Raw genomic sequence first — 54,919 nt, 5'->3', positions numbered from 1 at the left:
CCGCCTTCACGGTGGGCTTGGGCGTCTCGGCCTTCGCGGCCTTCACCGGCTCGGGCGTGGGCTTGGCCGTCGCCACCGGGACTGGCTTCGGCTTGGCGGGAACCGGCGTCGCCACGGCGACGGGTTTAGGCGGCGCGATCTTGGCCGGCTCTTCCGCCACCTGCACGGCCTCGTCGCGGGCCCGCACCGTCTCCGACGGGCGGGGCGCGAGGGCCGCGATGGTGCGGCTCGGCGTGACGATCCGGGCGGCGGGCACACTCGCTTGAACGGCCACCTCGGTCGGCACCGGGATGCGCTCGGTCGGCTTCACCGGGGCCGGGCGCTGGGCGACGGGTTTCGGTTGCGGTGTCGGCAGGGTGGGCGTGCCGCCGTCGAAGGCTTTCGGGTCGGCGGAGAAGGAAGCCATGCGCGGACCCGGCGCGGCCTTCGGCGTCTCGGCCTTGCTCTCGGTGATCTTGACGGGTTCGCCGGCCCGGGCCGGCAGGCCGTCCTTCAGGTCGGGCCAGCTCGACGCGAGGCCCTGGCCGATGGCCGGCGGCTGCGTGAGCCGCGGGATCGGCGTGACGAGGCCCGCCATGACGGAGGACGCTGCCACGGCGAAGCCGGACAGCAGGGCCGCGCCGGCGACGCTGAGGAGCAGCGGCCGCGCGAGCGAGCGCTTGCCCTGCGGCGCGGCGGCGGCGCGGGCGGTGCGCCGCTCCGATGTGTCTAATGATAACTCGGACATCGATTGCGATCTCGGACCTGATGCGCGACGGTCGCCATCGGAACGCCCGGATTCGGCCGGTCCGGCCCGATGCGCCCGCCGGCTATCGGCAAGCTCACCGATTGATGGCTCGCAATACGGCACAATGATGTCGCCGCGCGACAACCCTGTGTCGTGTCTAGTCGAGTCCGGTCGCGTCGAAGTCATCCACAGGATTTACGGCGTTTCGCTTAAGGAATAGTAGTCGAGCCGTCCTTCAGGACCTCACTCTCTGCTCCCCTGGAACGGGCTTCGTCACACCGTGGATACGCGCCCGAACCTTCTGCCACCGCATCGGCCCGCCCGGGCGAGGTCCATGCCCTGGTCCGGCTGGTCGACACGGACCCGGCTGATCGCGGTGGTGCTGCTCATCGACCTGCTCGCCGCCGTCACCTCCTGCGCGGTGGTGGTGCTGAACGCCCGCACGGCGGTGCGGGTCGAGACCCGCGCCTCCCTCGCGACGGTCGAATCCCTGGTGGCGGACACGATCCGTCTCTCGGATACCTCTCCGCCGGAAGCGCTGCTCCAGGCCCTCGACCTGCGGTTCCGGGTGCTGCGGCATGTTCGCGTCGCGGTGCTCGACGCGCAGGGGCAGCGTGTCGGCCATGCGGGGCCCGCCAAGCGGATCGAGCGCGAGGCGCCTGCGTGGTTCGCGCAGATGATCATGCCGCCCATCGAGCGGCACAGCCTGCCCATCGCGGTCGGCGGAAGGGTGCTCGGCACGGCGCAGATTACGACGCAGCCCATGGACGAGATCGAGGAGATCTGGGGCTATGTCCGCGCCCTGTCGCTGACCACTTTCGCGGTCAACCTCGCGATGCTGGTGGCGCTCTATCTCGCTCTGGCGCGCATCCTCGCGCCGCTGCGTCGCCTCGGCGAGGCGCTGACGCAGCTCGAACATCACGATTACACCGCCCGCCTCGCACCGCCGGGCACGCCCGAACTGGCCGTCATCGCGGAGCGGTTCAACAAGGTCGCCGGAGCGCTGGCGCAGACGCGCTCGGCCAATGCCAGCCTGAACCAGAAGCTTCTGACCGCCCAGGACGACGAGCGCCGCCGCACGGCCCTGGAACTCCACGACGATTTCGGCCCCTGCCTCTTCGCCCTGGAGGCCAACGCCGCCTCCATCGCCCGCATCGCGGCGGGGGCGAAGGAGGTGGACCGCTCCAAGCTCGCGGCCCGCGCGGCCGAGATCGGCACCATCGTGGGGCAGGTGCAGGGGGTGAACCGCGCGCTCCTCAACCGGCTGCGCCCGCATGGGCTCGGGCAGGCGCCGCTGCCGACCTGCCTCGATCTGCTGCTGCGCGGCTTCGGCGAACGGCACCCCGGCATCGCCTTCGTCGGGCAGTTCGACGGGCTCGCCCGTGGCTATGGCGATCTCCTCGACCTCACCATCTTCCGGTGCGTGCAGGAGAGCGCCACCAACGCCGTGCGCCACGGCGGCGCGTCCCGCGTCGAGGCCACCGCCGCCGAGCGGGACGGCACGGTCTACGTGGAGATCCGCGACAACGGCACCGGCATCCCCTCCGAACACCGGATCGGGCTCGGGTTGTCGGGGATGCGCGAACGTGTCGAGGCCCTCCAGGGGACTTTCGCCCTTGACAATATCGGCCCGGGGGCGATCGTCCGTATCGCCATTCCGATCCCGCCTGAGCGGAGCCCGGAGCCCGGCCACGAACTCATCTCCGCCCAAAGCGTATGAACGCCATCGCCTCTCAGATCGAGCCTGCCACCACGCGCCTTCCGGTGCTCGTGATCGACGACCACCCCATCGTCCTCCAGGGATGCCGCCGCGTCCTAGAGGATGCGGGTGTCGAGACCATCGCCGAGGCGACGACCGTGGTGGGCGGCTACCGCATCTTCCACCGCTTGCGGCCGCCGGTCGTCATTTGCGACCTGACCTTCCAGGGCAGCGGGCTGGCCGGGCTGGGGCTGATCCGGCGCATCCGTGCGGTGGCGCCGAACACGCGCATCCTCGTCTTCAGCATGCACAACGATCCGGTGATCGTGGCCCGCGCCCTCGAAGCCGGGGCGCTCGGCTACGTGCTCAAGGATCACGCCTCGGCCGAACTCTACGATGCCTTCGAGAAGGTGCGGATCGGGGAAGTCTATCTCGACCGCCGCCTCGCCACCGAGGTGGCGATGCTGCGCGCGGATGCCCGCCGCACCCCGGAACTGCAATTGACGCCGCGCGAGCAACAGATTCTGGCCCGTCTGGCACAGGGCCGTTCCTACGGCGCCATCGCCTCGGACCTTTCGGTGAGCTACAAGACCGTCACCAATTCCTGCTCGCAGATGCGACAGAAGCTCGGCGTGCGCACTTTGGCCGAACTGATCCACGTGGCCGTCACCCACGCGCAGCGCCAGGGCTGAGCCCGCGCAGGCGATGCAAACGGGCCACGGCCCGTCGCAACCTGTCCCCGCCTGCTTGATTTCCGCCAACCGCGACCGAATGTTGCGATGCACGTTTGGCCCGGAGCGGACATGTCCCTGATCGCACGCCTGCGTGCCTACGCGGTGGAGGCCCTGGGGATCGGCGCCTCGGAGGCGCGCGATTCCGCCGACGACACGCATTTGGCCGCGACCGCCCTGCTCGTCCACGTCGCCCGAGTCGACGGCATCCTCGCCCCCGCCGAGAGCGAGCGCCTCGCCCGCCTCGTGGAAGGCCGCTACGCCGACGGCCCCGCCGCCGCCCACGCCCTCATCGCCCGCGCGACCGCCGTGGACACCGAGGTGCGGGACGTGGCGAGCCTCGTGGAGATGATCCCGCACGAGGCCAACGGCGCCGAGCGCGAGGCGCTGCTCGCTATGGCGTGGTCGGTCGCGGGGGCGGACGGCAAGGTGGACGAGTTCGAGGAAGCCCTGGTGGAGCGGCTGGGCCGTCTCCTCGGCTTCGATGAGGCCGGCATCGCCGCCGCCCGCCGCAGCGGCCTCTCCGGCGTACCCGCCGAATGATCGCCAGCCTCGCGCTGATCCTGCTGGCGCAACTCTGCGGCGAGGCCTTCGCCCGGGGTTTCGGCCTGCCCGTGCCCGGCCCTGTAATCGGCATGGGGCTGATGTTCGGCTTCCTGCTCCTGCGCGATTCCGCCCGCAGCCCCCTCCCGCGCCTGCTGCCCCCGCCGCTGGTGGACGGCACGCTGGAGACCATCGCCAAGGGGCTGCTCACCAACCTCTCGCTGCTGTTCGTGCCGGCGGGCGTCGGCGTCGTCGGCCGGCTCGATCTCCTGAAGACGCAGGGCGCGAAGCTCGCTGTGATCCTGCTGGTCTCGACGGCCGTCTCGCTGCTCACCACCGTCCTCGTCTTCCGGGGCGTGTCGGCCCTGGTCGACCGGCGCGGCCGCAAGGACGAGGGCTGAGCCATGGCGGGGAATGACTTCTCCCTGTGGGTGTATCTCGCCCGCACGCCACTCCTGTGGCTGACGGTGACGCTCACCGCCTACGTCGCCGCCGACAGGATCGCCGCCGCGACCGGGCGCCATCCGCTCGCGAACCCGGTGCTCGTCGCGGTGGTGTTCGTGGCCGTCGTCCTGGCGCTCACCGACACGCCCTACCCGACCTATTTCGAGGGCGCGCAGTTCGTGCACTTCCTGCTCGGGCCGGCGACGGTGGTGCTGGCCTTCCCGCTCTACGAGCGCCGGGCGACGGTGAAACGCGCCCTGGTGCCGATGCTCGCCGCGCTGGCGGCGGGGTCGGTCGCGACGCTGGTCTGCGTGATCGTGCTGGCGCGGCTGTTCTCGATCCCGCAGCCGATCCTCGTGTCGCTGGCGCCAAAATCCGTGACCTCGGGCGTCGCGATGGGCATCGCCGCGACGCTCGGCGGCGACCCGACGCTGACCGCGATCCTCGTCATTCTCACCGGCATCATCGGGGCGATCCTCGTCACGCCGATGATGGAGGCGCTGAAGATCTCGGACATGCGGGCGCGGGGCTTCGCCGCCGGGCTCGCCGCGCACGGCATCGGCACGGCCCGCGCCTTCCAGGTCAGCGAGGTCGCAGGGACCTTCGCCGGAATCGCAATGGGGCTGAATGCCTTCGTGACCGCAATCCTCGCGCCGCTGGCCCTGCACCTTTTCAGCTAGGCGTCGAGCCGGTCGGCCACGTCCTCGGCGAGGGACAGGCTCGATGTCAGGCCGGGGCTCTCGATGCCGAACAGGTGCACGAGGTTCGGAAGTCCGTGCTCGGCCGGGCCCTCGATGCGGAAATCGGCCGCCGCCTCGCCCGGCCCCGTGAGCTTCGGGCGCAGGCCCGCGTAATCCGGGAACAGGGCGCCATCCGGCAGGGCGGGCCAGTACCGGCGGATCGCCTCGTAGAACGAGGCCGCGCGGGCGGGATCGACGCGGTAATCCGGCTCGTCCACCCATTCGACGTCCGGCCCGAACCGCACGCGGCCGTTCAGGTCGAGGGTCAGGTGGATGCCGAGTCCGCCGTCGATGCGGGGCGCCGGATAGATCAGCCGGGTGAAAGCCGGCTTGCCGGTGCAGCCGAAGTAGTTGCCCCGCGCGAGGTGGAGGCGAGGGACCGAAGCCGCCGGGTAGCCCTCGGTTCGGGCTGCGATGGCGGGGGCGCCGAAGCCGGCCGCGTTCACGACCGCGTCGAAGGGCATCGTGTCCGGTTCGTCGCCGCCGAAGCTCGCCTGCCATTGCCCGTTCTCGCGGGCGAGGCGCTGAACCGGGGTGCGGAGGGCGAGCGCGCCGCCGTGATCCTCGATCTCCCCCTGCAGCGCGAGCATGAAGGCGTGGCTGTCGATGATGCCGGTGTTCGGCGAGTACAGGGCCAGCGTGCAGGTCAGGTTCGGTTCAAGTCGTTTGGCCTGATCCGCATCGAGCAATTCGAGCCCGGCGACGCCGTTCGCCTCGCCCCTGGCGTGGATGTTCGCGATGGCGTCCGCCTCGCCTGCGTCGCAGGCGACGATCAGCTTGCCGCAACGGCGGTGAGGCACCCCCGTTCTCTCGCAGAAGTGGTAAATTTTCTGTGCCCCTTTGACGCAGTTTAGGGCGCGTAGGGAATCCGTGGGGTAATACATCCCGGCATGGATCACCTCCGAACTGCGAGAGGAAACACCGGTGCCGATCGCTTTCTCGACCTCCGCCACGATCACGGTATGACCCCGTAGCGCCAGCGCGCGTCCGACCGCGAGTCCGACCACCCCCGCCCCCACGACGAGCACGTCCATCAAACGTTCCTCTCGAAATCAAACATATGCGGTTCTTTATCGGGGAGGGTGACAGGCTCAAACTGTCGTAACCGGCTCCATTTCGTTGATGCATGCATGAAAAAGGTGCCTCCGCGCCTCAAAAAGAGCTTCAAAACAAGTCGTGGAGCCGTTGACGAATGAATGCAATCATAAGTAGTATAGTATCCTAGTGTACACCGGCTTTGGCGGGTCGGCTGTTTTTTGCAGCCGACGGACCACCTGGGGGGAGCCGGAGCACGCCCGCATGCTCATGGCACCGGCGTGAACAAGGCCATGACAAGGCCTGCCGCGCGATGGTGAAAACCAGGGACCGCACGATGACCGATAAGCCGACCGTGGAACTCGCGACCCGGATCTTGACTGCCTACGTCAGTCGCAATCGTGTCCCTGCAACCAACTTGCCCGAGCTCCTGACCGAGATCCATCAGGCAATCGATCATCTCGCCAAACCGAAACAGCCGACCCTCCAGCGCCCGTCGCCGGCCCAGGTCGCCGCCTCGATCCGCCCGGATGCGATCACCAGCTTCGAGGACGGCAAGCCCTACAAGGCCCTGCGCCGGCACCTGACCCTGCGGGGCCTGACGCCGGAGACCTACCGCGCGAAGTGGGGTCTGCCGGTCGATTACCCGATGGTCTGCGCCACCTACAGCGCCCGCCGCTCGGAAATCTCGCGCGAGATCAGCGTCGGCCAGCAGCAGCGGGCCAAGCTCTCCCTGGTCGAGACGGCCAAGGGTGCGACCGCTACGATTCAGTGACCTGCTGAATCAGCAGCGCGACGAGGCCCGACCAACCGGTCTGATGCGAGGCGCCGACACCGCGCCCCGTATCCCCGTGGTAGTACTCGTAGAACAGGATGTGATCCCGGAAGTGGGGATCCTCCTGTTCGAGGCGGCTGTCGCCATAGACCGCCCGTCTCCCATCCGGCCCCCGTGCCGAGAGGGCGATGAGCCGGCATGACAACTCGTCCGCGATCTCGCGCAGATTGAGTTTGCGGCCCGAGCCGGTCGGCGCCTCGACCGTGAAGACGGGGCCGAAATAGTCATGGAAGCGGTGCAGGCTCGCGATGAGCAGGAAGTTCACCGGCATCCAGACGGGACCGCGCCAATTCGAGTTGCCCCCGAACAGGCGGGACCGTGACTCCGCGGGCTCGTAGGCGAGGCCGAGATCGCGCCCGTCCCAGGGGAAGCAGAACGGCGCCTCCGCGTAGGCCCGCGAGACCGCGCGTACCCCGTGATCCGACAGGAACTCGGCCGGATCGAGCATCCGCCGCAGCAGTGCCTTCAGCCGGTGGCCGCGCAGCAGGGAGAGCAGGGCCGAGCGCCCGACGCCCGGCTCGTTCCAGTGGGAGACGAGCCGCCAGAGATCGGGCCGGTTCTGCTGGAAGAAGACCAGCCGCTCTCTCAGGCGCGGCAGGCGCTCCACATCCGCCTCCCGCAGCACCGCCACGGCCAGGATCGGAATGAGCCCGACCATGGTCCGCACGCGAATCGGCAGACGCGCCTCGGGCGTCTCGATCACGTCGTAGAAGAAGCCGTCCGCTTCGTCCCACACGCCGTCGCCCGTCGCCGCCGCGATCAGCAGGAAGTGCTCGAAGAACTTCCCCGCCATGTCCTCGTAGGTCTCGTCTACCAGCGCCAGCTCAATGGCGATCCGCATCAGATTGAGGGCGTACATCGCCATCCAGGCGGTGGCGTCGGATTGGGTGAGCGTCGCGCCGCCGCCGAGGGGCTTCGAGCGGTCGAAGATGCCGATGTTGTCGAGGCCGAGGAACCCGCCCTGGAACAGGTTGCGGTCGTTGGCATCCTTGCGGTTCACCCACCACGTGAAATTCAGCGTCAGGCGGTGGAAGACGCGCTTCAGAAAGTCGTGGTCCGGCCGGCCGGTCAGGTCCCGGTCCATCTCGAACACTCGCCACGCCGCCAGGGCGTGGAGCGGCGGGTTGGCATCCTCAAAACCCCATTCGTAGGCGGGCAGCGCCGCGTTGGGGTGACTGTAGGCGTCGCCGACGAGGAGCAGGATCTGGTTCTTGGCGAAGTCCGGGTCGATCATCGCGAAGACGAGGGACTGGAGCGCGAGGTCCCAGGAGGCGAACCAGGGATACTCCCAGGCATCCGGCATCGAGACGATGTCGTTGGCGCGCAGGTGCATCCAATCGTGGTTGCGCCCCTGCCGCCGCTCGGCCGGCGGCGCAGGCTGGCCGGGATCGCCGACCAGCCACTCGCGCACATCGTAATGGTAGAGCTGCTTCGACCACAGCATCCCCGCCAGCGCCTGCCGCTGGACGCGGCGCCGGTCGGGATCGGTGATCGAGGATTGCAGCGCCGCGTAGAAGGCGTCCGCCTCCGTCTCGCGCGTCGCGAAGAGGGCGTCGAAATCCGCGAACGGGTCTCCCTCGGCTTCGGCCGGGCGCAGGCGCAGGCGGATGTCCCGCGTCTCGCCCGGTGCGAGGCGCAAGGAGAAGCGGGCGGCGCATTTCGTGCCGGCCCGGTCATCGACGGCGCCGGGCTCGCCCTGGACGACGTGCCGGTCGATCCCATCCTTGAACAGGCCCTCGGACGGGCCGACGCCGAACACGCGGTGGAGGTTGGTTTCGTTCTCCGTGAACAGCCACCCATCCGGGCTGTCCGCGGACAGGCGCAGCGGCGCCAGTTCCGGGTGGGTCGCGAAGATCCCGCCGGCGTCGTCGCGCCGCAGGGCCGGCTTCTCCATGCCGGGCTGCCATGACCATAGGTTGCGCGCCCAGAACTGCGGCAGAAGGGTAAGGTCCGCCGCGTCCGGCCCGCGATTGGTGGCGCGAACGCGCATCAGGATGTCGTCGGGCGCGGCCTTGGCGTAGGCGATCTCGACATCGAAGTAGCGGCCCTCATCGAACAGGCCGGTATCGAGCAGCTCGAATTCCGGCTCATCCAGACCTCGGGCGCGGTTTTCCGCGAGCAGGCGCGAATAGGGAAATTCCGCTTGCGGATACTTGTAGATCATCCGCATGAAGGAATGCGTCGGGGTGCCGTCGAGATAGTAGTATAGTTCCTTGACGTCCTCGCCGTGATTGCCTTCCTCGTTGGTCAAACCGAACAGCCGCTCCTTCAGGATCGGATCGCGACCATTCCAGAGTGCGAGGGACAGACACCACCTCAGATGTCGCTCGCCGAAACCGCCGATACCGTCTTCGCCCCAGCGATAGGCACGGGAGCGGGCGTGATCGTGAGGGAAATACGTCCACGCATCGCCGCCGGCACTATAGTCTTCTCGGACGGTGCCCCATTGGCGGTCGCTGAGATACGGACCCCACGCCCGCCAAGCGCGGTCGGAGCGCGCGGCAACGAGGCGAAGTCCTTCCACCGTCTCGAAAATTTGCGTCACGCGGTCCACCCTTTTCAGCCCCGACGCTTCCACCGGCGAGCGCCTCCCGTCAAGCCGAGGACACACCTCGTCCGGGAAATGGCAGGTTCCAAGCAACCTAAGCTTGGCCATTCGAACTACTTATGAGATAGTTGGTCGTCGCCCATGGGACGGCGTATCCAGGAGACGACGCCTGTGCCGGGTCTCGACCCCGCCACCCTGTTGATCGCAAGCTGCGCGACGACATTCCTCGTCTGCGTGCAGTTCTTCGTATCATGGCGGCAGCACCCGGACTCGCCGTGCTTGGGGTATTGGGGCGTCGCCCATTTCATCGGCTCCCTGGCCTCGGTCGGGCTGGCGATGCGCGGTCACATCCCGAACTGGATCTCCATCGGCGTCTCCAACGTGGTCATGATCAGCGCCTACGGGCTGATCTGGCGGGGCGTCGGCTCGTTCGAGGGGCGGCGGCGCCATCCCGCTTGGGCGGTGGCCGGGGGTATTGCCTGGGGCTTGCTCTGCCTCATCCCGGAATTCTACGGGTCGATCGCGCAACGGGTGGCCGTCGCCTCCACGTTCGCGGCGCTCTACTGCTTCGGCGGCGCGTGGGATTTCTGGCGCGGGCGAGGGGAGCCCCTGGCCTCGCGCACCGTCGCCGTGGGCCTGCTCGTCGTCTACGGCGTGTGCTACGCCGTGCGGGTGCCGGCGGCCTTCCTGGCCCCCCTGCCGAGGCCGGAGGCGGCCATCGCTTCCTATTGGGTGGCTGTGCTGTGCCTCGCCGCCATGCTGTTCTCCATCGCCTCGGCCTTCACCTTCATCGGCCTCGTGAAGGAGCGCGCAGAGCGGATGCAGAGCGTCGCCGCGCGCACCGATTCGCTGACCGGCATCGCCAACCGCCGGGCCTTCGTGGAGACCGCCGACCGGCTGCTCGCCACCGACTCCGGCACGGCCTTGCTGCTGTTCGACCTCGACCGCTTCAAGGCGATCAACGACCGGTTCGGGCATGAGGTCGGCGATGCCGTGATCGTGGGCTTCTGCGCGGTCGCGACGGAGACGTTGCCGACACGCACGATGTTCGGCCGGCTCGGCGGCGAGGAATTCGCCTGCCTGCTGATCGGCGCCACGCCAGCTTCGGCCATGCTCGCGGCAGAGCGGGTCCGCCGGACCTTCGCCGCCGTCGCCCTGCCGGACATGCCCGACCTCACCCTCAGCGTCAGCGTGGGGGTTGCCGTGGCGACGCCCGATTGCGACTTCGACCGGCTGTTGCGTCGGGCCGACGAGGCGCTCTACGTGGCGAAGAAGGGCGGACGGGACAGGGTCGAGATGGCCGAGTACGTCCTGCGCGTGGCGTAAGGCGCCCCGCGCCGCCCCATCGCAGGGATGCCATGGAATCGATCGAACGCCTGGACCGGCTGGAGATGCGCCTCACCGAGCAGGAGGCCACCGTCGAGGATTTGAACCGCATCGTCACCGACCAGTGGCGGCAGATCGACCGGCTCACCCGCCTCGTGTCGGCGCTGCGCGAGCAGGTCGAGGAGGCGACGGCGCGGGCCGCGCAGCGCGGGCCGGAACCGCCGCCTCCCCATTACTGATACCGGGTCAGAAGTTCGCCTGGGTGACGAACTTCGTCACGAGGTAGGCGTCCAGCGCCTCCGGCCCGCCCTCGCTGCCGTAGCCGGAATCCTTCACGCCGCCGAAGGGCACCTCCGGCAGGGCGAGGCCGTGGTGGTTGATGGAGATCATGCCGCTCTCCACCTGATTCATCACCCGCGCCGACCGCTCCACCGAGCGGGTGTACGCGTAGGCGGCGAGGCCGTAGGGCAGGCGGTTCGCCTCGGCGAAGGCCTCGTCGTCGTCCGAGAAGCGGTTGATGATCGCGACGGGCCCGAAGGGCTCCTCGTTCATCAGCCGTGACGACAGCGGCACCTCGGTGAAGACCGTCGGCTCGAAGAAGTTGCCCCGGTTGCCGATGCGCTTGCCGCCCGTCCGCAGGGTGGCCCCGGCCGACTCGGCGTCGGCGGTCAGGGATTCGATGGCATCGAGACGGCGGCTGTGGATCAGCGGCCCCATCTTGGTCTCGGGGTCGAGCCCGTCGCCCACCTTCACGCCCTTGGCGAAGTCGCTGAAGCCCTGCACGAACCGGTCGAACACCGAATCGTGGACGAGGAAGCGCGTCGGCGACACGCAGACTTGGCCCGCGTTGCGGAACTTCGACGGCGCCAGGACCGAGACCGCTTTCTCCACGTCGGCATCGCCGAACACGATGGCCGGGGCGTGCCCGCCGAGTTCCATCGTCGCACGCTTCATGTGCTCGCCGGCCAGGGCCGCGAGCTTCTTGCCCACCACGGTCGAGCCGGTGAACGAGATCTTCCGGATGACGGGGTGCGGGATGAGATAGGCTGAGATCTCCCCCGGATCGCCGTAGACGAGGGACAGGGCGTCGCCGGGGATTCCGGCATCGAGGAAGGCGCGGACCAGTTCGGCGCAGCTCGCCGGGGTGTCCTCCGGCCCCTTCAGGATCACGGTACAGCCGGTGCAGAGCGCCGCCGAGATCTTGCGCACCGCCTGGTTGATCGGGAAGTTCCAGGGCGTGAAGCACGCGACGGGGCCGACGGGCTCCTTCACTACGGCCTGCAGCACGCCGTCGGCGCGGGCAGGGATCACACGGCCATAGGCGCGCTTTCCCTCCTCGGCGAACCAATCGATGATGTCGGCGGCGGCCAGGGTCTCGACCTTCGCCTCGGCCAGGGGCTTGCCCTGCTCCATCGTCATCACGCGGGCGATGGCATCGACGCGCTCGCGCAGGAGATCGGCCGCCCTGCGCATGCGCTTGCAGCGCTCGAACGGGGCGACGGAACGCCATTGCGGGAAGGCGCGGCCGGCGGCTTCCAGGGCCTCGTCGAGGTCGGCCGTCGTGGCGACCGCACACTGGCCGATGGTCTCACCCGTCGCCGGGTTGAGCACGGGCAGGGTCCGGCTCTCCGCGCCGGAGCGCCAGCGCCCGGCAATGTGCAGGTCGGTGTTCGGATACATATCTCGCTCCCCGGACGGCCGCCGATGGACGGCCGATCACCCTGCCGGATTTCGGCACGGGGGAGGGCGGTCGGCAATCCCGAAAACGAGATCGCAGCCCCGCCTCGGACGTGACCCTTAGGCGGCGCGCTTGGCGGCGGCGACCGGCTTGGCCGGTGGCGTGACCACGACAGGGCTGCCCCGGTGTGCCTGGAGCGTCGCGCCCTTCGGCACGATCTGCCAGCCCTCGCGGCACCCGTCGATGGGCTCGGAGACGACCACGAGCCCGCAAGGACCTTCGCGGAAGTAGAGGCTCGGCGGCCGGTTGTCCGACGCCCAGCGATAGGCGGTCAGCGCCTCGCCGTCCGTCACCACAGCGGTGAAGCGCAGCGCCTCCGTCACGTTGGCCGCCTGCATCAGGCCTCGGATCGTCTCAATGGTGCGAGCCATGGCCCCGACCGGATCCTCGGCGAGGCCGTTCGCCAGGGCGAGGAGGAAGATCGCCTCGGAATCGGTGCTGCCCCGGCGGCTGTCGTACAACTCGTCCGGGATCAGCGCTTCGAGGCGGCGCTTGATGCGGCAATACCCGCCGATCTGGCCGTTGTGCATGAACAGGTGCCGGCCATGGGCGAAGGGGTGGCAGTTCGCCCGCGCGGTGGCCGTGCCGGTGGCGGCGCGGACATGGGCGAAGAAGGTGCGCGCCCGAACCTGCCCGCAGAGGTTGACGAGGTTCTCGTCGGACCACGCGGGCGAGATGTCGCGATAGACGCCCGGTTCCGCCCGTTCCCCGTACCAGCCGATGCCGAAGCCGTCCCCGTTGGTCTCGGTCTTCCCTTCGTCGGCGTGCAGGGACTGATGCACGAGCGAGTGCGTCGGCGCGCAGACGAGGTCGGAGAGAAAGACCGGCTCACCGCTGTAGGCGAGGAAGCGGCACATGATCGGACCCAGTTCCTCAGACGCGAAATGGCGGGGGATCCGCTCGGACGCGGCCCCGGCCTGAACGCCGGGATGCGTCATAATAAGTGTAATCGTCGCGCCGGTTCGGTGAACAGTTTCTTAACCGCCCCCGCCCTGCGCATATTTGAGGCGTCACGCCTGCGTGGGCGGCGAGCTGACCGCTGGGCAGGCATGAGCCACGCTTCTGCGACTCTTGTAGGCGGCTTCATGGCGGGCCAGCATGGCCGAATCGGGGAATCACTCGCGGGTTTCGGCGTGTTGCCCCCGCGAGAGGCATTGCCCCCTTCACAGACAGGAGCCTTCAATGGACTGCGCACGCACCGAGAGTCACGCCCCCGTCGCCCTCGTGGTGGAGGACGACGCGGCGATCCGAGACCTCGCGACGGCGGTCCTTGAGGAAACCGATCTCGGCGTCATCGCCTGCGAGAGCGCGGAAGACGCCCTCTCCGTGTTGGAGCGGGACGACGTGACCGTCGCGCTGCTGTTCGCCGACATCCGCCTGCCCGGCAAGATGGACGGCGTCACCCTCGCCAAGGCGGTCGAGCGGCGCTGGCCCGATGTGCGGGTGATCGTCACCTCCGGCGCCAAGCAGGACGTGGCCCTGCCGCGCGGCGCCGTGTTCATGCAGAAGCCGTGGCGCGCCCTCGACGTGCTCGTCCAGGCCGAGCGCGCCACGATGGAAACGAAGAAGGCGGCCTGACGCCGCCTCCTCGACGCCAAACGGAAAAGGCCCGGACCGTCGAACGGTCCGGGCCTTTTCCAAGTCCGGTCGGTCATCCCGCCGTGACGGCGGGAGAGCCGGATCAGGCCGCCGTGGCGGGAGCGGCGTTGGCAGCCGAGAACTGGTTGTTCTGCTGCGGCGTGGCGGCGGGCAGGCCGGGACGACGACCGGCGCCGGCAACCCGGGGCTTCGGCTTCGGAGCGGCGATCAGCCCCTCGCGGATCGCGGTCTTGCGGGCCTGCTTGCGGGCGCGGCGGACGGCCTCGGCCTTCTCGCGGGCGCGGCGCACGGACGGCTTCTCGTAAGCCTTGCGCTGCTTCATCTCGCGGAAGATGCCCTCGCGTTGCATCTTCTTCTTGAGGACGCGGAGCGCCTGGTCGACGTTGTTATCGCGGACGAGTACCTGCAACGGAAAAGATCCTTTGGCCTAAGTCTGTGGAACGCGCGACCAGTCGCCGATGCGTAAACCGACAAAGTCCCTCGGCCGGATCGAACCGGGGAGGGATGCACGGATCGGTCTACGAATCGGCACGTGGAACGCGCCTTGGCGGGGCTTCTACACCAAGCGCCGCCGAGTTCCAAGACACGCGCGTAGCGTTCGCGCCTGACATGCGAGGGCGATTTGGCCTTCGTGCGGCGGGAGATGCTATGCTCCGGCCATGACGCACGACCAATCGCAGCAATTCGCCAGCGACAACTACTCCGGCATCTGCCCGGAGGCCTGGGCCGCGATGGAGGCCGCGAATTCTGGCCACGCCCCGGCCTATGGCGAGGATGCCTGGACCGTCCGTGCGGCGGACGCCTTCCGCACCCTGTTCGAGACGCCCTGCGAGGTATTCTTCGCCTTCAACGGCACCGCCGCGAACGCGCTCGCTTTGGCCGCCCTGTGCCAATCCTACCACAGCGTCATCTGCGTCGACTCGGCCCATGTCGAGACCGACGAGTGCGGCGCGCCGGAATTCTTCTCCAACGGCTCGAAGCTGCTCACCGTCCGCACCGAAGGCGGCAAGCTGACGCCGCAGGCGATCCGCGCGCTCGCCACCAACCGCAACGACATCCACTTCCCCCGGCCGCGCGTGGTGACGATCACCCAGCCGACCGAGACGGGTCAGGTCTATTCGCTGCGCGAGATCGGCGCCCTGTCGGAGGAGTGCCGCCGCCTCGGCCTCGCGCTCCACATGGACGGGTCGCGCTTCGCCAACGCCTGCGCCAGCCTCGGCTGCAGCCCCGCCGACATGACGTGGCGGGCGGGCGTCGACGTGCTGTGCTTCGGCGGTACCAAGAACGGCATGCATGCCGGCGAGGCGGTGGTGTTCTTCGACGCCAAGCTCGCGGAGGATTTCGGCTATCGCTGCAAGCAGGCGGGCCAGCTCGCCTCGAAGATGCGCTTCCTCGCGGCTCCCTGGGTCGGAATGCTGGAGAGCGGCGCGTGGCTGCGCAACGGCGCCCACGGCAACGCCTGCGCGACGCGCTTCGCGGAGGCCGTCGCGGGTCTGCCGGGCGTGCGGGCCCTGTTCCCGGTTGAAGCGAACGCGGTGTTCCTCAGCCTGCCGCCGGCCATGGCCGAGGGGCTGCGGGCGCGGGGCTGGCGCTTCTACACCTTCATCGGCGGGGGCGCCCGGTTCATGTTCGGCTGGGACGCGCAGGACCCCCGCGTCGATGCGCTGATCGCCGACCTGCGGTCGCTCGCTGCGGTTGCGGCCTAAGCCAGACCCGTCATTGCGAGCGTAGCGAAGCAATCCAGGGAAGCGCCGTGCTTTGAAGCGTCGCGAATCCCTGGGTTGCTTCGCTCACGCTCGCAAAGACGAAGAGGTGTTAGATCAGCGCGAGATTGGCCGGATCGTTGCCGGGGAAGATCCGTTTGAGGGCGTTCTGGTCGAGGCCATAGAGGCGCCCGAGCAGGCCCGAGAGCAGCGCGCGGTAGTCGGTCAGCACCGGCCAGTCGCGGTTCTGGAACAGGTGGGCCTCGTCCGCGCGGACCTGCGGGCCGGCGATCCGCCCGCCGCGCACCCCGCCACCGAGCACCCAATAGACCGAGCCGTGGCCGTGATCGGTGCCGCGCGAGCCGTTCTCGCGGAAGGTGCGGCCGAATTCCGAGACGACCACCACCACCGTGTCGGACCAGCCCGGCCCGATCTCCTCCACGAAGCCGGCGATGCCCCGGCCGAGTTCGCCCATGCGCTCGGCGAGGTAGCCCTTGGCGCCCCCCTGGTTCACGTGGGTGTCCCAGCCGCCGACATCCACGAAGCCGAGATTGAACGTGTCGCGCATCAGGCGGCCAATCCGGCGGGCGGAGAGCTCGAAGCCGCGCGGCGAGGTCGCCCCGCGATCCGCTTGGTCGGCGTGGTTCGAGATCGACTGGTAGACCTCGTCTCGGACGCGGAAGCCTTCGGAGACGGCGCCGGCCAGGGGCGTGTTGCGGTACATCCCGGCGATGAGCTTCGCCTGCCTCTCGTCGATGCCAGGCTTGCCGACCCCCGTGATGGCCATGTTCGGCACCGGCTCCCCGCCGCCCCGGAAGATGAGCGGCAATTGCTCGGTGAAGGCGATGGGCCGCACGCGGGTCAGTTCGGCCGCGAGCCTCGCCATGAAACCGGAATTGTAGTCGCGCGAGGCACCGACCGTCTGGCCAAGTTCGATCGTGTCCTGCGTCTCAAAATGGCTTCGGGTCAGGTCGTCGGTGCCGGCGAAGGGCACGAAGGCCGCCTGTCCCTTGGCGTAGAGCGGCAGGATCGTGTCGCGCAGCGCCGGGTGCAGGCCCCAATCGCCATCGAGGGCGAGCGCGTCCTGCCGCGAGACGGCGAGGTTCGGCCGCACGCGATAGTAGAAGTCGCTGCCGGTCGGGATCACGACGTTGGCTGCGTCGTAGGCGCCGCGCAGGAACACCACGAGGAGCCGTGCATCCGCCTTGGGCGCCGCCCAGACGCGGCCGGCGACGGTGGAAAGGCCAAGGCCGGCGCCGAGGCCGAGGAGATCGCGACGGTTCATCGGGCGAATTCCGGTGAGGCGAGGTAGAGCGTGTTCCAGTCCTGCGGCGAGATCGCCTGCGCCAGGGCCGCGCGGGTCGCCGTGCCGAGGCCGGCTTCGAGGGTGGTGAAGAACAGGCCATTGGCGAGAAGGGGAAAGGCCGGCGCGTCGGGCTCGTCGCCGGAGGCGGGCTTGAACAGGCCCGCCGGGCCGGAGCCGATCTGCCGGGCCACCTCGAACCGGGCGGACATTTGCCCCGGCCCCATCCAGGCTGCCGGATCGATCGGGTAGCCGTCCGGGGTGGTACGGGCGAACAGACCCTCGCCGAGGCGATTCAGCCAGCCGATGACCGGGCCGGTGTTAAGGATCACGCGGCCGTCATAGGCCATGCGCAGGGCCGAGAGGACGTAGCGCATCGGGTCCTTGAACCCGCCGTCCCGCATGGCGGCGAAGGATGGGCTATGGACCAGGGCGTCCATCACGGCAGCGATGTCGCCGTCCGTGCGGGTGAAGACCGCCGCGAGCGTCGCCGCCAGCGCGTCGTCGGGGGCGCGGCCGAGATAGTAGGTGGCCAGCGCGCGGGTGACGTTCCGCGCCGTCGCGGGGGAGCGGGCGATGAGGTCGAGGGCTTCCTCGACCTCGCCGAAGCCCCGCCCCTTGATCGTATGGCCGAGGAAGAGCTTGTCGCCGTAATCGTGCCGGTTCGGGTTGAAGACGAACAGCCCCTCGCGCAGCAGGTCGGCCCGGTGCTCCGGCCTCACTTTGATTTCGTCGCGGTTGGGGGCGATGCCGACGCCGGTGAGGATCCGCGCCAGGGCCTCGACATCGGCCTGGGTGTAGCCGGAGCCGACACCCATCGTGTGCAGTTCCATGATCTCGCGGGCGTAGTTCTCGTTGATGTGGCCTGCCGCGTTGTCGGTGTTGTCGAGGTAGCGCAGCATCGCCGGGTGCCGCAGCGTCGCCTCCGACAGGTCGCGGAAGCGGCCCAGCGCGTGCGGGCGGATGGCGGTGTCGACGTAATCGCCGACCCAGATGCGCACCGGCCCCTTGGCCTGATGCACGTTGAACCGGTTGAACCAGAACCATGTCAGCCGCTCGCGCAACTGGTCCGGCGCGTAGAGGGCGCGCAGGATCGCGGCAGAGGTGGAATGCCGGGCGTCGGCATTCAGGAGTGCTTGGTGATACTGGCGCGCGCTCTTGCGGGCGTCGGGATCGGGCTCGGCGTCGGCGGCCCGTCTCAGGGCGAACAGATAGAGGGTGTGCTCGTACAGCCCGTCCCTCGGCCCCTCGTTCACCACGCCCTGCACGGTGGCGGGGAGTGGCGAGACGGCCGGCGGATGAAGCTGCTCCCTCAGCCACGCCTCGCGGCCCTTGGCGCGCAGCGCGGCGAAAGAGGTCGGCGAGACGCCCCAGGTGAGGGCATCGAGGAAGGCGGCGTCCTCGGTTGCAGAGGGCGCGGCCGCCAGCGGCGAGGCGGCGAGCCACAGCGCGGCGCCGGCCAAAATCGATGCCCAGGCGGGTCGCATCATCGGTTCGGGTCCTTTCCACGCCCGCCGCTGCCGGGGACCGTGACGGTGGAGCCGGAGAATGTCCGCGATGTGTCGCGAAGTTTGCGTTGCATTGCAGCCGCGACGGGCGCCCTTGGCCGGTTGCGGCGCTCGGGGTACACCCGGCGCAAACCGCACCCGCGCGACGAAGACCTTCCCATGTTGATGCAGACACGAACCGAGGCGCCTCCGGCCGATCCGGTGGCCCGGCGGCGGACCTTCGCCATCATTTCCCACCCGGATGCGGGCAAGACTACGCTCACCGAAAAGCTGCTGCTGTTCGGGGGCGCGATCCAGCTCGCGGGCGAGGTAAAGGCCAAGCGCAACCGCGTCTCCACCCGCTCGGACTGGATGGGCATCGAGAAGGAGCGCGGCATCTCCGTCGTCACCTCGGTGATGACGTTCGAGTACGGCGATTGCGTCTTCAACCTCCTCGATACGCCGGGCCACGAGGACTTCTCGGAAGACACTTACCGGACCCTCACCGCCGTCGATTCGGCCGTGATGGTGATCGACGCCGCCAAGGGCATCGAGGCGCGGACGCGAAAGCTGTTCGAGGTCTGCCGCCTGCGCGACATCCCGATCGTCACCTTCGTGAACAAGCTCGACCGCGAATCGCGCGACCCGTTCGACCTGCTGGACGAGATCGAGAAGACGCTCGCCCTCGACGCCGCCCCGGTGACGTGGCCCATCGGCTCCGGCCGCAACTTCTCCGGCACGTACGAGCTCGGCATGAACCGGGTCCGCCGGCTGGACGCCGCCGACGACGCCGGGACCGTGCCGGTCTCGGGGCCGGACGATGCGCTGTTCGACGAACTCCTGACCGAGAACGGCGCCGCCGATGCGTGGCGCGAGGAAGTCGAACTCGCCCAGGGCGGCCTCAAGGCCTTCGACCTTGACGCCTTCCGTGAGGGCCACCTGACGCCGGTCTTCTTCGGCTCGGCGCTGCGCAATTTCGGCGTGCGCGACCTGATCGACGGTTTGGCGAAGGTTGCGCCGGCTCCGCGCGGGCAGGACGCCGACAAGCGCCGGGTGGAACCCACCGAGGCGCGGATGACCGGCTTCGTGTTCAAGATCCAGGCGAACATGGACCCGAACCACCGGGACCGCATCGCCTTCATGCGGGTCTGCTCGGGCAAGCTGAACCGGGGGATGAAGGCGAAGCTGGTGCGCACCGGCAAGCCGATCTCGCTCTCCGCGCCGCAATTCTTCTTCGCGCAGGACCGCGCCATCGCGGACGAGGCCTTTGCCGGCGATGTGGTCGGCATCCCGAACCACGGGACCCTACGCATCGGCGACACCCTCACGGAGGGCGAGGAGATCGTGTTTCGCGGCGTCCCGAGCTTCGCGCCGGAAATCCTGCGCCGGATCAAGCTCACCGACGCCATGAAGGCCAAGAAGCTGAAGGAGGCGCTTCAGCAGATGGGCGAGGAAGGCGTGGTGCAGGTCTTCGTGCCCTACGATGGCAGCCAGGCCATCGTCGGCGTGGTCGGCGCCCTGCAGCTCGACGTGCTCAAGGAGCGGTTGCAGGCGGAATACGGCCTGCCCGTCGATTACGAGACCTCGCGCTTCACCGTCTGCCGGTGGGTGTCGTCGGATTCGGACGTCGCCCTCGACAAGTTCATCGACAGCCACGGCTCGGCCATGGCCAGCGACCTCGACGGGGCGCCGGTCTTCATGGCCTCAACCGCGTTCTCGTTGCGCTACGAGGAGGAGCGCTACCCGGACGTGCGCTTCACCGACGTGAAGGATTACCAGAAGCGGGCGGAGTGAGAGGCCGCGCTGCCTAGTACTTCCCAAGCATCGGGAATTCCTGCGAGAGGGTCGATTGCGCCGCGATCGGCGCCTCGCGCTTGCGCGGCTTCCGGTTGATGACGTTCTTCAGCTTCGTCTTCAGGACGGCGATGTCGAACGGCTTCAGGATGAACGCGTCCGCCCCGGCCTGGTGAGCGAGGTTGATGTCCTCGAACTCGAAGGACGACTCGGTCAGGATGAAGGGCGTGTTCATCAGGTTGTCGTCGCCGCGGATTTCCCGCAGCAGCGTCAGCCCGTCCATCGGCTCCATGTCGAGGTCGGAGATCACCAGGGCGTAGCGGCGGGTCCGCAGCTTCTCCAGCGCCTCGGGGCCGTTCGTCACGCCTTCGACATCGGGGAAGCCGATGCGCGACAGCAGCATCACCACGAGGCGCAGCAGCTTCTCCTGGTCGTCCACGACGAGGATCGGCGGGTGTTCGATGGGCTCGCTCATGGAACCTCAGACGAAAAGATGATCGATGCCCTGGCGGGACATCGCGTCGGCCTGGAGCGCCATCGCCAGACTCTGGATAGCGGACGGTTTGGGCGTTCCGCGTTGAAACATGGGCAGCAGGTTGGCCTTGGCGAAGAGCGTGTCGTTCGGCGCTCCACGTTGAGCGCACTTGAACGAATGGACGAATTCGCGCTTGGCGATTTCGCGCCACTCGCAAATCTGCACCTCCCGGTGCCGCTGGTCGGCGTTGATGCGTTCGAAGGTCTCCTGCACCGAAGTGCGTTCGCCCTCCACGATCTGCGCGGCGAAGTTGGCCTCGATGATCAGGAAGCTCGTGATCACCGCGAACTCGTTCTTCTTCTGCGCCACACGGGTGATGTCGTCGATCTGAGCCGAACGCTTGGCGAGATCGGCCGACAGGGTGAGCCGCGAGAAGTAGATGATGTGGACGAGGCTCGTCCGCTTGGCCCGCATGTCCCGCTGTCCGCATCCCCGGCCGGCCGCGACTCGACCCGAAGCCGGCACCTCGCGGGATGATCGCTGAGGCGAAATAACGTGCCGTAAACGCCGGGCGACAAAGCAATCTTCTCCCCGTCTAGATTCGTCTCCGGACCCTGCAATTTTTGCCGGCCCGGCCGCGACTGCCCGGCGCCGGATGCCGGGTTGGCTGGGCGTCTCTGGAAAAGATCGTTTTATTGCAATGGCTTAGGTTTGGCATGGGGGTTGCGGCGGGGAGGCGTTGCGTTGGCCCTCGTGCCGGGAACCATGTGCCATGGATATCTTTTCCGCGTTGCAGACCTCGGTGTCGGGTCTCCAGGCGCAGTCCTACGCGATCAGTAACATTTCCGGGAACATCGCGAACTCGCAGACCACCGGCTATAAGCGCATCGACACAAGCTTCATCGACCTAATGGCCGAGCAGACCTCCAAGCGTGAGGTCGCGGGCACGGTGCTGGCGCAGGCGCAACTCACCAACACGATCCAGGGGAACGTGGTCTCCTCGCAGGTGGCGACGAACATGGCCATCAACGGCCAGGGCTTCTTCACCGTGCTGCAGAAGACCGGCGACGCCAACGGGCAGGCGAGCTTCGGCAGCCAGACGCTCTATACCCGCCGCGGCGACTTCGCGCCGGACAAGGACGGCTACCTCGTCAACGGCGCGGGCGATTACCTGACCGGCCAGAACATCGACCCGGCCACGGGGCAGGCCACGAACACCGGCCTCATCAAGATCGCGAACTCGACCCTGCCGGCCAAGGCGACGACGACGATCTCCTACAGCGCCAACCTGCCGGCCTCGCCGACCACCTCGAACTCGACCACCTCCGGCTCGGACCTCTACACGCCGGCCGACCCGGCCTCGGTCCTGTTGACCTCCAGCGGCACGGCCACGCAGATCGCGAGCGGCGACGCCGCCAACTTCGTCAACAGCAGCATCGCCGGGCCTGCGGTGACGGGCTACACCTCCACCGGCGCTCCGGTGACGGTCACGACCCGCTGGGCCAAGGTCCAGGATTCGAACACCAGCACGAGCCCTGCGACCCCGTCCGTCTGGAACCTCTACTACCAGTCGGACACGACGGCCTCGGCCTCGAAGAGCGCGTGGACCAATGCTGGCTCGGCCTTCACCTTCGATTCGGCCGGGCAGCTTACCAACCCGACGGGCGGCAGCATCAGCATCCCGAACCTGACCGTCAGCGGCACCAACCTCGGCAACGTCTCGCTGAATTACGGCCAGACCGGCCTGACGCAGTACGCCGACGCTTCCGGCTCCGCGACGACCAACACCCTGACGCAGGACGGCTACACCTCCGGCACGCTCTCCAGCGTGGCAGTGACGGCCGACGGCAAGATCAACGGCACCTTTTCCAACGGATCGGTGGTCGGCCTCGCCTCGGTGGGCTTCGCGCGGTTCACGAACCCGGACGGCCTGAAGCCCGACACCAACGGCCACTATTTCCAGACGGTGGATTCCGGCTCGCCCCTCGCCGGCCTTTCCGGCAGCACCATCGTCGGGGAGAGCACCGAACAATCCAATACGGACATTGCTTCGGAATTTTCGAAGATGATCGTAACCCAGCAGGCGTACTCTGCGAACACGCGGGTCATGTCGACCGCGCAGACGATGATGAGCGACCTCCTGAACGTGATCCGGTGATCGGACACACTCTCGTCCCGTAGGAAAGGGCCACGCCCGTGAGCATGGACGCGCTCTGGACCGCTACGGCGGGCCTCAAGGCGACCCAGGCGGCGATCAACGTCGTCTCGCAGAACGTCGCCAATGCCGGCACGGCCGGCTACGTCCGCCGGACCATCGACACCGTGTCGACGGCGCCGGGCAATACCGGCGTGGCCTCCGGCGCGGTAACGCGCAGCTTCGATGCCGCCGCGCTGAAGCAGCTGCGTTCCGAGACGGCAGGCGCGGCCTACACCGCCACCCGCTCCAGCATCACGAGCCAGCTCGACAAGCTCTACGGCACGCCGGGTACGTCGAGCGCCCTCGACGGCGTGTTCAATACCTTCACCCAATCGTTGCAGGAACTCTCCGCGAGCCCGACCTCGGCCGCCGCCCGCAGCACCGTGCTCAGCAACGCCACGACCCTGGCGAGCCAGATCAACAGTGCCGCCTCCACGGTGCAGAATCTCCGCACCGGCATCGAGGCGCAACTCGGCACCGACACGGCGATGGCGAGTTCGCTGCTGAAGAACATCGCGGCGCTGAACTCCAAGATCCAGAACACCACCGACGCCTCGTCCAAGGCCGACCTTCAGGACCAGCGCGATCAGGCGATCAACAGCCTGTCGAGCTACATGGACCTCAACACGGTCGATCAGCGCGACGGCACAGTCACCGTGCTCACCGGTTCGGGCGTGACGCTCGTGGATCGCGGCAACGCCGCGACCCTCAGCTTCGACGGGCACGGCACCCTGAACGCCGCGTCCAGCTACTCGACGGACGCCTCGAAGCGCACGGTCGGCACCATCACCGCCACGACGCCCGGCGGCGGGCAGATCGATCTCGGCGCCCCCGGCGCCCTGCGCTCGGGCTCGCTCGCCGCCGGGCTCGAATTGCGCGACACGACCCTGCCGCAGGCGCAGCGCCAGCTGGACGACCTCGCCGCCGGCATGGCGACCTCGCTCACCAACAAGACCGTCACGTCCACGACGAACCCGGCCCAGGTCAACCTGTCGGGCATCCAGGCCGGCAACACGCTGACGATCCCCGTGACCTTCACGGATGGCAGCGTGCGCAACGTGACGCTCGTGGCCGCCAACGGCGCCAGCAAGGCCGTCGATCCGTCGCTGACGACCGACGCCACGAGCTTCGCGCGGACCTTCGATATCTCCTCGGGCACCGACCTCCAGACCTCGATCAACGCCGCCCTCTCCGCGATGAGCGCGGATGCGACGAAGGCCGGCTACAAGAACGTCCCGTCGATCACGGCGACCGTCACCGGCACGACCGTGAGCCTCGCCGGCGGCGCCAACACGACGGTCGGCGGCGCGACGGCGAGCATCACCCAGCCGAAAAGCGTCTCGGACTTCGCCACCGGCTACCCGCAGATCGCCCTGTTCACGGACGGCGCAAGCGCCCTCTACACCGGCAGCGTCGATTCCAGCGCGCAGATCACCGGGTTCGCCCAGCGGATCGCGGTGAACACGAACCTCACCAACAATTCCGCCTACCTGACGGCGTCCGGCGCCAGCGACCTGACCGCCTCAGGGACGCGGGCGCAGGCGCTGTTCACGTCGCTGACCGTGACGCCGCAGACCTTCTCCTCCGCGAGCGGGATCGGCGGCGTCACCGCGCCCTACTCGTCGTCCGTGTCGCAATTCGCGCAGGACATCATCTCCGCGCAGGGCGCGGCCGCCAGCGCGGCCACGTCCCTCGACAGCACCCAGCAGGTGGCGCTCTCCACCGCGCAGAGCCGCTTCTCCGCCTCCGCCGGGGTGAACATCGACTCCGAGATGTCGAACCTCATCGCCCTCCAGACGGCCTATGGCGCGAACGCCCGTGTGCTCACGGCGGCCCGCGACATGCTCAACCAGCTGCTGCAGATCTGATGACAACCATCGCGCCTTTCGCGGCCGGCAGCTACATCGCCAACCGCAACACCTCGCAGCTCCTCACGCTGAAATCGCAGCTGAGCGACCTCACGAACCAGCTGAGCAGCGGCCTCACCGCGCAGAGCTACGGCGGCCTCGGCAGCGGACGCACCGCCGCGCTCTCGGCGCAGGCCTCGATCAGCGCACTGAACGGCTACAGCGCGGTCATCGACACCGCGCAGACCCGCGCCAAGCTCGGCACCGCCAGCCTCACGCAGGTCGCGACGGTGGCGGCCGACACCAACACGACCCTGCAGAACGGCCTGCAGAGCACCTCGACCGATACGCAGGCGGCGAAATCGACCGCCCTCAACAATCTGAACGCCGCGCTCGACGCCCTCAACCAGTCGGATGGGAGCGTCTACCTGTTCGGCGGCAAGAACGGGTCCACCCCGCCGGTCCTCGATGCCAGCACGATCCTCTACGGAACGAGCAACGCCAACGGGACGGTCGATGGCCTCTCGACCATCGTCAACGAGCAGGTCGCCGCCGATCTCGGCCCGAACCAGAATGGCCGGCTCGCATCGAGCGTGACGGGCAGCGTCGTCTCGTTGACCGAGGGTGCCAGCTCACGCTTGGCCGCACCGAACGGACCCTTCGGATTCTCCGTCGGCGGCGCCGTGGCGAGCAATGCCGCCTCGATCACCTTCGCGCAGAATGCGTCGACCGGCACCTCCTCGCTGACCGTGGCGAGCCAGCCCGTCTCCGGCGACACGGTGACGGTGACGCTCACCCTGCCGGACAAGTCGACCACCTCGATCACCCTGACCGCGACGTCCTCGACCACGGCTTCGGGCTCGAACACCTTTGCCATCGGGGCGAACACCGACGCCACCGCCGCGAACCTGAAGACCGCCCTCGCCAGCGCCATTGGCAATGCTGCCACAACGACGCTCTCGGCCAGCGCTACGGCGCGCGCTTCCACGAACTTCTTCGCCGCTTCCACCGATGCCGGCACGACGCCCCGGCGGGTCTACACCGATCCGACCACGGGCGGGCCGACCTACGCCTACCCGACCACCACGCCCGCGACGGCGGTGAAGCAATCCGTGGTCTGGTACCAGGGTGAGAGCGGCACCGATGCCACCGCCCGCGCGTCGCAATCCTTCCAGATCGGCTCCAGCGCCACGGTGCAACTCGGCGCGCGGGCGAACGAGACGCCGATCCAGAACGTGCTCGCGGGTCTCGCCACCGTCGCCCTCGGGATGCCGACCGGCAGCACGGCGAGCAACGCGCAGGCCTATCAGGCGGTGGTCGCCCAGGCGACGCCGCTGCTCGCGGCCAACGCCACCGGCGATAGCGTTCAGGACATGGTCACCGACTTCAGCCTCGCCTCGGCGCGGATGTCGAACGCCAAGACCGCCAACGCCGCCCAGCAGAGCACCCTGCAGGACACGGTGGACGGCATCGAGCAGGCCTCGACCGAAGAGGTGGCCACGAAGCTCCTCGATCTGCAGACACGCTTGCAGGCAAGCTACCAGATCACGGCCTCGCTCTCGAAGTTGTCATTGGTCAATTACATCTCGTAGCGCGTCACCGGACCCCCGGACGACGGTGACACTTCACACTGTCGCCGTTTTTGAGGCGTGTCTGACGGCATCGGACGGTTCGCGCGCTGCGTGACCGCGCCAAACCAGCCTCTCCATCGGCGAACAGCCGTATAAGACCGCTAGTGATCGGGTGTCGGATGACGTCTCGCGAGCCTGTCGAAGAGATCCGCCGTCTCGGGGCCGCCAACGCCATCGGTGCCATCGTGTTGGCGGAGCAGGTCGTCGACACGCATGTCGCCGGCTTCGCGAACCGGGCGGAGCGGTCGCTGGCCCTCGACGCCCTCTTCCGCGACCTCGCCCGGCTGCGCCGCCGGGAGCCGACCCTCGACGGGTTCATCACCGAGATCGAAGGCTACCTCGACTCGCTCCACCGCGACCTCGTCGGGCTCGCGGCCTGATGCGCCGGGCGTTTCTGGCCCTCGCCGCCGTGCTCGTCGGCGGCGCGAGCGCCAACGCCCTCGACCTCGATCTGGCGAAGATCGCGCCGACCATGGAGGCCTGCCCCGGCCGGCCGGGCTTCGTGCGGATGCCGGGCGCCCCGAATTGCACCCGCCTGTCGGGCCGGGTCGCCGGGGGCGTCGATGCGCGGGCCGGTGCGGGCGGGGTTGCCACGCGTCCGGTCGCCGCCGGACGCATTGCCATCGACAACAGGGCGGACACCGATTTCGGCGAGGTCCGCACCTATGTCCGAGTCGGCAACGGCCGGCGCTGAAACTCTCAGAGCGAGCGTGAGACCACCAGCGGGCCGCTGCGCGCGCCGCGTCCGTAGGGGGAGGGCGCCGTCCGCGCGGCCCCGTAGCCGGCGGGCGTCCGCGACTTGGCGATGTCGTCCGCCAGTGAGCGGATCAGCCCTTCGCAGACCGTCCGGGCCGTGGCGAGCACGGCTTGGTTCGCCTCGACGGCGGCGGTGAAGGTCTTGTGCGCGTCGCGCAGGGTGGTGACGCCCTGCGGGTAGAGCCGCGCCATCGCCACGGCGTTCGCCTTGGCCGCCTCCAACCCCTGCATGTAGGCGGCAGCGAGTTCCGTCTTCGGTTCGGCGGCCACGACGCCGGCCTTCAGCCGACCCGCGCGGATATGCGCCGCCTCCTCGTCCAGCACGGACTTCAGGGCGGTCATGTTCGCGAGGATGCCCGCCACCAGCGCCTCGGCGCCGGCCCGGTCCACCAGCCGCAACGGTTCAGGCGCCGACATTGGTCGCCCCCTGCATCTTCATCATCTCGCGGAACACCGAATCGGCGATACCCACGCCGCCACTCTGCACGATCTTGTTGGCGTATTCCTTCGTCAGCATCGACCGGTAGACGCCGCCGCCCGTGCCGTTCTCACCGAGCGGCCCGTCCGTGCCGTCGGATTGGGTCATGCGGTCGAGGCTGTTCTCCAGGAACATCTTCTCGAAGTCGGTGGCGGTCTTCTTGATCTTCGTCGCGCTGCCCGGGCTGACATTCGTCGAGGCTGTCTTCTCGGCGACGCTCCCCGCGATGGACTTCGCGACCCCGATGGCGGCGCTCGCCGCGATGCTGGCTAGCTGGATCATGGTCTCTCCCCCTCACATGAGTTCGATATCGGCCTGAAGCGCGCCCGCCGACTTGATCGCTTGCAGGATCGAGATCAGGTCGCGCGGGCCGACGCCCAGGGCATTGAGCCCGTCCACGAGGTCGCGCAGGCTGACGCCCTCCTTCACGAGGGCGAGCTTGTTGCCGTCACCGGTATCGACCTTCACCCCCGTGCGCGGTACCACCGCCGTCTGGCCGTTGGAGAACGGCGCGGGCTGGCTGACCTGCGGCTGCTCGGTGATCGTGACCGTCAGGTTGCCCTGGGCGATGGCCACCGTGGAGACCCGCACGTCGCGCCCCATCACGATGATGCCGGAGCGCTCGTCCACCACCACGCGGGCGGCCTGATCCGGCTCGACCTTCAGCTGCTCCACCTCGGTGATGAGCCGCATCATGTTGCCGTGATACTTGCCGGGGATCTGGATCGTGACGGTCGCCGGGTCGGTCGGCTCGGCCGTGTCGGCGCCCATGAAATCGTTGATCGCGGAGGCGATCCGCTTCGAGGTGGTGAAATCCGGGTTGCGCAGGGACAGGCGCAGGTTGCGCGCGTCGCTCAGCTTGAACGCGATCTCGCGCTCGATGTTCGCGCCGTTCGAGATGCGCCCGTTGGTCGGCACGCCGCGGGTGATCTTGGCGGCGTCGCCCTCGGCCGAGAAGCCGGCGATGGCGATGGACCCCTGCGCCAGGGCGTAGACTTCGCCGTCGGCACCGAGCAGCGGCGTCACGAGGAGCGTGCCGCCCTGGAGGGATTTCGCGTCGCCGAGCGAGGAGACGGTCACGTCGATCCGCGTGCCCTGCGCGGCGAAGGGCGGGAGGTTCGCCGTCACCATCACCGCCGCGAGGTTCTGCGTGCGCATCGTGGCGCCGCGGGTGTTCACGCCGAGCCGTTCCAGCATCGCCTGCAGCGACTGCTTGGTGAACGGGATGTTGTTGAGGGTGTCGCCGGTGCCGTTGAGACCGACGACGATGCCGTAGCCGACGAGCTGGTTCTGGCGCACGCCTTCAATGGAGGCGAGGTCCTTGACCCGCGACAGGGCGAGGGCCGGCACGGCGAAGGCCATCAGCGCAAGAAACGCTGAGGCGAGGACCGGGATCAGGCGGGTCGTCGGATGACGGAGTTGCATGCCGGGTTCGGTGAGGTGGCGGGGCCTGATCCGATAACGCCAGCGCCGTGCCAACTGGGCCAAACCCGTAAGTCCCTGTTTCCGCACCGTTTCCGTGGTGGGCCGCATGGGAGCGGCCGGGCCCGTTCTTGCCGACCCGGCAGGTTCTGCCGCCCCGTTTACTGCCGCTTAACCCTGCCGGGCCGAGTGTCGGCTCACCCCTTCCGGCACCGTACGAGATGATGCGCGTCGATTCCCGCCAGCCGATCCGGACGACCGTCGGCGTCTCGGCCGGGCGACGCGACGGGGTGCGGGGCTTCAGCCTCGACGCCACGCCGGACGCGCCGTCCCACACCTCGGCCCCCGCCGGCCCGGCGACGCTCGCCGGGCTCGACGCCGTCCTCCTGCTCCAGACCGAGACCGACACCCCGCAGGAGCGCCGCCGCCGCGCCGCCCGCCGGGGCCACGACCTCCTCGACGGGCTCGACCGCCTCAAGGCGGCGATCCTCGGCGGCCGTGTGGGCGCGGGCGAGCTGCGCGCCGTGGCCTCCCGCCTCGCCGACCGCTCCGGCTCCTCAGGCGACCCGCGCCTCGACGGGCTGATGGCCGAAATCGAGCTTCGCACGGCGGTGGAACTGGCGAAGCTGGAGATGCGGCGGGGGGTTTAGGGCCGCGCTACCCCAACCGCCGCCGCAGCCCGCCGGCTGCCGGTTGCGGGGCGCCGGGGGCGGTTTCCGCGCCGAGATCCGGGACGGCGATGATCGGCGCGCCGCGCAAGTCGCGGCGGGTGACGATGGCGCCGCGCTCTTCGAGAAAGGCGAGCATCCGCCGCGCCCGCCCGCCCGAACTCGTGCCGTAGGCCTCCGCCAACGCCGCATCCGTGGGACAAGGCGCGCCTTCGATGGCCGCGCGGGCGACCACGAGGAACAGCCCGGCGAGGTCGTCGGGCAGGCCGGCGGCGATGCCTTGCGCCTTCTCCCAGCCCGAGCCGTCGCTCACCTCGCTCCCGCCCTCGGCCCGCGCCACGGCGAGGCGGCGCTTGAACTCGGGCAGCGACAGGGCCTCGCCCCGGATCCGGCGGATGCGGCAGCGGACGGTGAAGTCCTGGTAGAGGGTCGCGGGGGTGCAGGTGCCCGCATCCGCATCGGTGATGACCGAGTGCATCACCTCGGCGATGATCGCGTCGCGCTCGGCCGGATCGAGGGCGTCCTCCTCGGGCTCCTCGGAGGGGGCCGGTGGACGGTAGGAGGCGAGTTGCGACAGCACGTCCTGTACCGGGGCAGGCTTGGGCTGGCGACGCACGGGCGGCGCCTCGCCGCGGGGCTCCGGCGTCAGGATCAGGGCGCGGGCGTCCTCGATGTCGCTCGGAAGCGGGAGCAGGCCCGGCGCGGCGGCGCGGCTTACCGTCTCCGTCGCCCCCACCGCGATGGTCATCGGGCGGCGGGATAGGGCGGGCCCGAGCCCCACGAACTGGCCGCGCGGGAGATCGCGAAAGGTCTCGGCCTGCCGCCGCTCCATGCCGAGGAGGTCGGCGGCGCGCGCCATGTCGATGTCGAGGAAGGTGCGGCCCATCAAGAAGTTCGAGGCTTCCGCCGCGACGTTCTTGGCGAGTTTGGCGAGACGCTGGGTGGCGATCACCCCCGCCAGCCCGCGCTTGCGCCCGCGACACATCAGGTTTGTCATCGCGCCGAGCGACAGGCGGCGCGCTTCGTCCGAGACCTCGCCCGCCGCCGCCGGGGCGAAGAGCTGAGCCTCGTCCACCGCCACCAGCACCGGGTACCAATGCTCGCGGTCGGCATCGAACAGCCCGCCGAGGAAGGCGGCGGCGGCGCGCATCTGGCCGTCCGCGTCGAGGTTGTCGAGAGTCAGCACCACGGACACCCGGTGGACGCGGACCCGCGCCGCCACGCGCTGGAGCGCAGCGTCGTCGCCATCGGCCTCCACCACGACATGGCCGTAGCGCTCCGCGAGGCTCGCGAAATCGCCCTCCGGGTCGATGATGGCCTGCTGGACGTAGCCCGCGCTCTGTTCGAGCAGCCGGCGCAGCAGGTGCGACTTCCCGGAGCCGGAATTGCCCTGCACCAGCAAGCGCGTGGCGAGCAGTTCGGTCAGGTCGAGGAGAGCCGGGCGGTCGCCCGTCAGTCCGAGATCGATGTCGCAGCGCATGCCGCCCCTTTACCACGCCTTGTGCCCGAGAGGCGGGTCCGCCATGCGCCTGTCCACGGCTTCGCGCCTGGACCGGCGGCACAGGGCCGGGTAATCGCCACGCCCCACCCCACTTGAACGATCGGATTCCCCCGATGGCGGCCTGCGGCCTCGACTTCGGCACGTCGAACACGACCCTCGGCCACCGCACACATGGCGGTCCGGCCCTCCTGCCGCTGGAGGGGAGCCACGTGACGGTGCCGAGCGCGATCTTCTTCGAACCGCGCCGGGATCCGCTGATCGGCCGCGCGGCGACGGCCGCCTATGTCGCGGGCAAGCCCGGCCGGCTGATGCGCGGGCTGAAATCGGTGCTCGGCACGCCGCTCATCGAGGAGGCGACGCCGGTCGGCCGCGAGCGGCTGCGTCTGCGGGACGTCATCGCCCGCTACATCGCCATCGTGAAGGCCCGCGCCGAGGAGCAGGCCGGCACGACCTTCGACGCGGTGGTCCACGGGCGCCCGGTCCATTTCGTGGACGGCGACCCGGAGGGCGACCGCCGGGCGGAGAACGTCCTGCGCGAGATCGCCCACGAGGTTGGCTTCCGCGACATCGCGTTCCAGTACGAGCCCATCGCCGCCGCCCTCGATTACGAGCGGCAGGTGGAGCGGGAAGAGATCGCTCTGATCGCGGATATCGGCGGCGGCACCTCGGACTTCTCCATCGTGCGGCTGTCTCCCGAGCGGCGGCGTCAGGCCGACCGGGCGGCGGACATCCTCGCCAATGACGGCGTGCGCATCGGTGGGACCGATTTCGACCGGCAACTCAGCCTCGCCACCGTGATGCCGCTGCTTGGCTTCGGCAGCCCGATGAAGCGCGGTGACCTCGACGTGCCGGGGGCCTATTACCACGACCTCGCCACTTGGTCGGCGATCAACCGCCTGTACGACGGGCGCACCCTGCGCGAGATCGACGACGTGCTCCGCAACTGCGCCCGGCCCGACCTCGTCGGGCGCCTGCGCACGGCGGTGGAAGAGGAGCGCGGCCACGCCCTCGCCGGGACGGTCGAAGCCGCCAAGATCGCGGCTTCCGAGACCGGCGACGCCGCCATCGACCTCGGGCCCATCGAGCGCGGCCTCTCGGCCTCCCTCGACCGAAGCGGCCTCGCTTCGCAGACGGACGGTCTCGCCCGCGCCGTCGCCGCGCGGATCGGCACCTGCCTGCGACAGGCGAATCTGCCGGCCGAGCGGATCGACGCCCTGTTCCTCACCGGTGGCTCGACGGGGCTGCCGCATCTGCGCGCCGCCCTGGCCGCCTGCCTGCCGGAAGCGCGGATCGTGGCCGGCGACACGTTCGGGTCGGTGGGGCTCGGCCTCACCATCGCGGCCGAGACCCTCGCCGGGCGCTCCCGCGCCGACGCCTGAACTGTATTGCAGGCAATTCAGTTGCCGGCGACGCTCAAAGGCGTCGCCCCGTCGCGGGAAACGTCGCGACATAAACCATTATCGCCGAAATGACGGAAGACCTGCCGTAAATTCGCCGACTCACCCTCGATCCCTAGATTGCATTAGTGCTTGATCAACGATTTGTGATTAGGTTTTGACCTGTCCAAAGGGGTCAAAGGCCATGCAGAAGATCTTTTCCGCATTTGTAAAGGATGAGGGCGGTGCTACCGCCATCGAGTATGGAATGATCGCCGCGCTGATCGCAGTGGTGATCATCGGAACGCTGCAGGTCATCGGAACCCAGTTGAACGCCAAGTTCGGCTCGATCTCGGCCCAGCTGCAGTGATGTGACCGGTTTGGGGCGAAGCCGCGTGTTGACGTGGCTGCCCCGATTTCCGAAAAGGCGCGCCGCTTAGGGGAGTCAGGCGGCCCGGCCGCGCCGCTGAATGCTATTCAACTCCTACGTCTTTCTGCTCGCCTTTCTGCCCGCCGCCCTCGTGCTGCACGGGCTGGTGGCGCGCGCTGCGCCGAAGTGGCGGCTGCCGCTCCTCGTCCTGCTGTCCTTCGTCTTCTACGGATGGTGGGACCTGCGCTTCGTGCCGCTGCTCGGCGGCTCGATTCTCGTCAACTGGCTGGTCGCCCGCGCCTTCGGCCGGCGACCGCTGGCGTGGCTGATCCCGGCCGCCATCGCCGGCAACCTCGCCCTGTTGGGCCTGTTCAAATACGCGGATTTCCTCGCGGACCTCGCGAACCGGATTCCGGGGCTCGACGCGCCGCGACTCGGGCTCGCCCTGCCGCTGGGCATCTCGTTCTTCACCTTCCACCACATCATGTACCTCGCGGACCTGCGGGCGGGCCGCGCGCCGTCCTTCGGGCTGGTGAAGTACGCGCTCTACATCTCGTTCTTCCCGCAGGTCCTGGCGGGGCCGCTGGTGCGCTGGTCGGAGATCATGCACCAGTTCGAGGAGCGCCCCTACGCGCGCCCGGATGCCGCCGAGCGGTTCGGGCGGGGGCTGATCCTCCTCGCCGTGGGCCTCGCCAAGAAGGTGTTCCTGGGCGATCCGCTCGCGGCCTACGTCAACCCGGTGTTCCAGGCGGCGGCGCAAGGCAAGGCCATCGCGCTGGGTGAGGCGTGGCAGGCGACCCTCGGCTTCACCTTTCAAATCTATTTCGACTTCTCCGGCTACACCGACATGGCGCTCGGCATCGCGCTGATGTTCGGCCTCGTCCTCCCGCAGAACTTCGACGCGCCCTACCGCGCGACCTCCCTCCAGGATTTCTGGCGGCGCTGGCACATGACCCTGTCGCGCTTCCTGCGCGACTACCTCTACATTCCCCTCGGCGGGAACCGGCACGGGCTGCCGCGTCAGGTCGGCGCGCTGGTCGCCACCATGGCGCTGGGCGGGCTGTGGCACGGCGCCGGCCTCACCTTCCTCGCCTGGGGGGCGCTGCACGGGGCGGGGCTTGGCGCCGGCCTCCTGACCCGTCGTGCCGGCTGGCGCATGCCTTCGCCCCTCGGCTGGCTGATGACCGGGCTGTTCGTCGCCCTGACCTGGGTGCTGTTCCGCGCGACCTCGTTCGACGCGGCGCTCGCCATCTACAAGGGCCTACTTGGGTTCACTCCGGGCGCCTCCGAGTTCAAGTGGCGGGCCATCGCCGTGGCGGGCCTCGTCGCGACGCTGGGGCCGACCGCCTGGAACGCGGTCCACCGCTTGCCACCCCGGCGCAGCCTCGCCCTGGCCGTCGCGCTGCTGTTCGTGCTCGTGCTGCTCAAGATCGGCGACGATGCGAACTACGAATTCATCTACTTTCAGTTCTGAGGATGGCGGCCGGCCTTCCCAACACAGAGCGACGCTGGCGCGGGTTCGCCGTGGCCGTGCTGCTCGGCACCGCCGGCCTGCTGGCGAGCTATCTGGCCCTCGCCGTGATCGTCGATCCCTACGAGACGGGGCGGGTAAGGCTTCTGTCGCGCGGGGCGATCCGGCCGCAGGGACCGCGCACCGCCATCGCGTGGCGCGGCCGCGACCCCGCCTTCGAGGGCGCGCTGATCGGCAATTCGCACCTGCAATTGATCGAGCCCTCGGTCCTGGCCGAGCGGACGGACATCCCGTTCGTGCAGCTCACGATCCCGGCCACGGGCGCGGCCGAGCATTTCGCCGTGCTCCGCTGGTTCCTGCGCAACCACCCGAAGCCGGCGGCCATCGTGCTCGGCGCCGACGCCTTCTGGTGCGCCGACGACCCCAGCTTCCCGAACCCGAACCCCTTCCCGTTCTGGCTGATCGGCCATTGGCCCGACTATCTTGCCGGCCTCCTGCGCCTGCCCGCCGCCGAGGAGGTGGCGAGCCGCATCGGCTGGCTGCTCTCGGCCAAGCGCCCGAAGGCCCCCGCCGATGGCTGGTGGAATTACGAGCCGGATTACCTCGCCCTCGGCTTCGGGCGCGATCCGGTCCTGATCGCCCGGCTCGACAAGCCCGTCGGTGCGGACCCGGAGCCGCACCGGGGCGGGCCGTTCCCCATCGCCGAGGCGTTCCGCGCCGCTCTTGCCGCGATCCCGGAGGCGACGCCGGTCGTGCTGCTGATGCCGCCGGTCTACGCGGCCGGCGAGCCCCCGGCCGGCTCGCCCCGCGCGAAGGCCGAGGCCGCGTGCCGGGCGACGATCCGCGGTGAACTCGCCCGCCACCGCCTCAGCGCGGTGGTGGATTGGCGGGACGGACGCCCTCCGCTGACGGACCCGAGCCTGTTCTTCGACCAGACCCATTACCGCCTGCCGGTGGCGCGGGAGATCGGCGCCGAGATCGCCAATGCGATCATTCATTTGCGGGCGAATGACGCGGATTGAGGCTCGCGACCGTGGCAACCAAGCCGCACGCAACGACGCAGTGCGGCCGAGGCCGGATGGAACGCCGCCCCCGCGTTGTGGTGGCTCCGAGCCTCGACTATACGGCACTCGAATTATCGCCGCACACCGGCCCCCCTATTCGGAAGAGGGTTTCGCATGGCGAAGGTGACTCTGGAGGACGGCTACGTCCCGTCCGACGCCGAGCCCTTCATGAATGAAAGGCAGCGCGAGTATTTCCGCCGCAAGCTACTGAATTGGAAAAGCGAGATCCTGCGCGAAGCCCAGGATACGCTGACGGCGCTGCAGAGCGAGAACGAGAACCACCCCGACCTCGCCGACCGCGCCTCCTCCGAGACCGACCGCTCCATCGAGCTGCGCGCCCGTGACCGCCAGCGCAAGCTGACCGGCAAGATCGACGCCGCCCTGGCGCGTCTCGAAGACGGGTCCTACGGCTATTGCGAGGAGACCGGCGAGCCGATCTCCCTCAAGCGCCTCGACGCGCGGCCCATCGCGACCCTGTCGCTGGAAGCGCAGGAGCGTCACGAGCGCCGCGAGCGCGTCTATCGCGACGATTGATCGGCCCTCCGGCGACCCTATCCTCGATGGGCGCGATGGCGCGCCTTTCGGAGCATCCATGAGATCCCTGCTGGCCGTCGCGCTGATCCTCGCCCTGGGCGCCTGCGGGGAGTCGAAGCCCGGCCCCGCCGGCCCGCCCGGCCCGAAGGGGGACCAAGGCCCCGCCGGTCCGCAGGGGCCCGCCGGCCTCAACGGTGCGACCGGCGCCAGCGGCCCCGCCGGACCACAAGGCCCGAAGGGCGAGCAGGGGCAGGCCGGCCCGTCGCCCAACAGCCAGATCCGCCTCGACGTGGCCTGCCGCAAGGACGAGGAACTGATCGGCGCCTATTGCCGGGGCATGTCGGTGCTGCCCTCGGTGAGCGTCACCGATGGGGTCGCGACGGTTGCCTGCATCGACCTCGCCTCGAAGCCCGCGAAGGACGCCACGCCCGTGGCCGTGTGCATGAGGAAGCCGTGAGACGCGCCCCGATCCTCCTCGCCGCCCTGCTCGCCACGGCGCCCGCCTTCGCCGAGCCCTTCGTGCCGGGCGATCAGCGGGCGGTCGATCTGGTGAAGACGCACATCACCAATGGCTACGTCACCGTGGGGCGGACCATCGCCCATGCGGAGCGGATCAGCCGGGGCGCCTTCGCCCTCACGGGCTATGAGGTGGAGCAGCGACCGAACGAGCCGTTCAAGCATGTCCGCATCTGCTACCGGCTGGGCATCGAACCGCCCGCCTGCCCGGTGGAATATCTGGTCGGCACCAACCCGCCGCATGTCGAGCCGTCCGACCGCTATGACGGGATCGGCCGCGATCTCGAACACGGGCCGCGCGCCTTCCTGAGGGCGCTCGCCCGCGAGGCCGCGTTGCAGCGTCAGCCGGAGATGCTGCGCCGGGTCCAGGCGGCCCTCGACCCGTACAACCCCTACGACTGGCGATAGCGCCCGCTCAGAGCAGGCGCGGGAAGCCGAGCAACCGCTGGGGCGCGAAGGGCGCGATCGGCACCGCCGGCTCCCGCCCCGTGGCGAGGTCGGCGACGATCTCCCCCGTGATCGGGCCGGTCGAGAGCCCGATATGCCCGTGCCCAAAGGCGAAGATCAGCCCCGTGTGGCGGGGGGCATGGCCGATCACCGGCATCCCGTCGGGGGTCGCGGGGCGCGAGCCGAGCCAGGGCTCGTTGTCGAGGGGACCGCCGAGGCGCAGGGTTTCGGCCGCCTCCCGGCTCGCTGCCTCGATCTGCGAATGGTTCGGCTTGGCGTGGCGCGCGTTCAGTTCGACGCCCGAGAGCACCCGCACCCGATCCGGCCCCATAGGCGCAATGATCGACGCCGCCCCGGTATCGAGGACGGGGCAGGTGAGGGGCGGGCTGTCCGGGTGCAGCGCGTAATGCCGGTGGTAGCCCCGCTCGGCGGCGATGGCGAAACGGTAGCCGAGGTCCTTCGTGAGGGTGCCCGAGGCAGCCCCGGCGGCGAGCACGACCTGCTTCGCCGCGAGTGTCCCGCCGTCATGCGCGACGCTCCAGCCCTCGCTCCCCGGGGTGAGGCGTGTGACGCTGCCGCGAATGCGCCGGCCGCCGCTTTGGGCGAACAGAGCTTCGCAGGCCTCGATGAGCCGGCCGGGCTCGCGCACGGAGCCGGTCTCGGTGAGGAGCATCCCGCGCGCGTAGCGGCGCACGAGGGCCGGTTCGCGCTCGCGCAGGGCGTCGCCGTCCAGGATCTCGAAGGCGACGCCGTGGCGGTGGAGGATGTCGCGTTCGAGCGCCGCGCCGGCAAACGCCTCTTCGGTGCGGTAGGCCTTGATCCAGCCGGTGCGGGCGAGACGATCCGTGGTGCCGGCCTTGGCGGCCAGCCTCTCGTGGGCGGCGTAGGCGGCGCTGGTGAGGGGCAGGAGGGAGGCGGCGGCCTCGCGCCAGCGCGATTCCCGCGCGCTCGCCAGGAAATGCGTGAGGTAGGGGAGGATGCGCGGCAGGTGCGGGTAGTCGAGGCGGAGCGCCCGGTCGGCGTTGCGGAGATAGGCCGGGAGCTTGCCCCACAAGGCGGGGCTCGCCATCGGCAGGATCGAACCCCGGCTCACCACCCCGGCATTGCCGTAGGACGTGCGGGCCCGCGCCTCGCCGGGATCGCACAGGACGACGTCGAGTCCGCGCTCGCGGAGCGCCAGCGCGGAGGCAAGGCCGACCATGCCGCCGCCGATGACTGCGATATCCGCACGCTCAACCATTCCGCCACCGCTGCCAGGCCGCCCGAACGCCGCCTTGTGGCGGATTCGGACGGGCGCGAACAGATGCGCTGGCGGAATGGCTCCGCTGTCAGGACCCGCCGCCAGACGCGCCGCCGGCACCCTCCTGCGGCACGGCGCGGCTCGGCTGCCCGGCATTGCCACCCACCGCCGAGTCGGTGGTGATGGTGGCGGCGCCGGTGCCGGAGCGGGCGACGGTGGTGTTGGCGCCGGGGCCGCTATTCTGCGTATCGGGCGCCACCACGACTGTGCTGTTCGGCGGCGTGGTCGGCGCGACCGCCTGGGGCGGGCCGATGTCGCGCGGCGGCGGGGGCTTGTTGTTGGACCCCTGCGCCAGGGCCCCGCCCGCCGTGAGGGAGAGAATCAGAATCAACGCTGTCCGCATCGGTCACCCCGTAAGTTGGAGGCCGCAAGAACGGCCGGGCACCCGCCCTGTCGGCGGGGTTGCGTGCCCTCGGGATGGCTCACGCTCCCGTGAACACGGGCATCAACGTGGAGACCCGCGTTGTGTTTCACGCTGAGCCGGCATGATCCGGGCTGGGAGTTTCGCGGGGGTTTGCTAAGGAGCGGCCATGACCCTCGTGCGCTTCGCCCCGTCCCCGACCGGCTATCTCCACATCGGCAATGCCCGGCCGGCGCTGCTCAATGCCCTGTTCGCCCGGCGGAACGGCGGGAAGTTCCTGCTGCGCCTGGACGACACCGACCTCGCCCGGTCCACCGAGGCGTTCGCGCAGGCCGCGCGCGAGGATCTGGAATGGCTCGGCATCGTGCCGGACCTGTTCGCCCGTCAGAGCGACCGCAAGGCGGAGCATGATGCCGCCGCCGAGCGGCTGAAGGCGGCGGGCCGGCTCTACCCCTGCTACGAGACCCCGGAGGAGTTGGACCGCCGCCGCAAGCGCCAGCTCGGCCGGGGCCAGCCGCCGATCTACGACCGGGCGGCCCTTAAGCTGACCACAGAGGAGCGCGCCGCGTTCGAGGCCGAGGGACGGCGCCCGCATTGGCGCTTCCTGCTCAACGCTCGCACCGTGTCCTGGGACGACCTCGTGCGCGGGCCGGCGCATATCGATTGCGCCTCGCTCTCCGACCCGGTGCTGATCCGCGAGGACGGCACCTACCTCTACACGCTGCCCTCCGTGGTGGACGACATCGACTTCGGCATCACCCATGTGATCCGGGGCGAGGATCACGTCACCAATACCGGCGTGCAGGTGCAGATCTTCGAGGCGCTGGGCGCGCCTGTGCCGGTCTTCGGCCACCACAACCTGCTGACCACGGCGGACGGGGAGGGGCTGTCGAAGCGCCTCGGCCACCTCTCCCTGCGCGGCCTGCGCGAGGCGGGCTACGAGCCCGCCGCCGTGCGCTCGCTGGCCGTGCTGACCGGCTCGGCGGAATCGGTGCGGGCAGTGGAGGGGTTCGACGAACTCGCCGGGCTCATCGACCTCTCCGAGATCTCCCGCGCCCCGGCGAAGTTCGACGAGAGCGATCTCGATGGGCTCAACGCTCGCCTCGTTCACGCCATGCCCTATGCGGAGGCCGCCGAGCGGCTGTGCGCGATGGGCGTGCCGGATGCGCAGGCCGAAGCCTTCTGGCTCGCCGTGCGCGCGAACCTCGGCAAGGTCGCGGAGGCCGCCGAATGGTGGCGCGTGGTCGAGGGTCCCGTCGCGTCGCGCATAGAGGATGCCGCACTGATCGCCGCCGCCCGCGAAACCCTGCCGGAAGAGCCCTTCGACGGCGAGACGTGGAAAACATGGACCGGCGCGGTGAAGGCCCGCACGGGGGCGAAGGGGCGGGGGCTGTTCATGCCCCTGCGCCTCGCGCTGACGGGGCTCGAACACGGGCCGGACCTCGCCGGCCTTCTGCCGCTGATCGGCCGGGAGCGGGCGCTCGCGCGACTGTCGGTTTAGGGAAAGGTCGCCTTAACCATCCGGGCGCGAGATTCGGCCGTCCGGAAGGGAGCGATTCAGGCATGACCGAACTGACGCACGAGAACGCGCACGCCGTCGACCGGCTGACCCTGCACCTGTTGCAGGATGCCTATTTCGATGTGGTCGCCGTCCTGCGCGGCGCCCAGCCCAAGGCTGCCGCCGCGATCCTGGCGGTGATGGAGCAGCGTGTAACCAACACCCTCACGCGTATCGAACGGGACGAGGACGCATCTGGCGTCGTGACCGCCGTGGGCGCGCGGCTCGACGCCATCATGAAGCAGGCGCACGGCCCGGTGGCCACGGCCAGGGCCGCCTGAGCAGAGCGGCGGCAGGCAGGAGGGCGGCCGGTCGGTGACAGGACCGCCCACCCTTGCTATGCGGCTGACGCGTCCGGTACCCCATCGACCGATCCCCATCGCGGTGTCCGCGAATCGGCCGTGACGCGGCGGGGACGGGCCGGACCGAAGCTCTGAGACCTTTCGAATGAACATCTTCGCCCAGTTCGAGGCGCGTGTGCGCGAGGCCCTCGAGGCGCTGACCCGGAACGGGACGCTGCCGGAGGGACTCGATTTCGGCCGCGTGGTCGTCGAGCCGCCGCGCGACCCGTCCCACGGCGACCTCGCCACCAACGCCGCCCTCGTGCTGGCCAAGGAGGCGAAGACTAACCCGAAGGTGCTGGGCGAGGCGCTGGCGCAGGAACTGCGCGCCGACCCGCGCGTGGCCGAGGTGTCCCTGGCCGGGCCGGGCTTCATCAACATGCGCCTGCAACCGGGCGTGTTCCACGAGGTGGTCCGCGCCGTCCTGGCCGATCCCGCCGGTTTCGGCCGGGTGCGCCTGCCGGGCGGGCCGGTGAACGTCGAGTACGTGTCCGCGAACCCGACCGGGCCGATGCATGTCGGGCACGGGCGCGGCGCGGTGTTCGGCGATGCCCTGGCGAGCCTGCTCGTCGCCGCCGGGCGGGACGTGACGCGCGAATACTACATCAACGACGCGGGCGCGCAGGTCGATGTGCTGGCCCGCTCGGCCTTTCAGCGCTACCGCGAGGCTTTGGGCGAGCCCTTCACCATCGGGGAGGGGTTGTACCCGGGCGATTACCTGAAGCCGGTGGGCGAGGCTTTGGCGCAGAGCCACGGCCGGGCGCTCCTCGACAGGCCGGAGGCCGAGTGGCTGCCGGCGGTGCGTGACGTCTCCGTGTCGATGATGATGGACATGATTCGGCTGGATCTCGCGGCCATCGGCATCAAGCACGACGTGTTCTTCTCCGAGCGCAAGCTCCACGAGAGCGGCGCCGTGGGCGCCCTGCTGGACGATCTGCGCCAGCGTGGCCTCGTCTACGAGGGCCGGCTGCCCCCGCCCAAGGGCCAATTGCCCGAGGATTGGGAGGACCGGGAGCAGACCCTGTTCCGCACGAAGGATTTCGGCGACGACACCGACCGGCCGCTGCTGAAATCGGACGGCAGCTTCACCTACTTCGCCGCCGACATCGCCTATCACCGCGAGAAGGTGCTGCGCGGCGCCGAAGAGATCATCGACGTGCTCGGCGCCGACCATGGCGGCTACGTGAAGCGCATGCAGGCGGCGGTGAAGGCGGTGAGCGACGGCAAGGCCGTGCTCGACGTGAAGCTGTGCCAGCTCGTGCGGCTTCTGCGCGCGGGCGAGCCCGTGAAGATGAGCAAGCGGGCCGGCGAGTTCGTGACGCTGCGCGACGTGATCGACGAGGTCGGCCGCGACGCGATCCGCTTCATGATGCTGTTCCGCAAGAACGACGCGACCCTCGACTTCGACCTCGCCAAGGTGGTCGAGCAATCGAAGGACAACCCCGTCTTCTACGTGCAGTACGCCCATGCCCGCGTCCGCTCGGTGCAGCGGCAGGCGCGCGAGGCGTTCCCGGGCGCCGACCTCACGCCTGCGTCACTGCTCGCGGAGGCCGACCTGTCGCCGCTCAGCGATTCGGGCGAGGCCGAGATGATGCGACTGATCGCCCAGTACCCGCGGGTCATCGAATCAGCTGCGTTGGCTCACGAGCCCCACAGAATCGCGTTCCACTTATATGAGATGGCGGCTTCGCTGCACGGTTTCTGGAACAAGGGCAAAGACTTGCCGCAATTACGGTTTGTTAATGCAACGGATCGAAAGTCCACATGGGCGAGGTTGGCGCTCGTCGAGGCCGTTCGATCGGTGTTGGCCGACGGTCTCAGCCTCCTCGGAGTGAGCGCGCCGGACGAGATGCGCTAGCCCAAATCGTACCGGTGAGGCACCGGTCCGCCACTGGTTGAGGATGCTGCCATGACGAACGCGTCGCGCGCTCAGATCGATCTGGAAGCACTCGCGCGCGATCTGCGTCACGAAGAGGGTGCGGCGCGGGCGGCGGCGAAGGCCGACCCGTTGGCCGAACTCGCGAAGATCGTCGGGCAGGACGACCCGTTCCGCGCGCTGCTGGCCGCCCGCAACGGCACCCGCCCCGCCCAGGACGAGGAGCCGGCCCCGGAGGCCGCGTGGCCCCTGCGGACGGACAGCCGCTTCGCGCCGGAAGAAGCGCCCCGCGCGACCCCGGCCGACGCCTTCGACCAGTATCTCGCCTCCGTCGAGCGCGACATGCAGGCCTACCCGGCCGCCGACCATTCGGCCGACAGCGCCGCCGCGCCCGAGCATGATGATTCCTACGACGATACGCGCTCCCTGCGCCGGGCCGCCCCGCGCCGCCGCTTCGCCTCCGTGGGCGCCGGCCTTGCCGTGGTCGCCATCGCGGTGACGGGCGCGTTGACCTACAAGGGCATGCACGGCAAGGGCGACGGCAGCGTGCCGGTGGTCCAGGCCGACACGACCCCCCTCAAGGTCGCCCCGAAGGTGGCCGACGGCGTCGAGATCCCCGATCAGAACCGCCAGATCTACGACCGCAACGCGACCTCGAAGGACAGCAGCGGCCAGATCAAGGTCGTGAACCGCGAGGAGCAGCCCCTCGACGTGTCGGAAGCCGCCCGCGCCGCCGGGGGCACCTCCGCCGCGCAGGGCACCACGCCGGGCAACGGCCCGTTCGAGGCGTTCGGCGAGCCGCGCCGGGTGCGCACCGTCTCGGTGAAGCCAGAAGCCCCGCCCGCTCCCCCGCCGCAGGCCGAGGCGGCGCCCCCGCCGGTCCCGGTGCCGACCATGGTGCTGCCGGGCAACGACACGGCCGCCGCGCCGGCGCCCGCGCCCGTCGCCGCCAAGCCGGGGAAGCCGGTCGTCGTCCGCTCGGCCGACGCGACCCCCGCTGCGCCGACCACCCCCGAGCAGCCCATCGCCGCCGCGCCGAAGCCGGTCGCCGCCCCGAAGAAGGCGCCCCAGCGGGTGGCCTCGGTCTCGCCGGACCAGATGCCGGCCGCGAGCCCGGAGACGACGCAGGCCACCTCGGCGGTCGACACGACCACCCCGGTCAGCGGCTTCTCCGTGCAGCTCGGCGTCCGCAGCTCGGCCAGCGATGCCCACGCCGCCTTCCGGCAGTTGCAGTCGAAGTACAGCCAGCTCGCCGGCAAGCCCGAGCTGATCCGTCAGGCCGAAGTGAACGGAAAGACCATCTTCCGCGTCCGCGTCGGACCGCTGTCGAAGGACGAGGCGTCGAGCCTCTGCTCCTCGCTGCAGGGCGGCGGCGGCCAGTGCTTCGTCGCGAAGAACTGACCACGGCCGACTGATCCGGCCGACCGGACCGAGTCCCCCCGGCCACACCGATCCGCGCAAGCACGGAGCCGGCCCTCGTGGCCGGGTTCCCGCCTTGCGCGTCGGCGGGGGCGGCCCGATTCTCCACAGCTCGATTCGCTCCCCCGGCCCCTTTGCCCCGGAACGCCGCACGATGACCTCCCGCGCCCTGATTCTCGGCTGCGCCGGCAAGACGCTCCTCCCCGAGGAGGCGTCCTTCTTCCGGGATGCGCAGCCCTGGGGCTTCATCCTGTTCAAGCGCAACATCGGCACCCCCGACGAGGTGCGCGCCCTCACCGCCGCCCTGCGCGATTGCGTCGGGCGGGCCGAGGCGCCGATCCTCATCGATCAGGAGGGCGGCCGGGTGCAGCGCATGGGCCCGCCGCATTGGCCGAAATACCCGGCCGGCGGCAGCTACGGCCGCCTGAACGGCTCGGCCGAGACCATCGCCCGCCTCGGCGCCCGGCTTATCGCGCATGACCTCGCGGAGGTCGGCATCAACGTCGATTGCGCGCCGGTCCTCGACGTGCCCTCGCCGGGCGCGCACGACATCATCGGCGACCGCGCCTATGGCGACAGCCCCGAGGCGGTGGCGGCCATCGGCCGGGCCGTCGCGGAGGGGCTGATGGCGGGCGGGGTGCTGCCCGTGGTGAAGCACATGCCCGGCCACGGCCGCGCCGCCTGCGACAGCCACAAGGGCCTGCCGGTGGTGGATGCCGCCCTGGCCGACCTGCGCGGCCGGGACTTCGCGCCGTTCCGCCTGCTCGCCGACCTGCCCATGGCCATGAGCGCGCATGTGGTGTTCACGGCGATCGACCCGGACCGCCCCGCGACACAATCGCCCGTGGTGATCCGCGACATCATCCGCGGCGAGATCGGCTTCGACGGTCTGCTGATGACCGATGACCTGTCGATGCACGCCCTGACCGGGCCGTTCCGCGCCCGCGCCGAAGCCGCCTTCGCGGCAGGGATCGACATGGCCCTGCACTGCAACGGGGACATGGACGAGATGCGGGCCGTCTGTGAGGGTACGCCGCTGCTGACGGGCGACGCCGCCCGCCGCGCCGAGGCTGCCTTGGCCCGCCTCGGGAGCCTGACCGACGGGCTCGATCTGCCGGAGGCGCGGGCGCGTTTCGCGGCGGCTTTCGCCCAGGCCGCCTGACGGCAAGCCCACGACCCTCCACTGTCGTCACCCCTCCACGCTCTGCTTGCGCTTGTGTTCCGAGGGCGCGCTCCCTAGGTTCGCGGGAAATTCCTGAAGTGGACGGGGTGCTCCGGTCGCGTGGCCTCACGGTCATTGCGGAGCGCAGGAGGTCGTCATGGGTAGCATGAGCATTTGGCACTGGGTCATCGTCGCGGTCATCGTGATGCTGCTCTTCGGACGCGGCAAGGTGTCCGATCTGATGGGCGACGTCGCCAAGGGCATCAAAGCCTTCAAGAAGGGCATGGCCGAGGACGAGACGCCGCCGCCGGCCCAGCCGGTCGCGCCGCCGCAGCAGCCGGTGCGCACCATCCCCCACACCGCCGAGACCAGCCCCGGCACCGCCGTTCCGGCGAGCCACCTGCCGGGCGGCGAGAGCAAGACGATCTGAGGATCAACCGGGAGCCGTTGGGGCGCGCGTGCCCCCTCGCAGAGAGGCGTGAGGGGAGCGAGACCCCCACGGCCGCAGGACCGTCGACGACATGCTGGACATGAGTTGGGGCGAGGTGATGCTGATCGGCGGCGTCGCCCTCATCGTCATCGGACCGAAGGACCTGCCGAAGGCGCTCCGCACCGTCGGCCAGGTCACGACCAAGCTGCGCCGCATGGCCGGCGAGTTCCAGATGCAGTTCAACGAGGCGATCCGCGAGGCGGAGCTTGATGAGGTGCGCAAGGAGGTCGATGGCATCCGCGACACGATGCGCGGCGGCTCGATGTTCAACCCGGTCCAGACGATCCGCGACGAGTTGCGCGGCGCCGTCGAGGGACGGACCACGAAGCCCGAGACACCGGCCACGCTTTCCCCGCCGGAGGCCGAGACCTTCGGCCCGCCGAAGCCTGAGCCGGTGATCGAACCGCCGCCGCCCCCGCCCGCCCCGAAGCCGCGGAGCCTCGCCGACGCGACGGCGAAGCTGAAGGCCGAGCGGCAGGCGACGCAGGGCGAAACCCCGCCCGTGCCCGGCTCCGTGGACGATCCTTACGGGACGCCCGAGCCGGCCTCCCACCGCAACGAGACGGCCGCACAATGATGACCGAGGCCGACGAGGCCGATATCGAGGCGTCGCGGGCGCCGCTGCTCGAACACCTGATCGAATTGCGCTCGCGGCTGATCAAGTCGCTGATCGCGTTCGTTCTGATGTTCTTCGCGTGCTTCTTCTTCTCGCGCGATATCTACAACATCCTCGTCTACCCCTACGTCTCCATCGTGGGGGCGCAGAACGCCGAGCTGATCGCCACGCACTTCCTCGAGCAGGTGTTCACGAATATCAAGCTCAGCGTGTTCGGCGCCGCCTTCCTGGCCTTCCCGGTGATCGCGACGCAGATCTACGCCTTCGTGGCGCCGGGGCTCTACCGCAACGAGCGCAAGGCGTTCCTGCCCTACCTGGTCGCCACGCCAATCTTCTTCATCCTCGGCGCGCTGGTCGTGTTCTTCCTGGCGATGCCGCTGCTCATCAAGTTCTCGGTTTCGCTGCAGCAGGTCGGCGTCGCGGGCGAGCCGACAATCAAGCTGCTGCCGAAGGTCGATGAGTACCTGTCGCTCATCATGACGCTGATCTTCGCGTTCGGCCTTGCGTTTCAGTTGCCGGTGATCCTGACGCTGCTCGGGCAGGTCGGCATCATCGACACCAAGTTCCTGCGCGAGAAGCGCCGCTACGCCATCGTGCTGGTCTTCGTCGCGGCGGCGATCCTGACGCCGCCGGACGTGATCTCGCAGCTCTCCCTCGCGATCCCGATGCTGATCCTCTACGAGGCGTCGGTCTTCTCGGTGGCGAGGGTCGAGGCGCGGCGCAAGGCGCAGCGAATCGCGGACGGGTTGGAGCCCTAAGGCTCCACCCGCAGCAACACGTGCTTCTTCTTGCCGAAGGACAGCTTGATGACCCCGTCCGCCGTCAGGTCGGACGGGCGGAGCACAGCCTTGTCATCGCTGACCTGAACGTCGTTCACCCGCAGCCCGCCGCCCTTGATCTGGCGACGCGCCTCGCTGGTCGAGGGCACGAGCTTGGCGTGCTCCGGCCCGAAGGCGGTGAGTACGCCGAGGCCGGCTTCCAGCACCGAACCCGGCACGGTGATGGTCGGCAGGTCGGCGGCGAGCGAGCCTTCCACGAAGGTTTTGCGCGCCGTCTCGGCGGCGGCCTCGCCGGCCTCGCGGCCATGCATCAGCGCCGTCGCCTCGGTGGCGAGCACCTTCTTGGCCTCGTTGATCTCGGCGCCGCCGAGCGCGGCCAGCCGTGCCACCTCGTCCATCGGCAGGAGCGTGAACAGCTTGAGGAAGCGCGCGACGTCGGCGTCCTCGGTGTTCCGCCAGAACTGCCAGTAATCGTAGGGCGAGAGCATCTCCGGGTTCAGCCACACCGCGCCGGCGGCGGTCTTGCCCATCTTGGCGCCGGAGGAGGTGGTGAGCAGCGGGCAGGTCAGGGCGTAGAGCTGCGGGGTGCCCATGCGGCGCCCGAGATCAATGCCGTTGACGATGTTGCCCCACTGGTCCGATCCGCCCATCTGCAGGATCGTCCCGTAGCGGCGGTTCAGCTCCACGAAGTCGTAGGACTGGAGGATCATGTAGTTGAACTCCAGGAACGACAGTTCCTGGTCACGCTCCAAGCGCATGCGCACGCTGTCCATCGAGAGCATGCGGTTCACCGAGAAGTGGCGGCCGATGTCGCGCAGCATCTCGATGTAGTTGAGCTTGGTCAGCCACTCGGCGTTGTCGACCATCACCGCGTCGTTGCCGGCCTCGCCGAAGCGCAGGAATTGGTCGAAGGTCTTGCGGATCTCGGCCTTGTTGGCGTCGATCTGCTCAATGGTGAGGATCTTGCGCGATTCATCCCGGCCGGAGGGGTCGCCGACGCGTGTGGTGCCGCCGCCCATCAGGGCGATGGGCTTGCCGCCGGTCGCCTGCAGCCAGTGCAGCATCATGATCGAGAGCAGGTGCCCGACATGGAGCGATGCGGCCGTGCAATCGTAGCCGACATAGGTCGTCAGGCGCCCTTCCTGGGCGGCGGCATCGATCCCGGCCATGTCGGAGGCCTGGTGGATATAGCCGCGCTCAGTCAGGATCCGCAGGAAGTCGGATTTGGGCGTGAAGTCGGCGCTCATCGGGTTCACGGAGTTCGGGGCGGGCGACAGGGTGCGGCCCGCGTGCTAGCTCCCCGTCATGGGGATCGGCTGGGCTCTTAACAGCCCGGTCCGGGAAAGGCACGGGGGAAGCTATGGCGATGTCGCGCGCGATCGGCCTGATGAGCGGCACATCGCTCGACGGTGTCGATGTGGCGCTCATCGAGACGGACGGGGAAACCGTCCGCGTTGTGAAGGGCCACAACAACTTCCTCGAACCGCTCGGCCCCACCGGCTATCGCGGCTATTCCGACGACGAGAAGGCGCTCCTGCGCGCCGCTACCAAGGACGCCGAGGCCATCGTCCAGCCGGACGACCGGCCGGGCCGACTGCCGGAGGCTGAGCGCTTCGTCACGGCGGCCCATGCCGAGGCGGTCGAGCGCTTCCTCGCCGAGAACGACCTGACGCCCTCCGACATCGACGTGATCGGCTTCCACGGCCAGACGGTGATTCACCGGCCGGACCAGCGCATCTCCGTACAGGTGGGCGACGGGCAGGCGCTGGCGAGCCGGCTCGGCATCCCGGTCGTGTCGGACCTGCGCCGGGCCGATGTCGAGGCGGGAGGGCAGGGGGCGCCGCTGGTGCCGGTGTTCCACAAGGCGCTGGCCGAGGCATCGGGCTTCACCGGGCCGGTGGGCATCCTCAACATTGGGGGCGTGGCCAACGCGACGCTGATCGATTCGAAGGGCGGCGTCATCGCCTTCGACACCGGGCCGGGCAACGCCCTCATCGACGAGTGGATGCAGGAGCGCGAGGGCAAGAACCTCGACGACGGCGGCCGCACCGCCGCACGGGGTCGGCCTGACGAGCCGCTGCTGGCGTGGCTGCTGATGCACCCGTTCTTCTTCCGCAAGCCGCCGAAGTCGCTCGACCGGAACTGGTTCTCGCACAAGCTCGCGGGGCAGCTCTCCACCGAGGACGGCGCGGCGACGCTCACCGCCTTCACCGCCCGCGCGGTGGCCCGCGCCCTCGACCATGCTCCGGAGATCCCGGCCCGCTGGATCGTGGCCGGTGGCGGGGCGCGCAATGGCGAGTTGGTGCGGTTGCTGAACTACCACCTGCGCTCGGAAATCACGACGGCGGACGCCATCGGCTGGTCCTCGGCCTATCTCGAAGCCCAGGCGTTCGCGTACCTCGCGGTGCGCTCGCAGAAGGGCCTACCCATCACCTTCCCAGCGACGACGGGCGTCCGCGAGCCGATCAGCGGCGGCAGTCTCGCCCTGCCGTGAGCCTCGGCTACGCCCTCCGGCGCATCGTCGAGGAATATCCCCTCGCCAAGCTCGAACCGCCCGCCGGGCATGTCCTCGCCACGGTGATCCGCAAGGGCGCCCCGGACGAGTTGCGCCGGGCTCTGGAGCCGGTGAAGGGCACCTTTCTCGTGAAGGGCAGCCCGGGGCGCGGCACCCGTTGGGCGGCGGTGCCGTGGCTCGCGGTGTTCGACCCCTCGGTGACGACGAGCGCCACGCGGGGCTACTACCTCGTCTACCTCTTCCCCGCAGACCGGGAGCGGGTGCATCTCTCGCTGGCACAGGGCACCGTCGCGGCCCTGCGCGACTACGGCCCGCGCGCCCTTGACCATCTGCGCGCGAGCGGCGACCGGCTGCGCGAGCGGCTGTCGGATTTCGCGGAGCGATTGCCGTTCACGAGCCTCAGCCTCGGCACGGCCGGCGAATTGCCCGAGGGCTACGAGGTCGCGCACATCCTCGGCCTGTCTTACGGGCTGGACGACCTCGGCGACGAGGCGCGGCTGCGCGCCGATCTGGCCCTCGGCATCGAGGCCTACCGGGCGCTCAAGGCGCGCGGCGGGCTCGCGTTCTAACGTGCCTCAGCCGATTTCGTCCGTGTGGACGTCGAACCGGGCGAGGTTGGCGAAGCCGAAATTCGTGGAGATCGCGACATCCGTGGCGTCGCGGCCCCGCGCCATGACGATGCGGCCGATGCGCGGACGGTTGTGCCGGGCGTCGAACGTGTACCACCGCGGGCCGTCCGGCCCTTCGAGGAACACCTCGAACCACGCGGAGAAATCCATCGGCGCCGGGTCCCTGGGCACGCCGATGTCGCCGAGATAGCCGGTGGCGTAGCGCGCCGGGAAGTTCATGCAGCGGCAGAAGGTGATGGCCAGGTGGGCGAAGTCCCGGCACACGCCCTCCCGCTGCTGAAAGCCGTCATGGGCGGTGCGGGTCGCGTCGGCGCGCTGGTAGTCGAAGCGGATGTGGTTGTGGACGTAGTCCACGATGGCCTGCACCCGGCCCCAGCCCTCCGGCGCCGTGCCGAACAGCGACCACGCGGTCTGCGAGAGCTTGTCGGTGTCGCAATAGCGGGAGCCCAGAAGGTAGACGAGCACTTCGTCGGGCAGGTCCTGCACCGGAATTTGCCGGGCCTCGGGCACGATCGGGTCGGGCAGACCGCTGTCCTGCACCTCGAAATCGGCCGAGACGGTCAGCCGGCCCGGCGGGGCGAGGATCCTGTGGCAGAGGTTGCCGAAATCGTCGCGGTACTCCCGCGTCTGCACCGGCGGATCGAAGGTGAGAACGTGCGGGGTCAGCACGTCGGGCATCCGGTTCGGATGCACGCTCACCATCAGGATCATGGGTGTCGGTTGCAGCGTCTCGAACGCGATATCGAAGCCGGTCCTGATCCGCATCGTCCCCACCTTGTGTTTGCAATCCCAAGGCGAGACTCGTGCCAAGGCTCCGGTCGGCCGTGCGATTAATCCTCAGCTGATGGGAGGCGCCGGCTCGCGGGCGGCGCGCTCGGCCTCGACCAGCACGTCCATCGGGCGCCAGGGCTTGGCGATGAACACGGCGTCGGGCGGCAGGTCCGGGCGGCGGATGACGTGGCCGGAGGTGACGACGAGCCGTGCGCGCGGCCAAAGGGTGGCGACGGCGCGGGCAAGTTGCATCCCGTCCATCTCTCCGGCGAGGCGGACGTCGGCGAAGACGAGGGCCACTTCCCCGCCGCGCTGGCGCAGGACCGCGAGGGCTTCCTCGGCGCTGGGGCAGCCGATGACCTCCAGCTCGGTCTCTTCGAGAAGGGTCTCGGCCAGTTGGCGGATTGCGGGCTCGTCCTCGACCACGATGGCGAGATGGACGGGCTTCGCTTCGCCCACGGGGCGGTCGCTGCCGTTGCGCTCGGGGGCGGAGGCCGGCTGCGACTGCTTCACCCGCTTCACAAGGGCGGCGAGATGCGCCGGCACGCCCTCGGTGATGAGGTCGTCGTAAAAAGAGGCCAGCGTCTGCCCGATCTGGTCGAGCGGAACGCCCGGCGTCAGCGTGTCCGTGTAGGGCACGGGCGCCTCAGGATGCGGCTTCCTCAAAGATCCCCCCGACACAGTGTCACGCCGCTTTGTCGTGCGGCTACCTGGGTAGAGAAGTCGGTAATCCGTGCTCGGTTGCGATTGTCGCACCGAAAGTCGCGCGGCTCGCGAGAGCTTTACTGAGTCTCGACGGCGGAATCCGTGTCGGCGTAGGCCATGATGCCGGAGAGCGCGCGAACATTCTGATAGCGCGTGCCGCGGGTCTGCATCATCGCCTCGAACTTCTCGTGGACTTGCGCCACGGACAGGCTCATCGGCTTGCGATGGCGGCCGCGCCCGGTGAAGCGGTTGGCCGCGAAGAAGATCGAGCGGTTGGCACGCGCCGGGCCGGGGAGCAGCACGGCGGCCGCCGCAGCCGGCTTGTTCACCACCTTGTCGAGGAAGTCGCCGGCATCGTCCGGGCCGAGGAAGTGGGCGAGGTAGACCTCGCCGAGGGTGAGCTCGCGGCCGATGCGCTGGCTGATGCGGGCGGCGTCGCGCTTCAGCATCTCGCCCGCCATGAGGGCCGACAGATAGGGATCGCGGCGCAGTTCAAGGACGCGGGCGCGCTCGGCGGCGTCGGTGATGACCGGCTTGTCGTTCGCGTCGGCGGTGACGAGGGCGGCTTCCTTGGCGAGGCCATACTTGCCGCCGAAGTCGCGCACCACGCCGAGCCACGTGCGCTCGATGAACTGGTAGAGGCCGGTGGCCGAAGAGGTCTTGGCCTGCACGGCGGTGATGAAGCTCGATTCCTTGTCGGCGACCGCCATGAGCAGCACCGGGTCGGTCTGCACGGCCTGGGCCGCCTTCACGATCGTCTGCACCAGGTGGCGCCGGATCTTCATCGGGCCGAATTCGAGGATGTCGTTCGGGTCGCCGCCGGAGGATTGCGACAACAGGTAATCGTAGGACACCCGATCGACCCCGCTCGACCCGACGTCGGTGTCGAGATCGTGGACCGGGGCGAAGCTCGCGGAGGCACGGAGCGTGGCCTTCTCCAGATCCTCGCTGAGGGCGACGAGGTGGAGGTTCGGGCGCGGCATCCGGATCTCGGTCGCGGCCTCGGCGCTGGTGACGGCCTGGGGCAGGCCGATCTTGCTCAGATCGACACCGGAGCCGATCAGCGCGGCGCTCAGCGAGCCGGCGAGGAACGTGACCGTCAGGAGCGAGCGGACGAGAGCCGTCGTGCTGCCGTGCGAGGCGCCGACCGGCGAATGCGCCGCGATGGCGCCGTGGTTGCCCTTCCCGAAACGGCGAACCTGCGCCGTGCCGAACTTCGCGTTACCCGTCTTCCCCGATCCGACCGCGCGGCCCTGCATCGTGATTCCGTTTCCCGCTGCGCCGACGTGGCGCCGATGGGTTCAATCTGGCTTGACAGATGTGGCGACAACACGGCCGTGCTTGTGGCGAGCGTGGGGCAATCCCAGGTGATTTCGCGGCGCCGTGGCCGTGCTGGCCGGCCAATCTGCGCTGTCGCGTGCAAGCCGCACTCTCGCTTCGTGACTCCCGCCTGTTCCATCCTTAAGAGGACGCTACAGGGAGGTCCGCCCAAGCGTGCCTCCGACAAATGACGTGAGAAGCCTGAAAGTCTGCCAGATGAGCGGCGTCAACGAGATCCGGTCGACCTTCCTCGACTTCTTTGCGGAGGCCGGCCACACGGTCGTCCCGTCCTCGGGACTTGTCCCGAAGAACGACCCCACCTTGATGTTCACGAACGCCGGCATGGTGCAGTTCAAGAACGTCTTCACGGGCGTCGAGAAGCGGCCCTACGACCGCGCGGTGACGGCGCAGAAATGCGTCCGCGCCGGGGGCAAGCACAACGATCTCGACAATGTCGGGTACACGGCGCGCCACCACACCTTCTTCGAGATGCTCGGCAATTTCTCGTTCGGCGACTACTTCAAGGAGCGCGCGATCGAGCTGGCCTGGACGCTCATCACGAAGGAGTTCGGCCTCTCGCCGGAGAAGCTCCTCGTCACCGTCTACGCGGATGACGACGACGCGGCTCTGCTGTGGAAGAAGATCGCCGGCTTCCCGGACCACAAGATCATCCGCATCGGCACCTCCGACAACTTCTGGCAGATGGGCGACGCCGGCCCCTGCGGCCCGTGCTCGGAGATCTTCATCGACCAAGGCCCCGAGCTTCGGGGCGGCCCGCCCGGCAGCCCGGACGAGGACGGCGACCGCTTCCTCGAATTCTGGAACCTCGTGTTCATGCAATACGAGCAGGTCGAGCCGGGATCGCGCCATCCGCTGCCGCGTCCCTCCATCGACACCGGTATGGGCCTGGAGCGCATCGCCGCCGTCCTGCAGGGTGTAAAGTCGAACTACGACACCGACCTGTTCCGGTCGCTGATCGAGGCGGTGGCGCATGCGGTGTCGCGCGCGCCGGAGCCCGCGACCATGGCCTCCTACCGCGTGATCGCGGACCACCTGCGGGCGGCGTCCTTCCTCGTCGCGGACGGTGTGCTGCCGGGCAACGAGGGGCGGGGCTATGTGCTCCGCCGCATCATGCGCCGCGCCATGCGCCATGCCGAGATCCTGGGCGCCCGCGAGCCTACCATGTACCGGCTGGTGCCGGCGCTGGTGCGCGAGATGGGGCAGGCCTATCCCGAATTGATGCGCGCCGAGGCGCTGATCGGCGAGACCCTGAAGCTCGAGGAGACGCGCTTCCGTCGCACCCTGGAGCGGGGCCTCTCCATCCTCGACACCGAGAGCCGCGACCTGCAGCCGGGCCAGAACCTCTCCGGCGAGACGGCCTTCACGCTCTATGACACCTACGGCTTCCCCCTCGACCTCACGCAGGACGCCCTGAAGGCGCGCGGCATCGGCGTGGACACCGACGCTTTCCAGGCGGCGATGCAGCGCCAGAAGCAGGCAGCCCGCGAGGCCTGGAAGGGCTCGGGCGAATCCGCCACCGAGGCGGTGTGGTTCGGCCTGCGCGAGCGCGTCGGCGCGACGGAGTTCCTGGGCTACGAGACCGAGACCGCCGAGGGCGTCGTGACCGCCCTGCTGTTCGAGGGCGCGGAGACCGCCGAACTGAAGGCTGGGCAATCGGGCTTCGCCTTGCTGAACCAGACCCCGTTCTACGCGGAATCGGGCGGTCAGGTCGGCGATACCGGCACGATCCTCACGACCGGCGTAAAGGTGCGCGTCACCGACACGCAGAAGAAGCTAGGCGATCTCTTCGTCCATGCGGTGACGGTGGAGGAGGGGACGCTCAAGGTCGAGCAGCCGGTCGAGTTGAAGGTGGACCATGCCCGGCGCCGGGCGATCCGCGCCAACCACTCCGCCACCCACCTGCTGCACGAGGCCCTGCGTCAGGTGCTCGGTGAGCACGTCGCGCAGAAGGGCTCGCTGGTCACGCCGGATCGCCTGCGCTTCGACATCAGCCACCCGAAGCCCATCGAGGCGGAGGAGATGGCCCGCGTCGAGGACATCGCCAACGCGGT

The 54,919-nt window shown here is 69.3% G+C and carries 55 protein-coding genes (2 of these 55 running past the window's edge); 35 read left to right on the top strand and 20 right to left on the bottom strand.

Translation table 11 applies throughout. The annotated features are described in order from the left end of the window. Positions 1-727: the 5' portion of a hypothetical protein gene (locus AAHF99_RS14835; RefSeq protein ID WP_342165163.1), read on the bottom strand. 185 nt of this gene lie to the left of the window's left edge; only the first 727 of its 912 coding nucleotides appear in the window; it begins with the start codon at positions 725-727; its stop codon lies beyond the left edge, outside the window. Between the two features lie 334 nt (positions 728-1,061). Here AAHF99_RS14835 and AAHF99_RS14830 point away from each other — a divergent pair, with 334 nt between their 5' ends. The 5 genes from AAHF99_RS14830 (at position 1,062) to AAHF99_RS14810 (ending at position 4,824) form a co-directional block, all read left to right on the top strand. After that, positions 1,062-2,447, top strand: coding sequence for an ATP-binding protein (locus AAHF99_RS14830; RefSeq protein WP_342165162.1), 1,386 nt, complete (start codon positions 1,062-1,064; stop codon positions 2,445-2,447). Continuing rightward, positions 2,444-3,118, top strand: coding sequence for a response regulator transcription factor (locus AAHF99_RS14825; protein ID WP_243955418.1), 675 nt, complete (start codon positions 2,444-2,446; stop codon positions 3,116-3,118). The genes AAHF99_RS14830 and AAHF99_RS14825 overlap by 4 nt, the downstream gene beginning before the upstream one ends. Before the next feature lie 111 nt (positions 3,119-3,229). Further along, complete coding sequence (locus AAHF99_RS14820) at positions 3,230-3,700, top strand: tellurite resistance TerB family protein (protein ID WP_342165161.1); 471 nt, start codon at positions 3,230-3,232, stop codon at positions 3,698-3,700. Next, positions 3,697-4,101 (top strand): CidA/LrgA family protein, encoded by a 405-nt coding sequence (locus tag AAHF99_RS14815; protein WP_342165160.1) that lies wholly within the window; start codon positions 3,697-3,699, stop codon positions 4,099-4,101. The genes AAHF99_RS14820 and AAHF99_RS14815 overlap by 4 nt, the downstream gene beginning before the upstream one ends. A gap of 3 nt (positions 4,102-4,104) precedes the next feature. Next, positions 4,105-4,824: an LrgB family protein gene (locus tag AAHF99_RS14810; protein ID WP_342165159.1), complete on the top strand. Its 720-nt coding sequence runs from the start codon at positions 4,105-4,107 to the stop codon at positions 4,822-4,824. On the opposite strand, the gene AAHF99_RS14805 is transcribed toward AAHF99_RS14810, so the two are convergent. Beyond that, on the bottom strand, positions 4,821-5,918 hold the full coding sequence (locus AAHF99_RS14805; RefSeq protein ID WP_342165158.1) for an NAD(P)/FAD-dependent oxidoreductase: 1,098 nt from the start codon (positions 5,916-5,918) through the stop codon (positions 4,821-4,823). The genes AAHF99_RS14810 and AAHF99_RS14805 overlap by 4 nt on opposite strands. A gap of 338 nt (positions 5,919-6,256) precedes the next feature. Between AAHF99_RS14805 and AAHF99_RS14800 the strand changes: the two genes are divergently transcribed. Further along, positions 6,257-6,694, top strand: coding sequence for a Ros/MucR family transcriptional regulator (locus tag AAHF99_RS14800; RefSeq protein ID WP_342165156.1), 438 nt, complete (start codon positions 6,257-6,259; stop codon positions 6,692-6,694). Here the strand turns inward: AAHF99_RS14800 and AAHF99_RS14795 are convergent. Next, positions 6,681-9,299, bottom strand: a complete 2,619-nt coding sequence (locus tag AAHF99_RS14795) for an MGH1-like glycoside hydrolase domain-containing protein (RefSeq protein ID WP_342165155.1) — start codon at positions 9,297-9,299, stop codon at positions 6,681-6,683. The two genes, AAHF99_RS14800 and AAHF99_RS14795, sit on opposite strands and share 14 nt — an antisense overlap. A gap of 144 nt (positions 9,300-9,443) precedes the next feature. On the opposite strand from AAHF99_RS14795, the gene AAHF99_RS14790 reads away from it, so the two are divergent. Together AAHF99_RS14790 and AAHF99_RS14785 are read left to right on the top strand one after the other, a co-directional pair. Next, positions 9,444-10,628, top strand: a complete 1,185-nt coding sequence (locus AAHF99_RS14790; protein ID WP_342165154.1) for a GGDEF domain-containing protein — start codon at positions 9,444-9,446, stop codon at positions 10,626-10,628. 32 nt (positions 10,629-10,660) lie between these two features. After that, positions 10,661-10,867: a SlyX family protein gene (locus AAHF99_RS14785; protein ID WP_342165153.1), complete on the top strand. Its 207-nt coding sequence runs from the start codon at positions 10,661-10,663 to the stop codon at positions 10,865-10,867. 7 nt (positions 10,868-10,874) lie between these two features. Here the strand turns inward: AAHF99_RS14785 and AAHF99_RS14780 are convergent, their stop codons facing one another. Beyond that, positions 10,875-12,308, bottom strand: coding sequence for an NAD-dependent succinate-semialdehyde dehydrogenase (locus AAHF99_RS14780; RefSeq protein WP_243955431.1), 1,434 nt, complete (start codon positions 12,306-12,308; stop codon positions 10,875-10,877). A 117-nt stretch (positions 12,309-12,425) separates the two neighbouring features. Continuing rightward, the gene (locus AAHF99_RS14775; RefSeq protein WP_243955867.1) at positions 12,426-13,223 is read right to left on the bottom strand and encodes a class II glutamine amidotransferase; all 798 of its coding nucleotides are present in this window, start codon (positions 13,221-13,223) and stop codon (positions 12,426-12,428) included. A 325-nt stretch (positions 13,224-13,548) separates the two neighbouring features. On the opposite strand from AAHF99_RS14775, the gene AAHF99_RS14770 reads away from it, so the two are divergent. Next, positions 13,549-13,944, top strand: a complete 396-nt coding sequence (locus AAHF99_RS14770; RefSeq protein ID WP_243955432.1) for a response regulator — start codon at positions 13,549-13,551, stop codon at positions 13,942-13,944. Positions 13,945-14,047: 103 nt separating this feature from the next. On the opposite strand, the gene rpsU is transcribed toward AAHF99_RS14770, so the two are convergent. Next, positions 14,048-14,374 carry a 30S ribosomal protein S21 gene (gene rpsU, locus AAHF99_RS14765; RefSeq protein ID WP_243955433.1) on the bottom strand — a complete coding sequence of 109 codons (327 nt, stop codon included), beginning with the start codon at positions 14,372-14,374 and terminating at the stop codon, positions 14,048-14,050. A 250-nt stretch (positions 14,375-14,624) separates the two neighbouring features. On the opposite strand from rpsU, the gene AAHF99_RS14760 reads away from it, so the two are divergent. Then, a complete protein-coding gene (locus AAHF99_RS14760) occupies positions 14,625-15,671 on the top strand; it encodes a threonine aldolase family protein (RefSeq protein ID WP_342165152.1) in 1,047 nt (348 codons plus the stop codon). A 109-nt stretch (positions 15,672-15,780) separates the two neighbouring features. Here the strand turns inward: AAHF99_RS14760 and AAHF99_RS14755 are convergent, their stop codons facing one another. Together AAHF99_RS14755 and AAHF99_RS14750 are read right to left on the bottom strand one after the other, a co-directional pair. Continuing rightward, a complete protein-coding gene (locus AAHF99_RS14755; protein ID WP_342165151.1) occupies positions 15,781-16,953 on the bottom strand; it encodes a DUF1501 domain-containing protein in 1,173 nt (390 codons plus the stop codon). Beyond that, the gene (locus tag AAHF99_RS14750) at positions 16,950-18,461 is read right to left on the bottom strand and encodes a DUF1800 domain-containing protein (RefSeq protein WP_342165149.1); all 1,512 of its coding nucleotides are present in this window, start codon (positions 18,459-18,461) and stop codon (positions 16,950-16,952) included. The genes AAHF99_RS14755 and AAHF99_RS14750 overlap by 4 nt, the downstream gene beginning before the upstream one ends. Positions 18,462-18,638: 177 nt before the next feature. On the opposite strand from AAHF99_RS14750, the gene AAHF99_RS14745 reads away from it, so the two are divergent. Further along, complete coding sequence (locus tag AAHF99_RS14745) at positions 18,639-20,252, top strand: peptide chain release factor 3 (RefSeq protein ID WP_243955437.1); 1,614 nt, start codon at positions 18,639-18,641, stop codon at positions 20,250-20,252. A gap of 13 nt (positions 20,253-20,265) precedes the next feature. On the opposite strand, the gene AAHF99_RS14740 is transcribed toward AAHF99_RS14745, so the two are convergent. Both AAHF99_RS14740 and AAHF99_RS14735 read right to left on the bottom strand, forming a co-directional pair. Further along, a complete protein-coding gene (locus AAHF99_RS14740; RefSeq protein WP_243955438.1) occupies positions 20,266-20,727 on the bottom strand; it encodes a response regulator in 462 nt (153 codons plus the stop codon). A 6-nt stretch (positions 20,728-20,733) separates the two neighbouring features. Beyond that, on the bottom strand, positions 20,734-21,201 hold the full coding sequence (locus tag AAHF99_RS14735; RefSeq protein ID WP_243955439.1) for a BLUF domain-containing protein: 468 nt from the start codon (positions 21,199-21,201) through the stop codon (positions 20,734-20,736). Positions 21,202-21,499: 298 nt separating this feature from the next. Between AAHF99_RS14735 and AAHF99_RS14730 the strand changes: the two genes are divergently transcribed. From AAHF99_RS14730 to AAHF99_RS14710, 5 genes are all read left to right on the top strand, one after another. Beyond that, on the top strand, positions 21,500-22,885 hold the full coding sequence (locus tag AAHF99_RS14730) for a flagellar hook protein FlgE (protein ID WP_342165148.1): 1,386 nt from the start codon (positions 21,500-21,502) through the stop codon (positions 22,883-22,885). Between the two features lie 38 nt (positions 22,886-22,923). Beyond that, on the top strand, positions 22,924-24,792 hold the full coding sequence (flgK, locus tag AAHF99_RS14725) for a flagellar hook-associated protein FlgK (RefSeq protein ID WP_342165147.1): 1,869 nt from the start codon (positions 22,924-22,926) through the stop codon (positions 24,790-24,792). Further along, on the top strand, positions 24,792-26,363 hold the full coding sequence (locus tag AAHF99_RS14720; protein ID WP_342165146.1) for a flagellin: 1,572 nt from the start codon (positions 24,792-24,794) through the stop codon (positions 26,361-26,363). The genes flgK and AAHF99_RS14720 overlap by 1 nt, the downstream gene beginning before the upstream one ends. 158 nt (positions 26,364-26,521) lie before the next feature. Next, positions 26,522-26,782: a hypothetical protein gene (locus AAHF99_RS14715; RefSeq protein WP_342165145.1), complete on the top strand. Its 261-nt coding sequence runs from the start codon at positions 26,522-26,524 to the stop codon at positions 26,780-26,782. After that, complete coding sequence (locus AAHF99_RS14710; protein WP_342165143.1) at positions 26,782-27,096, top strand: hypothetical protein; 315 nt, start codon at positions 26,782-26,784, stop codon at positions 27,094-27,096. Before AAHF99_RS14715 ends, AAHF99_RS14710 begins: the two co-directional genes overlap by 1 nt. Before the next feature lie 5 nt (positions 27,097-27,101). On the opposite strand, the gene AAHF99_RS14705 is transcribed toward AAHF99_RS14710, so the two are convergent. Genes AAHF99_RS14705 through AAHF99_RS14695 form a run of 3 tightly spaced genes read right to left on the bottom strand, consistent with a single transcriptional unit; the run spans position 27,102 to position 29,061 of the window. Next, a complete protein-coding gene (locus tag AAHF99_RS14705; RefSeq protein WP_342165142.1) occupies positions 27,102-27,575 on the bottom strand; it encodes a hypothetical protein in 474 nt (157 codons plus the stop codon). After that, positions 27,562-27,918 carry a rod-binding protein gene (locus AAHF99_RS14700; RefSeq protein WP_342165141.1) on the bottom strand — a complete coding sequence of 119 codons (357 nt, stop codon included), beginning with the start codon at positions 27,916-27,918 and terminating at the stop codon, positions 27,562-27,564. Before AAHF99_RS14700 ends, AAHF99_RS14705 begins: the two co-directional genes overlap by 14 nt. Before the next feature lie 12 nt (positions 27,919-27,930). After that, complete coding sequence (locus tag AAHF99_RS14695; RefSeq protein WP_342165140.1) at positions 27,931-29,061, bottom strand: flagellar basal body P-ring protein FlgI; 1,131 nt, start codon at positions 29,059-29,061, stop codon at positions 27,931-27,933. A 221-nt stretch (positions 29,062-29,282) separates the two neighbouring features. On the opposite strand from AAHF99_RS14695, the gene AAHF99_RS14690 reads away from it, so the two are divergent. Beyond that, positions 29,283-29,708, top strand: a complete 426-nt coding sequence (locus AAHF99_RS14690) for a flagellar assembly protein FliX (RefSeq protein ID WP_342165139.1) — start codon at positions 29,283-29,285, stop codon at positions 29,706-29,708. Between the two features lie 7 nt (positions 29,709-29,715). On the opposite strand, the gene AAHF99_RS14685 is transcribed toward AAHF99_RS14690, so the two are convergent. Continuing rightward, a complete protein-coding gene (locus AAHF99_RS14685) occupies positions 29,716-31,206 on the bottom strand; it encodes a helicase HerA domain-containing protein (protein WP_342165138.1) in 1,491 nt (496 codons plus the stop codon). Positions 31,207-31,340: 134 nt separating this feature from the next. Here AAHF99_RS14685 and AAHF99_RS14680 point away from each other — a divergent pair, with 134 nt between their 5' ends. From AAHF99_RS14680 to AAHF99_RS14650, 7 genes are all read left to right on the top strand, one after another. Then, a complete protein-coding gene (locus AAHF99_RS14680; RefSeq protein ID WP_342165137.1) occupies positions 31,341-32,606 on the top strand; it encodes an Hsp70 family protein in 1,266 nt (421 codons plus the stop codon). A 202-nt stretch (positions 32,607-32,808) separates the two neighbouring features. Continuing rightward, positions 32,809-32,973 (top strand): Flp family type IVb pilin, encoded by a 165-nt coding sequence (locus AAHF99_RS14675; RefSeq protein WP_243955460.1) that lies wholly within the window; start codon positions 32,809-32,811, stop codon positions 32,971-32,973. A gap of 100 nt (positions 32,974-33,073) precedes the next feature. Next, positions 33,074-34,447: an MBOAT family O-acyltransferase gene (locus AAHF99_RS14670; protein ID WP_342165136.1), complete on the top strand. Its 1,374-nt coding sequence runs from the start codon at positions 33,074-33,076 to the stop codon at positions 34,445-34,447. A 2-nt stretch (positions 34,448-34,449) separates the two neighbouring features. After that, positions 34,450-35,466, top strand: a complete 1,017-nt coding sequence (locus tag AAHF99_RS14665; protein ID WP_342165135.1) for a hypothetical protein — start codon at positions 34,450-34,452, stop codon at positions 35,464-35,466. A 156-nt stretch (positions 35,467-35,622) separates the two neighbouring features. Continuing rightward, positions 35,623-36,042, top strand: a complete 420-nt coding sequence (gene dksA, locus AAHF99_RS14660) for an RNA polymerase-binding protein DksA (RefSeq protein WP_243955466.1) — start codon at positions 35,623-35,625, stop codon at positions 36,040-36,042. Positions 36,043-36,100: 58 nt separating this feature from the next. Next, positions 36,101-36,499 carry a collagen-like protein gene (locus AAHF99_RS14655; protein WP_243955468.1) on the top strand — a complete coding sequence of 133 codons (399 nt, stop codon included), beginning with the start codon at positions 36,101-36,103 and terminating at the stop codon, positions 36,497-36,499. After that, entirely contained in the window at positions 36,496-36,966 is a 471-nt protein-coding gene (locus AAHF99_RS14650; protein ID WP_342165134.1) for a hypothetical protein, read from the top strand. Before AAHF99_RS14655 ends, AAHF99_RS14650 begins: the two co-directional genes overlap by 4 nt. A gap of 7 nt (positions 36,967-36,973) precedes the next feature. Here AAHF99_RS14650 and AAHF99_RS14645 read toward each other — a convergent pair whose 3' ends face one another. Both AAHF99_RS14645 and AAHF99_RS14640 read right to left on the bottom strand, forming a co-directional pair. Then, on the bottom strand, positions 36,974-38,245 hold the full coding sequence (locus AAHF99_RS14645) for an NAD(P)/FAD-dependent oxidoreductase (RefSeq protein ID WP_342165133.1): 1,272 nt from the start codon (positions 38,243-38,245) through the stop codon (positions 36,974-36,976). Positions 38,246-38,333: 88 nt separating this feature from the next. Next, entirely contained in the window at positions 38,334-38,636 is a 303-nt protein-coding gene (locus tag AAHF99_RS14640) for a hypothetical protein (RefSeq protein ID WP_342165131.1), read from the bottom strand. A gap of 199 nt (positions 38,637-38,835) precedes the next feature. Between AAHF99_RS14640 and gltX the strand changes: the two genes are divergently transcribed. The 8 genes from gltX (at position 38,836) to tatC (ending at position 46,886) form a co-directional block, all read left to right on the top strand. Then, positions 38,836-40,167, top strand: a complete 1,332-nt coding sequence (gltX, locus tag AAHF99_RS14635; protein WP_342165130.1) for a glutamate--tRNA ligase — start codon at positions 38,836-38,838, stop codon at positions 40,165-40,167. A 62-nt stretch (positions 40,168-40,229) separates the two neighbouring features. After that, positions 40,230-40,505, top strand: coding sequence for a hypothetical protein (locus AAHF99_RS14630; protein WP_342165128.1), 276 nt, complete (start codon positions 40,230-40,232; stop codon positions 40,503-40,505). A gap of 166 nt (positions 40,506-40,671) precedes the next feature. Beyond that, complete coding sequence (argS, locus tag AAHF99_RS14625) at positions 40,672-42,423, top strand: arginine--tRNA ligase (protein ID WP_342165127.1); 1,752 nt, start codon at positions 40,672-40,674, stop codon at positions 42,421-42,423. A 51-nt stretch (positions 42,424-42,474) separates the two neighbouring features. Next, positions 42,475-43,842: an SPOR domain-containing protein gene (locus AAHF99_RS14620; protein ID WP_342165125.1), complete on the top strand. Its 1,368-nt coding sequence runs from the start codon at positions 42,475-42,477 to the stop codon at positions 43,840-43,842. A gap of 172 nt (positions 43,843-44,014) precedes the next feature. Next, complete coding sequence (nagZ, locus tag AAHF99_RS14615) at positions 44,015-45,022, top strand: beta-N-acetylhexosaminidase (protein WP_342165123.1); 1,008 nt, start codon at positions 44,015-44,017, stop codon at positions 45,020-45,022. Positions 45,023-45,179: 157 nt separating this feature from the next. After that, a complete protein-coding gene (locus AAHF99_RS14610; RefSeq protein WP_342165121.1) occupies positions 45,180-45,452 on the top strand; it encodes a twin-arginine translocase TatA/TatE family subunit in 273 nt (90 codons plus the stop codon). Positions 45,453-45,543: 91 nt separating this feature from the next. Then, a complete protein-coding gene (gene tatB, locus AAHF99_RS14605) occupies positions 45,544-46,089 on the top strand; it encodes a Sec-independent protein translocase protein TatB (RefSeq protein WP_342165120.1) in 546 nt (181 codons plus the stop codon). Next, entirely contained in the window at positions 46,086-46,886 is an 801-nt protein-coding gene (gene tatC, locus AAHF99_RS14600) for a twin-arginine translocase subunit TatC (protein WP_342165119.1), read from the top strand. The genes tatB and tatC overlap by 4 nt, the downstream gene beginning before the upstream one ends. On the opposite strand, the gene tyrS is transcribed toward tatC, so the two are convergent. Continuing rightward, positions 46,883-48,154, bottom strand: coding sequence for a tyrosine--tRNA ligase (gene tyrS / locus AAHF99_RS14595; protein WP_342165118.1), 1,272 nt, complete (start codon positions 48,152-48,154; stop codon positions 46,883-46,885). The genes tatC and tyrS overlap by 4 nt on opposite strands. 113 nt (positions 48,155-48,267) lie before the next feature. Here tyrS and AAHF99_RS14590 point away from each other — a divergent pair, with 113 nt between their 5' ends. After that, on the top strand, positions 48,268-49,401 hold the full coding sequence (locus AAHF99_RS14590; RefSeq protein WP_342165116.1) for an anhydro-N-acetylmuramic acid kinase: 1,134 nt from the start codon (positions 48,268-48,270) through the stop codon (positions 49,399-49,401). Continuing rightward, on the top strand, positions 49,398-49,991 hold the full coding sequence (locus AAHF99_RS14585; RefSeq protein WP_342165115.1) for a DUF3578 domain-containing protein: 594 nt from the start codon (positions 49,398-49,400) through the stop codon (positions 49,989-49,991). Before AAHF99_RS14590 ends, AAHF99_RS14585 begins: the two co-directional genes overlap by 4 nt. Before the next feature lie 6 nt (positions 49,992-49,997). On the opposite strand, the gene AAHF99_RS14580 is transcribed toward AAHF99_RS14585, so the two are convergent. The 3 genes from AAHF99_RS14580 to AAHF99_RS14570 form a co-directional block, all read right to left on the bottom strand. Then, positions 49,998-50,816, bottom strand: coding sequence for a transglutaminase family protein (locus AAHF99_RS14580; RefSeq protein WP_342165113.1), 819 nt, complete (start codon positions 50,814-50,816; stop codon positions 49,998-50,000). Positions 50,817-50,888: 72 nt separating this feature from the next. Further along, entirely contained in the window at positions 50,889-51,461 is a 573-nt protein-coding gene (locus tag AAHF99_RS14575) for a response regulator (protein WP_342165112.1), read from the bottom strand. Positions 51,462-51,604: 143 nt separating this feature from the next. Then, the gene (locus AAHF99_RS14570; protein ID WP_342165111.1) at positions 51,605-52,786 is read right to left on the bottom strand and encodes a transglycosylase SLT domain-containing protein; all 1,182 of its coding nucleotides are present in this window, start codon (positions 52,784-52,786) and stop codon (positions 51,605-51,607) included. 277 nt (positions 52,787-53,063) lie between these two features. On the opposite strand from AAHF99_RS14570, the gene alaS reads away from it, so the two are divergent. Beyond that, positions 53,064-54,919, top strand: partial view of an alanine--tRNA ligase gene (gene alaS, locus AAHF99_RS14565; RefSeq protein WP_342165270.1) — the 5' portion only. 808 nt of this gene lie beyond the right edge of the window; only the first 1,856 of its 2,664 coding nucleotides appear in the window; it begins with the start codon at positions 53,064-53,066; its stop codon lies off the right edge, out of view.

The organism is Methylobacterium litchii (genome assembly GCF_038442315.1).
In the GTDB taxonomy this organism is placed as follows: Bacteria; Pseudomonadota; Alphaproteobacteria; order Rhizobiales; family Beijerinckiaceae; genus Methylobacterium; species Methylobacterium litchii.
The sequence above is the reverse complement of the archived record's forward strand: the minus strand, read 5'-3'. Positions and strand labels throughout refer to the sequence as shown.

Excerpts from the sequence above, each read along its gene's own strand:
- AAHF99_RS14590 (WP_342165116.1), top strand. The coding sequence starts at position 48,268 with ATGGCGATGTCGCGCGCGATCGGCCTGATGAGCGGCACATCGCTCGAC.
- AAHF99_RS14755 (WP_342165151.1), bottom strand. The coding sequence starts at position 16,953 with ATGAACCGTCGCGATCTCCTCGGCCTCGGCGCCGGCCTTGGCCTTTCC.
- AAHF99_RS14720 (WP_342165146.1), top strand. The coding sequence starts at position 24,792 with ATGACAACCATCGCGCCTTTCGCGGCCGGCAGCTACATCGCCAACCGC.
- AAHF99_RS14760 (WP_342165152.1), top strand. The coding sequence starts at position 14,625 with ATGACGCACGACCAATCGCAGCAATTCGCCAGCGACAACTACTCCGGC.
- nagZ (WP_342165123.1), top strand. The coding sequence starts at position 44,015 with ATGACCTCCCGCGCCCTGATTCTCGGCTGCGCCGGCAAGACGCTCCTC.
- AAHF99_RS14620 (WP_342165125.1), top strand. The coding sequence starts at position 42,475 with ATGACGAACGCGTCGCGCGCTCAGATCGATCTGGAAGCACTCGCGCGC.
- dksA (WP_243955466.1), top strand. The coding sequence starts at position 35,623 with ATGGCGAAGGTGACTCTGGAGGACGGCTACGTCCCGTCCGACGCCGAG.
- argS (WP_342165127.1), top strand. The coding sequence starts at position 40,672 with ATGAACATCTTCGCCCAGTTCGAGGCGCGTGTGCGCGAGGCCCTCGAG.
- AAHF99_RS14805 (WP_342165158.1), bottom strand. The coding sequence starts at position 5,918 with ATGGACGTGCTCGTCGTGGGGGCGGGGGTGGTCGGACTCGCGGTCGGA.
- AAHF99_RS14810 (WP_342165159.1), top strand. The coding sequence starts at position 4,105 with ATGGCGGGGAATGACTTCTCCCTGTGGGTGTATCTCGCCCGCACGCCA.
- AAHF99_RS14790 (WP_342165154.1), top strand. The coding sequence starts at position 9,444 with ATGGGACGGCGTATCCAGGAGACGACGCCTGTGCCGGGTCTCGACCCC.
- AAHF99_RS14670 (WP_342165136.1), top strand. The coding sequence starts at position 33,074 with ATGCTATTCAACTCCTACGTCTTTCTGCTCGCCTTTCTGCCCGCCGCC.
- AAHF99_RS14580 (WP_342165113.1), bottom strand. The coding sequence starts at position 50,816 with ATGCGGATCAGGACCGGCTTCGATATCGCGTTCGAGACGCTGCAACCG.
- AAHF99_RS14815 (WP_342165160.1), top strand. The coding sequence starts at position 3,697 with ATGATCGCCAGCCTCGCGCTGATCCTGCTGGCGCAACTCTGCGGCGAG.
- AAHF99_RS14715 (WP_342165145.1), top strand. The coding sequence starts at position 26,522 with ATGACGTCTCGCGAGCCTGTCGAAGAGATCCGCCGTCTCGGGGCCGCC.
- tatC (WP_342165119.1), top strand. The coding sequence starts at position 46,086 with ATGATGACCGAGGCCGACGAGGCCGATATCGAGGCGTCGCGGGCGCCG.
- AAHF99_RS14750 (WP_342165149.1), bottom strand. The coding sequence starts at position 18,461 with ATGATGCGACCCGCCTGGGCATCGATTTTGGCCGGCGCCGCGCTGTGG.
- AAHF99_RS14675 (WP_243955460.1), top strand. The coding sequence starts at position 32,809 with ATGCAGAAGATCTTTTCCGCATTTGTAAAGGATGAGGGCGGTGCTACC.
- AAHF99_RS14785 (WP_342165153.1), top strand. The coding sequence starts at position 10,661 with ATGGAATCGATCGAACGCCTGGACCGGCTGGAGATGCGCCTCACCGAG.
- AAHF99_RS14800 (WP_342165156.1), top strand. The coding sequence starts at position 6,257 with ATGACCGATAAGCCGACCGTGGAACTCGCGACCCGGATCTTGACTGCC.
- AAHF99_RS14690 (WP_342165139.1), top strand. The coding sequence starts at position 29,283 with ATGCGCGTCGATTCCCGCCAGCCGATCCGGACGACCGTCGGCGTCTCG.
- AAHF99_RS14570 (WP_342165111.1), bottom strand. The coding sequence starts at position 52,786 with ATGCAGGGCCGCGCGGTCGGATCGGGGAAGACGGGTAACGCGAAGTTC.
- AAHF99_RS14630 (WP_342165128.1), top strand. The coding sequence starts at position 40,230 with ATGACCGAACTGACGCACGAGAACGCGCACGCCGTCGACCGGCTGACC.
- AAHF99_RS14825 (WP_243955418.1), top strand. The coding sequence starts at position 2,444 with ATGAACGCCATCGCCTCTCAGATCGAGCCTGCCACCACGCGCCTTCCG.
- AAHF99_RS14775 (WP_243955867.1), bottom strand. The coding sequence starts at position 13,223 with ATGTGCCGCTTCCTCGCCTACAGCGGTGAGCCGGTCTTTCTCTCCGAC.
- AAHF99_RS14680 (WP_342165137.1), top strand. The coding sequence starts at position 31,341 with ATGGCGGCCTGCGGCCTCGACTTCGGCACGTCGAACACGACCCTCGGC.
- AAHF99_RS14730 (WP_342165148.1), top strand. The coding sequence starts at position 21,500 with ATGGATATCTTTTCCGCGTTGCAGACCTCGGTGTCGGGTCTCCAGGCG.
- AAHF99_RS14685 (WP_342165138.1), bottom strand. The coding sequence starts at position 31,206 with ATGCGCTGCGACATCGATCTCGGACTGACGGGCGACCGCCCGGCTCTC.
- AAHF99_RS14695 (WP_342165140.1), bottom strand. The coding sequence starts at position 29,061 with ATGCAACTCCGTCATCCGACGACCCGCCTGATCCCGGTCCTCGCCTCA.
- AAHF99_RS14740 (WP_243955438.1), bottom strand. The coding sequence starts at position 20,727 with ATGAGCGAGCCCATCGAACACCCGCCGATCCTCGTCGTGGACGACCAG.
- AAHF99_RS14610 (WP_342165121.1), top strand. The coding sequence starts at position 45,180 with ATGGGTAGCATGAGCATTTGGCACTGGGTCATCGTCGCGGTCATCGTG.
- AAHF99_RS14645 (WP_342165133.1), bottom strand. The coding sequence starts at position 38,245 with ATGGTTGAGCGTGCGGATATCGCAGTCATCGGCGGCGGCATGGTCGGC.
- gltX (WP_342165130.1), top strand. The coding sequence starts at position 38,836 with ATGACCCTCGTGCGCTTCGCCCCGTCCCCGACCGGCTATCTCCACATC.
- AAHF99_RS14655 (WP_243955468.1), top strand. The coding sequence starts at position 36,101 with ATGAGATCCCTGCTGGCCGTCGCGCTGATCCTCGCCCTGGGCGCCTGC.
- AAHF99_RS14830 (WP_342165162.1), top strand. The coding sequence starts at position 1,062 with ATGCCCTGGTCCGGCTGGTCGACACGGACCCGGCTGATCGCGGTGGTG.
- AAHF99_RS14745 (WP_243955437.1), top strand. The coding sequence starts at position 18,639 with ATGTTGATGCAGACACGAACCGAGGCGCCTCCGGCCGATCCGGTGGCC.
- AAHF99_RS14710 (WP_342165143.1), top strand. The coding sequence starts at position 26,782 with ATGCGCCGGGCGTTTCTGGCCCTCGCCGCCGTGCTCGTCGGCGGCGCG.
- AAHF99_RS14770 (WP_243955432.1), top strand. The coding sequence starts at position 13,549 with ATGGACTGCGCACGCACCGAGAGTCACGCCCCCGTCGCCCTCGTGGTG.
- AAHF99_RS14820 (WP_342165161.1), top strand. The coding sequence starts at position 3,230 with ATGTCCCTGATCGCACGCCTGCGTGCCTACGCGGTGGAGGCCCTGGGG.
- AAHF99_RS14665 (WP_342165135.1), top strand. The coding sequence starts at position 34,450 with ATGGCGGCCGGCCTTCCCAACACAGAGCGACGCTGGCGCGGGTTCGCC.
- tatB (WP_342165120.1), top strand. The coding sequence starts at position 45,544 with ATGCTGGACATGAGTTGGGGCGAGGTGATGCTGATCGGCGGCGTCGCC.
- AAHF99_RS14705 (WP_342165142.1), bottom strand. The coding sequence starts at position 27,575 with ATGTCGGCGCCTGAACCGTTGCGGCTGGTGGACCGGGCCGGCGCCGAG.
- AAHF99_RS14780 (WP_243955431.1), bottom strand. The coding sequence starts at position 12,308 with ATGTATCCGAACACCGACCTGCACATTGCCGGGCGCTGGCGCTCCGGC.
- AAHF99_RS14735 (WP_243955439.1), bottom strand. The coding sequence starts at position 21,201 with ATGCGGGCCAAGCGGACGAGCCTCGTCCACATCATCTACTTCTCGCGG.
- tyrS (WP_342165118.1), bottom strand. The coding sequence starts at position 48,154 with ATGAGCGCCGACTTCACGCCCAAATCCGACTTCCTGCGGATCCTGACT.
- AAHF99_RS14700 (WP_342165141.1), bottom strand. The coding sequence starts at position 27,918 with ATGATCCAGCTAGCCAGCATCGCGGCGAGCGCCGCCATCGGGGTCGCG.